This is a genomic window from Paenibacillus sp. FSL M7-1046, from assembly GCF_038007405.1.
Classification (GTDB): Bacteria; Bacillota; Bacilli; order Paenibacillales; family Paenibacillaceae; genus Paenibacillus_AQ.
The window spans coordinates 4,555,212-4,612,882 of record NZ_JBBOXB010000001.1; the positions used below are offsets into that span (position 1 = coordinate 4,555,212).

Annotated in this window: 54 protein-coding genes (2 of these 54 cut by a window edge); 39 read left to right on the forward strand and 15 right to left on the reverse strand. The window is 49.0% G+C overall.

From position 1 onward, the window contains the following. The 16 genes from NYE29_RS20015 to NYE29_RS20090 all read left to right on the forward strand — a co-directional run. Window positions 1-348 carry the final stretch of a phosphatase PAP2 family protein gene (locus NYE29_RS20015; RefSeq protein WP_340897185.1) on the forward strand. Its footprint begins 525 nt before the window's first position, so the window shows 348 of its 873 coding nt (coding positions 526-873); its start codon lies beyond the left edge, outside the window; the stop codon is at window positions 346-348. Then, the gene (pabB, locus tag NYE29_RS20020) at window positions 345-1,742 is read left to right on the forward strand and encodes an aminodeoxychorismate synthase component I (RefSeq protein ID WP_340897187.1); all 1,398 of its coding nucleotides are present in this window, start codon (window positions 345-347) and stop codon (window positions 1,740-1,742) included. Before NYE29_RS20015 ends, pabB begins: the two co-directional genes overlap by 4 nt. A gap of 6 nt (window positions 1,743-1,748) precedes the next feature. After that, complete coding sequence (locus tag NYE29_RS20025; RefSeq protein WP_340897189.1) at window positions 1,749-2,345, forward strand: anthranilate synthase component II; 597 nt, start codon at window positions 1,749-1,751, stop codon at window positions 2,343-2,345. Between the two features lie 13 nt (window positions 2,346-2,358). After that, on the forward strand, window positions 2,359-3,357 hold the full coding sequence (locus tag NYE29_RS20030) for an ABC transporter ATP-binding protein (RefSeq protein WP_076113379.1): 999 nt from the start codon (window positions 2,359-2,361) through the stop codon (window positions 3,355-3,357). Further along, the gene (locus NYE29_RS20035) at window positions 3,341-4,129 is read left to right on the forward strand and encodes an ABC transporter permease (protein ID WP_076113378.1); all 789 of its coding nucleotides are present in this window, start codon (window positions 3,341-3,343) and stop codon (window positions 4,127-4,129) included. The genes NYE29_RS20030 and NYE29_RS20035 overlap by 17 nt, the downstream gene beginning before the upstream one ends. Before the next feature lie 4 nt (window positions 4,130-4,133). Next, on the forward strand, window positions 4,134-4,976 hold the full coding sequence (locus tag NYE29_RS20040; RefSeq protein WP_340897191.1) for an ABC transporter permease: 843 nt from the start codon (window positions 4,134-4,136) through the stop codon (window positions 4,974-4,976). Between the two features lie 35 nt (window positions 4,977-5,011). Continuing rightward, window positions 5,012-6,583, forward strand: a complete 1,572-nt coding sequence (locus NYE29_RS20045) for a bifunctional metallophosphatase/5'-nucleotidase (protein WP_076113376.1) — start codon at window positions 5,012-5,014, stop codon at window positions 6,581-6,583. Window positions 6,584-6,615: 32 nt separating this feature from the next. Beyond that, complete coding sequence (locus NYE29_RS20050) at window positions 6,616-7,794, forward strand: nucleotidyltransferase domain-containing protein (RefSeq protein ID WP_076113375.1); 1,179 nt, start codon at window positions 6,616-6,618, stop codon at window positions 7,792-7,794. Window positions 7,795-7,821: 27 nt separating this feature from the next. Further along, a complete protein-coding gene (locus tag NYE29_RS20055) occupies window positions 7,822-8,457 on the forward strand; it encodes a dTMP kinase (protein WP_076113412.1) in 636 nt (211 codons plus the stop codon). A 437-nt stretch (window positions 8,458-8,894) separates the two neighbouring features. Beyond that, on the forward strand, window positions 8,895-11,108 hold the full coding sequence (locus NYE29_RS20060) for a hypothetical protein (RefSeq protein WP_144024447.1): 2,214 nt from the start codon (window positions 8,895-8,897) through the stop codon (window positions 11,106-11,108). Continuing rightward, window positions 11,093-11,359, forward strand: coding sequence for an acyl carrier protein (locus NYE29_RS20065; protein WP_076113373.1), 267 nt, complete (start codon window positions 11,093-11,095; stop codon window positions 11,357-11,359). The genes NYE29_RS20060 and NYE29_RS20065 overlap by 16 nt, the downstream gene beginning before the upstream one ends. Next, entirely contained in the window at window positions 11,359-13,110 is a 1,752-nt protein-coding gene (locus NYE29_RS20070; protein ID WP_340897194.1) for a carbamoyltransferase family protein, read from the forward strand. The genes NYE29_RS20065 and NYE29_RS20070 overlap by 1 nt, the downstream gene beginning before the upstream one ends. 17 nt (window positions 13,111-13,127) lie before the next feature. Next, window positions 13,128-15,092, forward strand: a complete 1,965-nt coding sequence (locus NYE29_RS20075; RefSeq protein ID WP_340897195.1) for a tetratricopeptide repeat protein — start codon at window positions 13,128-13,130, stop codon at window positions 15,090-15,092. A gap of 99 nt (window positions 15,093-15,191) precedes the next feature. Beyond that, window positions 15,192-16,208: a hypothetical protein gene (locus NYE29_RS20080; RefSeq protein WP_340897196.1), complete on the forward strand. Its 1,017-nt coding sequence runs from the start codon at window positions 15,192-15,194 to the stop codon at window positions 16,206-16,208. 103 nt (window positions 16,209-16,311) lie between these two features. After that, window positions 16,312-17,178, forward strand: a complete 867-nt coding sequence (locus NYE29_RS20085) for an alpha/beta hydrolase (RefSeq protein WP_340897197.1) — start codon at window positions 16,312-16,314, stop codon at window positions 17,176-17,178. Window positions 17,179-17,201: 23 nt separating this feature from the next. Then, on the forward strand, window positions 17,202-17,861 hold the full coding sequence (locus tag NYE29_RS20090; protein WP_340897198.1) for a carboxylesterase family protein: 660 nt from the start codon (window positions 17,202-17,204) through the stop codon (window positions 17,859-17,861). Here NYE29_RS20090 and NYE29_RS20095 read toward each other — a convergent pair. Next, complete coding sequence (locus NYE29_RS20095; RefSeq protein ID WP_340897200.1) at window positions 17,851-19,212, reverse strand: response regulator transcription factor; 1,362 nt, start codon at window positions 19,210-19,212, stop codon at window positions 17,851-17,853. The two genes, NYE29_RS20090 and NYE29_RS20095, sit on opposite strands and share 11 nt — an antisense overlap. Beyond that, window positions 19,190-20,920 (reverse strand): sensor histidine kinase, encoded by a 1,731-nt coding sequence (locus NYE29_RS20100; RefSeq protein ID WP_340897201.1) that lies wholly within the window; start codon window positions 20,918-20,920, stop codon window positions 19,190-19,192. Before NYE29_RS20100 ends, NYE29_RS20095 begins: the two co-directional genes overlap by 23 nt. 264 nt (window positions 20,921-21,184) lie before the next feature. Between NYE29_RS20100 and NYE29_RS20105 the strand changes: the two genes are divergently transcribed. From NYE29_RS20105 to NYE29_RS20125, 5 genes are all read left to right on the forward strand, one after another. Continuing rightward, window positions 21,185-22,129, forward strand: coding sequence for an ABC transporter permease (locus tag NYE29_RS20105; protein ID WP_340897202.1), 945 nt, complete (start codon window positions 21,185-21,187; stop codon window positions 22,127-22,129). Between the two features lie 15 nt (window positions 22,130-22,144). Beyond that, entirely contained in the window at window positions 22,145-23,014 is an 870-nt protein-coding gene (locus NYE29_RS20110) for a carbohydrate ABC transporter permease (RefSeq protein WP_038595090.1), read from the forward strand. 23 nt (window positions 23,015-23,037) lie between these two features. Next, a complete protein-coding gene (locus tag NYE29_RS20115; RefSeq protein WP_340897203.1) occupies window positions 23,038-24,714 on the forward strand; it encodes a hypothetical protein in 1,677 nt (558 codons plus the stop codon). Window positions 24,715-24,721: 7 nt separating this feature from the next. After that, window positions 24,722-26,152 carry a family 43 glycosylhydrolase gene (locus tag NYE29_RS20120; RefSeq protein ID WP_340897204.1) on the forward strand — a complete coding sequence of 477 codons (1,431 nt, stop codon included), beginning with the start codon at window positions 24,722-24,724 and terminating at the stop codon, window positions 26,150-26,152. A 61-nt stretch (window positions 26,153-26,213) separates the two neighbouring features. After that, the gene (locus NYE29_RS20125; protein WP_340897205.1) at window positions 26,214-28,208 is read left to right on the forward strand and encodes a beta-galactosidase; all 1,995 of its coding nucleotides are present in this window, start codon (window positions 26,214-26,216) and stop codon (window positions 28,206-28,208) included. A 203-nt stretch (window positions 28,209-28,411) separates the two neighbouring features. On the opposite strand, the gene NYE29_RS20130 is transcribed toward NYE29_RS20125, so the two are convergent. Both NYE29_RS20130 and NYE29_RS20135 read right to left on the reverse strand, forming a co-directional pair. Next, window positions 28,412-30,034, reverse strand: a complete 1,623-nt coding sequence (locus tag NYE29_RS20130) for an MDR family MFS transporter (protein ID WP_076113363.1) — start codon at window positions 30,032-30,034, stop codon at window positions 28,412-28,414. A gap of 22 nt (window positions 30,035-30,056) precedes the next feature. Next, window positions 30,057-30,485 (reverse strand): MarR family winged helix-turn-helix transcriptional regulator, encoded by a 429-nt coding sequence (locus NYE29_RS20135; RefSeq protein WP_038595081.1) that lies wholly within the window; start codon window positions 30,483-30,485, stop codon window positions 30,057-30,059. Window positions 30,486-31,034: 549 nt separating this feature from the next. On the opposite strand from NYE29_RS20135, the gene NYE29_RS20140 reads away from it, so the two are divergent. Further along, a complete protein-coding gene (locus NYE29_RS20140) occupies window positions 31,035-31,973 on the forward strand; it encodes a glycoside hydrolase family 43 protein (protein ID WP_340897206.1) in 939 nt (312 codons plus the stop codon). Window positions 31,974-32,034: 61 nt separating this feature from the next. On the opposite strand, the gene NYE29_RS20145 is transcribed toward NYE29_RS20140, so the two are convergent. The 7 genes from NYE29_RS20145 to NYE29_RS20175 form a co-directional block, all read right to left on the reverse strand. Continuing rightward, the gene (locus NYE29_RS20145) at window positions 32,035-33,972 is read right to left on the reverse strand and encodes an NAD(+) synthase (protein WP_340897207.1); all 1,938 of its coding nucleotides are present in this window, start codon (window positions 33,970-33,972) and stop codon (window positions 32,035-32,037) included. A gap of 311 nt (window positions 33,973-34,283) precedes the next feature. After that, complete coding sequence (locus NYE29_RS20150; protein WP_340897208.1) at window positions 34,284-35,126, reverse strand: sugar phosphate isomerase/epimerase family protein; 843 nt, start codon at window positions 35,124-35,126, stop codon at window positions 34,284-34,286. 22 nt (window positions 35,127-35,148) lie between these two features. Continuing rightward, entirely contained in the window at window positions 35,149-35,853 is a 705-nt protein-coding gene (locus NYE29_RS20155) for a rhamnogalacturonan acetylesterase (protein ID WP_340897209.1), read from the reverse strand. 71 nt (window positions 35,854-35,924) lie between these two features. After that, window positions 35,925-37,325, reverse strand: a complete 1,401-nt coding sequence (uxaC, locus tag NYE29_RS20160) for a glucuronate isomerase (protein WP_340897210.1) — start codon at window positions 37,323-37,325, stop codon at window positions 35,925-35,927. A 42-nt stretch (window positions 37,326-37,367) separates the two neighbouring features. Then, the gene (locus NYE29_RS20165) at window positions 37,368-38,855 is read right to left on the reverse strand and encodes a UxaA family hydrolase (RefSeq protein ID WP_340897211.1); all 1,488 of its coding nucleotides are present in this window, start codon (window positions 38,853-38,855) and stop codon (window positions 37,368-37,370) included. A 135-nt stretch (window positions 38,856-38,990) separates the two neighbouring features. Beyond that, entirely contained in the window at window positions 38,991-40,406 is a 1,416-nt protein-coding gene (locus NYE29_RS20170) for a tagaturonate reductase (RefSeq protein WP_340897212.1), read from the reverse strand. 159 nt (window positions 40,407-40,565) lie between these two features. Then, on the reverse strand, window positions 40,566-41,561 hold the full coding sequence (locus tag NYE29_RS20175) for a LacI family DNA-binding transcriptional regulator (protein WP_340897213.1): 996 nt from the start codon (window positions 41,559-41,561) through the stop codon (window positions 40,566-40,568). A gap of 162 nt (window positions 41,562-41,723) precedes the next feature. On the opposite strand from NYE29_RS20175, the gene NYE29_RS20180 reads away from it, so the two are divergent. Beyond that, window positions 41,724-42,689, forward strand: coding sequence for a pectinesterase family protein (locus NYE29_RS20180; RefSeq protein ID WP_340897214.1), 966 nt, complete (start codon window positions 41,724-41,726; stop codon window positions 42,687-42,689). Window positions 42,690-43,196: 507 nt separating this feature from the next. Here the strand turns inward: NYE29_RS20180 and NYE29_RS20185 are convergent. Next, window positions 43,197-43,415: a hypothetical protein gene (locus NYE29_RS20185; RefSeq protein ID WP_340897216.1), complete on the reverse strand. Its 219-nt coding sequence runs from the start codon at window positions 43,413-43,415 to the stop codon at window positions 43,197-43,199. 164 nt (window positions 43,416-43,579) lie between these two features. Here NYE29_RS20185 and NYE29_RS20190 point away from each other — a divergent pair, with 164 nt between their 5' ends. From NYE29_RS20190 to NYE29_RS20220, 7 genes are all read left to right on the forward strand, one after another. Further along, the gene (locus NYE29_RS20190; protein WP_340897218.1) at window positions 43,580-43,930 is read left to right on the forward strand and encodes a DUF3139 domain-containing protein; all 351 of its coding nucleotides are present in this window, start codon (window positions 43,580-43,582) and stop codon (window positions 43,928-43,930) included. Window positions 43,931-43,960: 30 nt separating this feature from the next. Beyond that, the gene (locus NYE29_RS20195; protein ID WP_340897220.1) at window positions 43,961-44,491 is read left to right on the forward strand and encodes a hypothetical protein; all 531 of its coding nucleotides are present in this window, start codon (window positions 43,961-43,963) and stop codon (window positions 44,489-44,491) included. 26 nt (window positions 44,492-44,517) lie between these two features. Further along, window positions 44,518-45,039: a GNAT family N-acetyltransferase gene (locus NYE29_RS20200; protein ID WP_340897222.1), complete on the forward strand. Its 522-nt coding sequence runs from the start codon at window positions 44,518-44,520 to the stop codon at window positions 45,037-45,039. Window positions 45,040-45,137: 98 nt separating this feature from the next. After that, entirely contained in the window at window positions 45,138-46,274 is a 1,137-nt protein-coding gene (locus NYE29_RS20205) for a hypothetical protein (RefSeq protein WP_340897224.1), read from the forward strand. After that, window positions 46,271-46,552: a Dabb family protein gene (locus NYE29_RS20210; protein ID WP_340897226.1), complete on the forward strand. Its 282-nt coding sequence runs from the start codon at window positions 46,271-46,273 to the stop codon at window positions 46,550-46,552. The genes NYE29_RS20205 and NYE29_RS20210 overlap by 4 nt, the downstream gene beginning before the upstream one ends. Continuing rightward, window positions 46,542-47,084, forward strand: coding sequence for a GNAT family N-acetyltransferase (locus NYE29_RS20215; protein WP_340897228.1), 543 nt, complete (start codon window positions 46,542-46,544; stop codon window positions 47,082-47,084). The genes NYE29_RS20210 and NYE29_RS20215 overlap by 11 nt, the downstream gene beginning before the upstream one ends. A gap of 158 nt (window positions 47,085-47,242) precedes the next feature. Beyond that, window positions 47,243-47,800: a hypothetical protein gene (locus NYE29_RS20220; protein ID WP_340897231.1), complete on the forward strand. Its 558-nt coding sequence runs from the start codon at window positions 47,243-47,245 to the stop codon at window positions 47,798-47,800. A 220-nt stretch (window positions 47,801-48,020) separates the two neighbouring features. On the opposite strand, the gene NYE29_RS20225 is transcribed toward NYE29_RS20220, so the two are convergent. Next, entirely contained in the window at window positions 48,021-48,575 is a 555-nt protein-coding gene (locus NYE29_RS20225) for a hypothetical protein (RefSeq protein WP_076108818.1), read from the reverse strand. A gap of 91 nt (window positions 48,576-48,666) precedes the next feature. On the opposite strand from NYE29_RS20225, the gene NYE29_RS20230 reads away from it, so the two are divergent. The 4 genes from NYE29_RS20230 to NYE29_RS20245 all read left to right on the forward strand — a co-directional run bounded on the left by NYE29_RS20230 (window position 48,667) and on the right by NYE29_RS20245 (window position 51,280). Beyond that, window positions 48,667-49,242 (forward strand): TetR/AcrR family transcriptional regulator, encoded by a 576-nt coding sequence (locus NYE29_RS20230; RefSeq protein WP_076108819.1) that lies wholly within the window; start codon window positions 48,667-48,669, stop codon window positions 49,240-49,242. Window positions 49,243-49,392: 150 nt separating this feature from the next. Next, entirely contained in the window at window positions 49,393-50,058 is a 666-nt protein-coding gene (gene rnhA, locus NYE29_RS20235) for a ribonuclease H (protein ID WP_076108820.1), read from the forward strand. Window positions 50,059-50,175: 117 nt separating this feature from the next. Further along, the gene (locus tag NYE29_RS20240) at window positions 50,176-50,844 is read left to right on the forward strand and encodes a uracil-DNA glycosylase (RefSeq protein WP_340897235.1); all 669 of its coding nucleotides are present in this window, start codon (window positions 50,176-50,178) and stop codon (window positions 50,842-50,844) included. Window positions 50,845-50,875: 31 nt separating this feature from the next. Then, window positions 50,876-51,280: a hypothetical protein gene (locus tag NYE29_RS20245; protein ID WP_038595039.1), complete on the forward strand. Its 405-nt coding sequence runs from the start codon at window positions 50,876-50,878 to the stop codon at window positions 51,278-51,280. A gap of 106 nt (window positions 51,281-51,386) precedes the next feature. On the opposite strand, the gene NYE29_RS20250 is transcribed toward NYE29_RS20245, so the two are convergent. Beyond that, window positions 51,387-52,487, reverse strand: coding sequence for an AI-2E family transporter (locus NYE29_RS20250; RefSeq protein WP_076108822.1), 1,101 nt, complete (start codon window positions 52,485-52,487; stop codon window positions 51,387-51,389). Window positions 52,488-52,720: 233 nt separating this feature from the next. Between NYE29_RS20250 and NYE29_RS20255 the strand changes: the two genes are divergently transcribed. Further along, window positions 52,721-53,194 (forward strand): hypothetical protein, encoded by a 474-nt coding sequence (locus tag NYE29_RS20255; protein WP_340897238.1) that lies wholly within the window; start codon window positions 52,721-52,723, stop codon window positions 53,192-53,194. A 31-nt stretch (window positions 53,195-53,225) separates the two neighbouring features. Here the strand turns inward: NYE29_RS20255 and NYE29_RS20260 are convergent, their stop codons facing one another. Then, a complete protein-coding gene (locus NYE29_RS20260; RefSeq protein ID WP_340897240.1) occupies window positions 53,226-53,516 on the reverse strand; it encodes a hypothetical protein in 291 nt (96 codons plus the stop codon). 307 nt (window positions 53,517-53,823) lie between these two features. Here NYE29_RS20260 and NYE29_RS20265 point away from each other — a divergent pair, with 307 nt between their 5' ends. From NYE29_RS20265 to NYE29_RS20280, 4 genes are all read left to right on the forward strand, one after another. Continuing rightward, window positions 53,824-54,588: a DeoR/GlpR family DNA-binding transcription regulator gene (locus NYE29_RS20265; RefSeq protein WP_038595031.1), complete on the forward strand. Its 765-nt coding sequence runs from the start codon at window positions 53,824-53,826 to the stop codon at window positions 54,586-54,588. 32 nt (window positions 54,589-54,620) lie between these two features. Next, window positions 54,621-55,532, forward strand: coding sequence for a 1-phosphofructokinase (gene pfkB, locus NYE29_RS20270; protein ID WP_340897243.1), 912 nt, complete (start codon window positions 54,621-54,623; stop codon window positions 55,530-55,532). Between the two features lie 36 nt (window positions 55,533-55,568). Then, a complete protein-coding gene (locus tag NYE29_RS20275; protein WP_076108826.1) occupies window positions 55,569-57,491 on the forward strand; it encodes a PTS fructose transporter subunit IIABC in 1,923 nt (640 codons plus the stop codon). A 141-nt stretch (window positions 57,492-57,632) separates the two neighbouring features. Continuing rightward, a protein-coding gene (locus tag NYE29_RS20280; RefSeq protein WP_038595026.1) for a Crp/Fnr family transcriptional regulator crosses the window boundary here: on the forward strand, window positions 57,633-57,671 show its beginning. It continues 462 nt past the right edge of the window; only the first 39 of its 501 coding nucleotides appear in the window; it begins with the start codon at window positions 57,633-57,635; its stop codon lies off the right edge, out of view.

The following is a 57,671-nucleotide window of genomic DNA, read 5'->3' on the forward strand; positions in this document are numbered from 1 at the left end:
GCTGCCGTTCTTTTTCTGGGAATGAGCATTGCAGCGGACTCTTGGTACTATTCGGGTGCCGGCTCTGTTATATGTATATTGGCATCCCATTATTTGGATCTAAAAGTGCTGCGGTTTGAGATTCCGAAAAGACTATGGGCAAAAGCGGGCTTGTTCATTGTCGGATACATATTGTTCATCCAGTTGGACCGGCTCGTGCAGCCCCTCTATTCATTGTCTCCGCTCGGGAATTTTATCAAAGGTTTTCTAACCGTATTTTGGATCACGATGTTCGTTCCGCTTTTGTATACAGGAGTTCAATGCATTCTGGTTAAATGGAGCGGAGAAAGGGGCAGGCAATTACAATGAGTTTATTGCATGTAGTGGAGGTTAAGACCTCCCTTTCCTCATTTGAGATTTACAAGCTTTTTTTTTCGGGGAAGTACAGTTTTTTTCTCGATAGCGGAAAAGATCCTGAGCGATTGGGAAGATATTCTTTTATCGGGGCCGATCCTTTCATCATATTGAAGTCCAAAGGCCGGCAGATTGAGATCACGGAACTCGGGGAGAAACGCGAAGTAGCGGGCAACCCGTTCGAGGTCTTGAAGGAACTCTTGGCGCGTTTCAAAATCCGGAATGATACGGAGCTTCCGTTTGTGGGGGGAGCCGTAGGCTACTTTGCCTATGATCTTGTTCATCATCTTGAGAAAATGGCGGTAACCGCCATTGATGACCTAAATCTTCCGGATATGATAGTTGGTTTGTATGATGGCATAGTCGTTATTGATCATCTGAAGAACCAGGTACATGCAGTGTCGGCAGGATTGGTCGGAAGCAGCCCTGATGCCGCGAAGCAAAAGGCCAACTTGCTCAAAGATACCATTGAGAAAGGCATGCTGCCGGACTATACGGTTCTAAACGAACCGTATCAGCAGAATCTGGTCGATTTAACTTCCAACTTCACCTTCGAGGGGTATTGTGAAGCGATTGAGAGGGCAAGGGAATATATTCGGATCGGCGACATTTATCAAATGAATATGACTCAGCGATTCAGTACCCTACTGGACCAGCATCCGCTCCACTTGTATGAGAAGCTGCGCAGCATGAACCCGGCACCGTTTGCATCTTATCTTGAATTTGAGGATGTCCAAGTGGTCAGCAGCTCTCCAGAGCGGTTTATTCAGCTGCGGAATGGCGAGATTGAAACGAGGCCGATTAAAGGAACTATACCTAGAGGGCAGACGCCAGAGGAAGATGAAGCGAACCGGAATGCACTTGCACAAAGCACCAAAGATCAAGCGGAGAATTTGATGATCGTAGATTTGATGCGGAATGATATCGGCCGTGTATGTAAGTTTGGAACCGTGGAAGTACCCGAATTATTCGTCGTGGAAGAATACGCAAGTGTATTTCACCTGGTTTCGACGGTTACTGGGGAACTTGAGGAAGGACTCGATGCGGTAGATTGTATAATGGCGACCTTTCCGGGCGGCTCCATAACGGGAGCACCCAAAATCCGGTCGATGGAAATCATTGACGAGCTGGAACCAACCTGCCGGCAGCTGTATACAGGTTCCATCGGATACCTCGGGTTTGATGGAGATATGGATATTAACATTGTGATTCGGACCATTCTTGTAAAGGGCCAACAGGCTTATTATCAAGTTGGCGGAGGAATTATATGGGATTCAGTTCCAGAGAATGAGTACCAAGAAACGCTTGATAAAGGTGCCGCATTAAAAAAAACTCTGCAATCGAGGTGAGTCAATTTGGTCTTGTTAATCGATAATTATGATTCATTCACGTATAACCTGTACCAATACATTGGTGAGCTGACCCGGGACATCCGTGTATTCCGAAATGATCAAATCACTTTGAATGATGTGTACCAAATGAAGCCGGACTGCATTATCATTTCTCCAGGGCCGGGCCGTCCGGAAGATTCCCGGATGAGTCTGGAGATCATTCAGCGGTTCAATGGAGTCATTCCTATATTTGGAATTTGTTTAGGCCACCAAGCCATTGGATACATGATGGGAGCTACTATAGACTTAGCTTCCCGTGTGGTACATGGAAAACGTTCCCTCATCACCAATGATAACCGGGGGATTTTTGCTTCCACACCGGAACAGTTTCTGGTAGTTCGCTACCACTCATTATGCATACGCGAGGATACTCTGCCGGAATGTTTGGAGGTTCAGGCTTATGCGGAGGATGGTACGATTATGGCAGTCCGCCATAAGGAGTTTTGTACCGTTGGCGTTCAGTTTCACCCGGAATCCATCCTTTCTGAGTACGGAAAGGTACTTATCCGGAATTTTCTTGCGTTAGCGAACGAATATGGGGCCCGGTCGACATTAATGTGAAGGTGGTTGGAAAATGCTTATTCAAGTCGATCAGCTTGTTAAGGATTACCAGACGAATAAGAATCAGAAAGGCTTTTTTCACGGAATAAAGGCCTTATTAATGCCGGAATATGAGACGAAGAGGGCTGTGAACGGCATTAGCTTCTCGATATCGGCCGGTGAAATGGTCGGATTTATCGGCCCCAATGGTGCCGGTAAATCCACAACCGTCAAGATGTTGTCCGGAATTCTTGTGCCAAGCTCCGGCAAAGTGACAGTTAAGGGCATGGACCCCTTCAAAGACAGAAAGAAATATGTATCGCAAATCGGGGTGGTTTTCGGGCAGAGAACTCAATTGTGGTGGGACTTGCCAGCGGTGGACACGTTCGACTTGTTGAAGGAAGTTTATAAAATTCCAGATAAAGTATACAAGGCTAACATGGAAGAGTTCCGTGAGCTTCTGGGCTTGGATGAATTTCTGCACCGCCCTGCTCGGCAGCTAAGCCTGGGCCAGCGGATGAGAGCCGATATTGCAGCGGCAATGCTCCATGAACCGGATATTTTATTTTTTGATGAACCTACTATCGGGCTGGATATTATCGCGAAGGAACGAATCAGAGAATTCATTAAGAGAATGAACAAGGAAAAAGGAATTACCATGCTGTTCACAACCCATGATATGCAGGACATTGAGAAAATTTGTGAGCGGATCATGGTCATTGATCATGGGAAGATCGTATGCGACAGCCAGGTGAGCGACGTACGGCAGCTATATGGAACGGAAAGAAAGCTTAGTGTTCAATTCAGCCAAAGCTACGATCAAATTGATATTCCCCGGGTTCAAACCGTCCATGAAGGCGGAAACCAAAAGAGCTTTATATTCAAGAACAATGAAATCAAGGTATCTGAATTAATAACCCAGCTAACGAATAATTATGACGTCCAAGATTTGACCGTTCAGGAACCGGAGATTGAAACGATCATTAAGAAAATTTACGAAGAAGGTGCTCATGATTATGAGAGCGTATCTTGAGATCACCAAAAAATCCTTCCTGAATAACCTGGTGTTTCGAGTGGAATATTTTGCCGGACTGGCGAATTCCATCGTAACCATATTTGTAAACATTGCTATATGGAGAGCAGTTTATGACGAGGAAGGGACCATGGATCAGCTACAATTCAGCATGATCGTTACTTATGTCATCCTGGCCATGGCGCTTTTCCACGTGTTTTCTATGGATGAATACATCATTGAGAAGAAGATCAAAACGGGGCTGATCGCTTCCGACTTGCTCCGGCCGCTAAGTTTTCGTTTACAGATCTTCTCGTATCATCTGGGGGCGCTAATATACAAACTTATTCTGCTTTTTGTCCCTACCCTGCTTTTCTACTCGGCCATTTACCACATACTGCCCCCATTTTCGACTGAAATGTTTTTTTGCTTTTTATTTAGCATCGTTTTAGGCTATCTCGTAATGTATCACCTGAATTTTCTGATATGGATCAGTGCTTTCTGGCTCTATAAAACTTTTAGTCTGGTAACGATAAAAGATACGATGGTCATGGTCTTGTCCGGTGCTGTCATTCCCTTGTGGTATATGCCCGCCTGGCTTGTGAGTTATATCAAATTAACACCGTTTGATACGATATTTTATGTCCCCATTTCCATTTATTTAGGACAACTTCCAGAACATGAGATCCTTACAAGCATATTGAGACAAGCAGGTTGGGTTTTGGCGTTGACTTTAGCTTGCCACTTGTTGTGGAAGCGGGCCTCCAAAAGAATAGTGGTTCAAGGAGGGTAGAACAATGGGTTCCCATAACGCTCGGCAGTCCGCGCTTCATTCATTCCGGTTGTTTATAAAGTATTTTCAATTAACGCTTAAGGTTACCCTTCAATACAAGTTTGACCGGACGATGATCGCAGCCGCAGTCCTGATCCGGGAGATGGCCGGCGTGATCATCCTGATTCTAATGCTAAACCGTTTTGTAACCATAAAGGGATGGGATATTAATCAAATTTTGTTTCTTTACAGCTTTTTATTTCTTTCCTACAGCCTGTTCGTCTTTTTCTTTACTGGAATCCGGGATTTCGAGGATTTGGTTTATACGGGAGAGTTTGACCGGATATTGGTACGGCCTGTTGGTATTCTGTTTCAAGTCGTGGCATCTAAGGTGGATTACACGGCGGCTCTCGGACATGGGGTTCTGGGTGTCTTTCTGTTGACGAAAACCGCTTCAGGGATCGGCTTGGAGTGGAGCATTCCGAATATCCTTTTCTATCTCCTCATGGTCATAGGGGGGGCCATTATCCAAGCCTCCATATTCATGTTGACGTCAAGTTTGTGTTTTTGGACGGTCAGGGTTACAAATTTGCGGAATATTCTTTTTTTCAATTCCCGTAAAATTGCGGCATATCCGCTCAGCTTCTATCCGGGGATCATACAAAAAATGTTAATATTTGTTATTCCGTTTGGATTTGTTAACTATTTCCCATCGCAGTTTTTTCTCCAGAAGCCCGAAATGGAGGAATATTGGCAGGGATTGCTGTACCTCAATCCACTGATTGCCGCAGCACTTTTCAGCTTGGTTTATTGGGTGTGGAGACGCGGGCTTAGACGGTATTCGAGTACAGGGAATGCTCTTAATTAGTAGTGTAATTGTGAATATGAAAGTGGGGATTTGAGTTGAAAAAATATATAAACCTACTAATTCTAGGCATACTGCTGATATCGTTCGGCTCGTACTATTTTCTAAGGAATGTGTCCTGGGACGATGTATTGCTGAAATTAGGGCAGTACGATCAAAAAATAACGATTATGAACACGGCTGATGTCCACGGCCATATTATGTTTGAGGATAATGCCTGGGGACAGTATACCTCGGAAAACATATATGGGGTCATGGGGCTCCCGTTGGTGAAATATCTTTTTGAATTGGAAAAGAAGGAGAATCCCAATACGATCCTGGTGGATACGGGGGATATGTTTCACGGTACGAATGAGGCGAATGTAGACAAAGGGGAAGGCATTCTCAAAATAGCCAATTTAATGGGTTACACCGCCATGATACCGGGAAGTAATGATTTCAATTTCGGCTACAAACGTTTTATGGAGCTCAGTTCCTCTCTTAATACATCTATGGTATCAGCTAACCTGTACCGGGACGGGGAAAGGCTGTTCGAGCCGTACAGGATCGTCGAAACGGGCGGGAAGAAAATCGCTCTTATGGGATTGTTAACTACAAATGCACTGCGGAGTATGTCTGCGGATGAAATAAAGGGAGTGACGGTCGAGGACCCGGTGCAGGAAGCAACCAAAGTGGTAGCAGAGCTGAAGGACAAAGCAGATGTGATCGTCTTATTGTCCCATTTGGGTGACGACACGGACGTAGAATTGGCTAAAAAAGTTGACGGCATTGATCTTATATTAAGCGGACGCAGGCATAATTTGTACACTGATGCAGTAAAGGTTGGAAATACATACATTGTAGAGGCGGGGGCTTGGACAACCCATGTTGGTTATGCCAATTTGTATTTCAAAGGGGGAAAGCTGAAGGATATTGACTGGAAAGTAAGATCGAGTAAAAACGAAAGTAAATCTGACGCCCAAATGACCCAAATTGCCGAACAATATCATGCAGTTGCCCTTGAGCAAACCAAGGAGGTCGTGGGGAAATCCGAGGTTGAACTAAATGGAATGCGGACAGAATTACGTACAAAAGAGACCAACTTCGCCAACTTGCTAACGGATGCCATGAAGGAAAAGGCAGGAGCGGATATCGCCTTGTTAAATGGAGGGGGGATTCGGGAAAGTATCAAACAAGGAGACATCAACTTGTATCAGTTGAATAAATCGCTTCCCTTTGCCAACTCAATGATGGTCGTCAACTTGAAGGGCGATAATATTTATCGGGCGATCGAACGAGGCTTGAGGGCATATCCGAACGGTACGAATGGAGCGTTCTTGCAGGTTTCCGGAATTGAATATACGTTTGACGCATCCAAATCGGCGGACAAAAGGCTGGTTCAGGTGCTGTATCAGGGGAAACCTCTCGACAAGAACCAGATATTCAAAGTTGCGATCAGTGATTATCTGTACAATGGCGGCGATAACTACGATGAATTCAAGGACGCTGAGGTCTTGCAAACCGATAGTCTGCTGATGACGGTTCTTGCCGATCACATAAAAAAACATAAAGTTGTAAGCCCTAAAGAAGACGGTCGAATTATGGTCACGAAAAAACGGTACAAATCTTAATATTTTGCATTCCGATCCGGGGAGGAATAAAGATGAAGGCAGCTTTTGATGTTTTGTCTAAAGAAAGACAATTAGTTATTTTGTGTTCGCGCGGGGTATGGAACGGGGAACATGAAGCGAAGGCTCGTGAATTGTTGAGTCACCATCTGGACTGGAAGGATATTTTGTACCAAGGGCTTACACATCGGGTGCTGAATCTGATGTTTTACCATCTGAAAAGGTTGGAACTCGTGCATGTCGTAGAAGAAGAAGTTGTCAAAGTAATGAAGAGCCAAAGTAAGGTATATGCCTTGCGAAATCAGTTCTACTTTGAGGAACTAGGCTCCATCTACCGGAAAATCAACGAAAAAGGTTTGCGTGCGGTCATATTAAAAGGAAACTACTTGGCCGCTCATGTGTATCCTTCCATAGAAACCCGTACGTTCAATGATTTAGACTTGCTGATCTCGTTAAGCGACGGGGAACAGTTCGTTCAAATTCTGGAGAGTCTTGGGTACATTCAAGGGGAATACAACCGTAGCACAGATGAAATCATCCCCGGGACCCGTAAGCAAAAAATCATGCACCAAATGGCCACCCACGAACTTCAGGAGTGCCTTAAGAAGACAGAACATCCTTTTGTTAGTCTGCTTCAGGTGGATCTAAACCACGATGTGTTATGGAAAGGAAACTGCCCGTATAAGATCTCTACTGAAGAGCTGCTATCGCGGGCTAGGGAAACCGAGGTCTTAGGTCATAAGTGTCATGTTCTGGACTATGAGGACTTCTTAATTCAATTAGCCTGCCACTTGTACAAGGAAGCGGTAATGTTGAACTGGATTGCGGATCTTAGAGATCTTAAGTTGTACAAGTATGCGGATATGTTAATGTACATTGAACATTACCAGGACAAGCTGGATTGGGACAAGTTAATCTCCTTCTGCCAGGAACACAGCTGTGAGAAGGTCGTGTATTATGCTTTCTTTTATGTAAATTACATTTACGGAGATGTAATCCCGGAACATGTAATGAAGGCTTTGGAACCGGAGGATAAAGCTTATTTAGACGAGTATGGAATAGAAAATACCGTAACGGCAAAGTGGGAAGTGGATTTTTTCACCCGCATATTCGATACGTCCCGAATTCTGCAGGTCAGTGAAGAGATGCTGACAGCCAAAAATCGGTTCTGGAGTACAAGAAACGAGCATGCCGGTGCACGAGGTGAGAAGTAATTGGGTTCCAGAAGGCGATTAATTGTGATGGAAGGGATCAGTGGGAGTGGGAAAAGTCATGCCATTCATCAGATAGTATCACACCTCCAAGCCCATAATTGCAGCATATATGTTTACGAATGGAATTCCAATCACACCCTGAGGGCGTTAGTCTGCTTTCTAGACAGTAAGAAATTTCTATCCGCCAATATGTACAGCGTCCTACAATGGGTAGGATTTTTGTACGACTATTTCTTTCGAATTATTCCCCGGCTGTTAAGAGGATCTATTGTGATATGTGATCGGTACATTTATACAGGGTTGGTTAGGGATTTGGCCAACCAGGCCAATCCCCGTTTGGGGAAAATAGTGTCCGCTTTGGTGAAAAAACCCGATGTGGTGTTTTTTTTCAATCTGAGTCCCGAAATTTGTCACAGCAGAATGAATGCCAGGGGCAAAAAACTCTTTCATACCAATAAATCTATTTTGAACAGCAATGGAATTAAAGATAAGGAACTGTTCTATTTAAGAAGATGCAGAAGAATTTATTACCGTATCTTACACCATTTGAGTGAACAGGGTATGCTCGATGTCCGGACGTTGAAAGAAGGCAATGAAGATATCTTGTTAGGTGTGGACGCTTATTTTGGACATCATCCAATCTTCAATCAAAAAGCGAGGTGAGAACGGTGCACAAACTTGCCGATCAACTGAAGCATTTGGTTTCCTTGTGCCATTACCCGCTGACCTTTTCCGGAGATTCGCCTAACTTCTTGACAAGGTGGCTGGTTCGAAGCAATGTGCTCTATCAGGCAGATTCCATGGAACTGTCCTCACGCATTATGTTGGAGCACGAATTATCCTTTGCTTCAGAAGAAGAAAAAGAAAACAGCTGGCGGTATTATGTTTCCGCAAATATGAGGGATATTCTGTTAGAGTCAATGTTTCAAACGGAAGAGGACAAGGCGATATATGGGCTATGTTCTGTTTACTGCACGTCCGACCAAGAAGTATTTCTATTTACCCGAGCCTCCCTGCCTTTAAAGGTTTGGGTAAATGGATGTTTGGTAAACGCAAGTACCTTTGAATATCATGTAAAACCATTTCAGGTGATATGCAACTTGAAGCAGGGTGTAAATACGATTTTGATTGAAAAAAGAATTAGTTCAAAGTTCCGCTCGTTACCAGAGGATGAGCGGGCCTTTACGATTTCCATCAAGCCTGTCCGGCAGTTGCTTGAGACGGACCGGGAACAGGTGGTCTTCACGGCTGCCAAAGTAGAGCAAATGAAGCAGCTATACTATGTATTGCCGGACAAGGCCTTCTGCGTGGAAAAACAGGTAACCTGTCTTGTACTTCCCTATTATTCGGGAGAGGGGGTGCCGGAACCCCTTCTACTTGAGGTGATTAACGGTAGCGGCTCTCTACTGCTTTCACGTGAAGTAAGTACTTACTGTCCGGCCGATCTTGATCTGCGGCATGTCAACAGCGGTGTTCTGGAACTTCGTGTCCGCCGCTCCAGCGAAGGATCTGCTTTATCTAACGCCTATATCTTCTGCGGAGATTATGAAGGAAAGAGGCAGAGGCTTCTGCAGGAGCTTCAGGAAAGAGGGATGGATTCGGATTTCTTGGAGCTGCAACAGTATCTTACGGAATTGGCGCTTGGGGATAAGGGTGTCAATCATGGGAAAGTTGAACTGCACTATGACCGGATCTATTATCACTTGCTCCGGGAATTTAACTATTTAAGCATACAGCTGGAGCAGCCGGAGCGCCGTGTCAGCGAAGAAGGTGAAAGAAAGATACATACCCGCCTTCGCAAAAGCCCGATTGATGGGGCTAAATTGGCTTACACCGTTTTTCTGCCCCGTGATTATACAGCAGGTGATGATTCTTACCCATTAATATTTTGCATGCCTTTTGGCACTATGGTTAATACGATTCCAGAAGGCACAGATCTAATGTACCGAAACCAGTTTGACGATGTCATCATCGCTTGTATGTACGCACGGGGAGGCTATAACAAGGATTATATCAATGAAATGGACATTATAGGATTTATTGATGAGATCATCAGGGATTGGCGGGTGGATCGGGACCGGGTGTATTTAATGGGGGTCTGCTCTGGCGCTTTGCGGATATTTGGACTTGCCACCAGATTTCCCGGAACTTTTGCGGCAATGGCCAATATAGCGGGAACGTTTCGTGCAGATATTAACCAGCCGGATTATTCTATGCTGCAAAATTTAGGAGTAATGCCGGTATATCAACTGCTTAATATCGAAGATGACGTCCTGAATACGACAAGAGTTCTGGATTCTGCCAACCATATGCCCAATGTGACGAATTGGTGTTTTCCCTTCTATTCACACAAAGAATCCGTTGAGTTATTCCAGTCGCCTGAACTTTTTAAGCGGTTATTGCAGCATAAAAGGGACAAAAATCCCCGTGAAATCCTGTTTCATATGAAGGAACCAATTTATAATTCTTCATCATGGCTTACGGTAGAGCAGGTACAGGATCTTTGCCGGCAGACGTTTGTACATGTCTGTGTATCAGACAGCAGCGAGATACGCATACATACGGATCAAGGGAAAACGTTAAGCTTGCTTTTGGATCGGCATGGGCTTGATCTGAAGGAGCGGATTCTACTTACTGTTAATTCCTGCAGTGAACAAATTTCCATTCCCCCATATTCACAGGTGCGAATAAGACTGGAACCGTTACAGATGGTTGTTTCAGTCCTGGAGGTAAGTAAGAATACGTATGAGTCTTACAGGAACCGGCTATCCCCCGCTGTCGAAGCTATGGGAATCAAAGCACTGTACAGAGACTCCTGCCTTATAATCTCCCCGTCTGCGTATCCTCCGGAGAAAAGACGGTATTACCGTACGCTGACCCAGACGCTTCAACAGCCGCTTAGGGAACGGGCGAGGAATTACAAATATCAGTCGGTTTTGTCTTCGGAAGCGGATCAGGAACAGCTGGCCGCCTCGAACTTTGTTTATCTGCATCCCGTTTCAGAGGAGGAACCCGTCCCCCCCCGAATGTTATTGGAAGCTTTGGGAATTAGCCTGGGGAAAGACGTATTAGTGTACGCAGGAGATACATTCCAAGGCGAATATTTTGCGGTAGTCAAATCACAGAACCCGTTCAATGAGCATAAATTTATGCTTCTGATCCTTGTTAACGGCACAACAGCGGAAAAGAAGCTTCTCGAATGCTGGAACGAATTTGACTCAAGCGGCCTGTTTTACAGCGAGGCAATCATATGGGGGAACGACCGGTATTTCTATTATACAAGAGAGGGTGTTTTAGAATGTCCATTGCAATGACTATGGAGGAGATCCAAAAAGGGGTTGTCGAGATTGTCAGCCGGAATTCTCTGCATAATCCGGAGAAGGTGAATCTACACTCCAATATCAAAAATGATCACGGGATTGATTCTCTGAAAATCGTTAATTTATTGTTTGACCTGGAAGATGAATTCGGAATAATCGTCGATCAAAATTCTATGGTGTTCGATAATTTTGCAACCGCAGAAAAAATTTCATCTTACGTTTATCAGAAACTTGGGAACCCCTAATGAGTCTGACAGTTATTGGAATATCGATACATTCCCATGAATCAGCCTGTTGTCTCCTGCATGACGGGGTTCTGCTATCCGCTGCCCAAGAGGAACGGTTTACGCGGAAAAAGAGTGGAGGGGGTATTCCAGGACATGCATTCAAGTGGTGTCTGCAACATGCGGGCCTATCCATCTGCGATATCGACGTTCTTGCGTATTACGAAGATCCAGCTATGAAACGGGGGCAGCAACAATATTCTGCTTCCGGCGGGAACAGCAAGGGGGCTCCGGATGGCCAAACAAACCGGCTAGAAGGAGAGATCAGAAAGCTTCTGGGTTACACCGGTCCGATTGAAGTCTACGGATATCCTCTGTCGCAAGCGGCCAGCGCGTTTTATTATTCCGGTTTTGATGAGGCGGCAATTATGACCCATGAGGGAGTGGGGGAGTGGGGTACCGCCACCTATTCCTATGGAAGAAATTTGGGAATACAAGTAAAGGAAAAGATTCGTTTCCCCCACTCAATAGGGTTAATGTACAGTACGGTTGCAGCTTATTTGGGGTATCAGGCCATTGGGCAGGAGAATCTTCTCATGGATGTTGCTCCTTATGGTAAACCTAAGTATGTCGAGGAACTTAGAAGATTAGTGAAAAGAACCGGCGGGGACCGATACGAAGCTGAACAGAAATATTTCTATTTCACACAGGGGCAAACGATGTTCTCAGAAGAACTCATTCAATTGTTCGGACGAAAGGAAGGCGGACATCCCGCAACGGAGGTAACCCCGTTCCATCTAGATATGGCAAACAGTCTACAAGTAGTGCTGGAGGAAATGTTGCTTGAGAATGTCTCATACCTGCACAACATTGCACCAAGCCGGAATCTTTGTTTGGCCGGCAGTCTTGCATTAAATGCTGCTGCCAACCGGAGGCTGATTCAAGACGGGCCGTTTGAATGTGTATTCATTCCCCCTTCAACTGATAATTCCGGCGCAGCTCTTGGTGCGGCAGCCTTGGCGTATGTACGACGGGCAGGGACAGCCATTGCTCCCTTGGAGAATGCAAGCCTGGGACCAGAATATCCCGATATGGAGATCTGCCGAATGCTGGAGGCCGCCTCATTGGTATACGAAGACTTCAGGAACAACCGTGAGCAATTGCTGCATACAACAGCCAGACTGCTCGAATCGGACAAGATCGTGGGCTGGTTCCAAGGCCGGATGGAATTCGGTTCCATGGCATTAGGTAATCGGTCGATCCTGGCTGATCCAAGAAAGCCGCATGTCAGGGAAAGAATAATCAGGGATGTGAAGAAAAGTGAATTCCCTTTTCCGTCCACAATCTCCATTCTGGAGGACAAAACCGGGGGCTACGTGGATTCGGCACGCCCTTCCCCGTTCATGCTGTTGACGGCAAATGTGACATCCGACATGATATTGCCGGGTGTCTCTCATTTGGACCGTTCGGCGCGCGTACAGACGGTCTGTGAGGCTGCGAATCCTCTTTTCGCCGGGTTGATCAGAGAATTTGAACGGAGGACTAGTTGTCCGCTGCTTCTGAACACCTCATTTAACCGGGAGGGTGAACCGTTCGTGGAGAGTCCTGTAGATGCTTTGTGTTGTTTCATTTCCACGGATATGGATGCACTGGTAATCGGCAGTTTTATCGTTCATCGGGAAAAGAATCAGCTTGATTTCATGAGAAATGTATTGCTGGACCTGGAAGTACCGGCGAAAAGATTCCCAGCCAATAGGTACCCGATTGTTTGACAAGGGAGAGTCGATTTATGCAAGGATCTGTTGATAGGCTTATCAGTGAATCAGCCGTTTCTGAAAAAGTGGCTATCTGGAAAGCACAGTTGGAAGAGGGCGGGAAGGCGTTCTACCGGGATGATCAAAACCGAAATGAATTCTGTCATTGGGCCAACGTGGACCGGATTCCCCCTAAAGGAAGCAGAAAACGTATTGTATATACCGGAGAATCGGGTGCAAGAGGATTTTTGCTAGATCCGTTTTACCGGCCAGCAACCTGTCTTGAGGATATATTGAACAGCTCGTTGGACCCGGAGGGGGTTGAGATTATTGATCTGGCAAGGGTTAGTATCCGGATTAATGAGCTGCTTGATGTATGTCTTTCCAGCAAGCTTTTAGAACCGGATGCGGTAGTTGTTTATGCCGGAGATAATTGGAGAAAAGCATTATGGGCTTTTCAAGAGGATGAGGTTGAAGAGATTATAAGTGTAATGGATGGCCCGGAACGGTTCGGGTCAATCCGAAAGGTCTTTGAACGGAAGAGCGGAATGATGGTCCGGTCCTTTATGAAAAGCCTGTACGAAACCTTTGCAACTAACGGTATACCTGTGATTTTCGTCATCCCGGAGTTTAATTTAAGGGGGTGGCAAAGTAACGAATCCGATAAAATATTGTCTTGGCCTATGGGGGAGACCGAAGAATGGAAACAGATCAGACTGCAATCCGAACAGCTTCTTTCTTCCGGCCGCTTAGAGGATTTACTGCCTGTTGCAAGCCAATTAATCGGGTTAAACGAATCTAACCCGTTAGGATATGAGATGCTGGCTGCCGCTTATGACCGCCTGGGGAAACATGAGGAAGCACGGGCCTATTATGAGGCTGGAAGGGACACAAATATTTTCCGATTGGGTCCACCGCCCGCATGCACTTCCTTTATCCGGCGGCAAATCCTTGCTTGCAGCAGTGAATTTCACATCCAAACGGCAGATTTGCCAAGTCTATTCAAGGATGATCTGAAGGGAGGGATTCCGGGATTTGATTTATTCCTGGATTATTGTCACCTTAATCCCAAAGGAATACAAATCGCCATGCGGCATATCGCCCGGATATTGTTGCCTATGCTTCAGGATCGCCCGACCCCTGTAGTGAATCCAACCTTTGAAGCTCCCTCAGCGGAAGTAATGGCAAAGTCGCATTTCTATTCAGCCATGCACAGTGCTCACATTGGTGACCAGCCTTTTAAGGTGTTGTACCAACATTGTAAAACAGCGATTCAGCTTTGGCCGGGGATCGAGGAAATGTTCCGAGCTTTTGTTGACTTGACCTCAAGAAAAACCCCATGGGTTATTAATAGGAAGTATGAGTCCGTTTCCACGAAGCAATATGTTATTTTTCGTAAATTCCGCGATTGCCAGATAATGGACATTGAATTAACGAATGCCATCGTCCGGTGTTTGAAGGAAGAGGGCATTGATATCGAAGATGAAGTACGGGCGGTTCGGATATCAGAGCATCAGCCAGCCCCAGGCAGAGCCGTGAATTTATTGGAAAGCTATTACCGTGAAAATAACTATTTCAATGTTTTTGCAGGCTCAAAATCTGTTGACTATAACGATAGAAATCAGGTGTTCTACAGTGCCCGGGACGGTCAATCCAGCTTTTATATGATCGCAGACGGCAAAAGAACGCTTAAGGCCAAGTTAACGCTTCGCAGACCGGTTTTATTCCCCGGCCAAGATATGATGTCTATAGCTGTTAACAATAAACTGCTGCGTTACGTTAAGCTGCAAGAAGACTGGCAGGATATCTTCTTTGATATTTCTCCGGAGTATTTATCGGAGGACGGTGTGAATATGATTCAAATAAGCTGGCCGGGTATCGATGCTATTATGGATCGAATCCGTGCTGAATACTCCGAAGAATACTCCGGTTTTGAACGGATTATTAAACGTGCCAGACCCGTGTATGGAGAGATATTCCGCTTTGACATTGAGATTTGACAAATTTGGAACAATCCGGAGTAAATTCATTCACTGATGAATTATTATGGTATATTATTACTGGTAAAATTGGAAAAAAATTGAGAAAGAGGTGCGCTGATGACCATTACGAAATTACATTACGCCCTATGGGATAACTTGGATTCCTTTGATCTGGGCGATTCCGGGGCAATGCCCGGGGAGTGGAATGGAAGTAAAGCTTTGTATTTAAGCAAAGTAAATGCTCCAATACACTTGCGGGAAGCCATTCCTTTTGAAGCCTTCCGGATTCAGGCTCAGGTAGCCATTCCTGGGGAGGTCGGATTTATTGGATTCATTTTTGGAGCCAAGGACCAAGGGAATTATGAGCTGGTCTATCTTGCGCCGGTTGAAATTCAATATGATCCGATTATGAACGGCTCCATGACTTGGCAAATCTATAACGGCCCCATGTATCAGAAACCATTGCCAAACACAACCGGTCAATGGCAGAAGTTTACGCTGGAAGTTCAGGCTAACGGTGTCTCCGTATTTCTTGGGGATGACCCTAAACCGCAATTGGTGATACCCAATCTGCAGCATGGCGATGAAAACCGGGGGAATATCGGAATCTGGAATTTCCTGCCGACTTACATACGGGATTTAACCATTGAAGAGATCCAACCGGCTCCCATTGCCAAGAGAACGATGGATATGAAACAGTTGCAGTCGGATTCCTTTGTTACCGAGTGGCTCGTCTCTTCCCCGTATACCGCTCCTTCTTCGCCGGATGGGGCATGGACCAAAGCGGTTGTGGAAGAAAATGGTGTGCTAAATATTAACCGGATTCATAAAGCTGAGCCGGGAATCTCCGTAGAAGCCAAATGCGAGATTATCGTTCCCGAGGAGAAGGAGAGCCTCTTGTCTTTCGGCTTTAGCGACCGCATCCGTTTATGGGTGAATGATCAAGAAGTTTACCAAGGAAATTGGAATTGGAATCCCCCTGCCAGCGATGGCCGTATTCAAGGTGATTTTGCAGGTATTCCAGTCAAATGGCGGGCAGGATTAAATACGGTTCGTGCCGAAGTCACGCAAAATGAATCCTTTGGATGGGGATTAGCCATGAGAACAGGGTTGTCAGCAATACCAAACCATTAAGAAATAAATAAATTCTAGTAAATAAGGTGGAGCGACTGTTGAGAAGTTGCTCCATTTTTCTGTAAGCAATATCCCTGTTCATTCTGCGTTTGGAGGTGTTACTATGGTGAAAAAAACGGTAGTTTTTAAGAAAACAGCATCCTGTGAGCTGAAAGCTGATGTTTATGATAAGGGAAATAATAGCCCGGTTTTAATTTATCTTCATGGTGGAGGGTTTATTTTTGGATCAAGAAGCTGGTTGCCGCCTAGCCAGATCGAATTTTTTAGTGAACATGGGTTTTCTTTGGTGAGTGTCGATTACCGGCTGTCGCCTGAAACTAAGCTTCCGGATATCGTTCAAGATTTGAAGGATGCATTTGACTGGCTCGTTCATCATTCCGGTCATATGTTTGGATTTAATCCCTTGAATTTTGCTGTAATTGGAAGCTCTGCAGGTGGGTACGCTGCTTTATTGATGGGAGCAATGGAATTGAGGCCCAAAGCGATAGTCTCTTTATATGGCTATGGGGATCTGCTGGGTGATTGGATAACAAAGCCCAGTGGTCATTACAACTTGCTCCCTGCTGTGAAAGAACACGGAGTCAAGAATACAGTTAACGGTAAAGAAACGGCAGAAGGGGGATGGGGCCGATATGACTATTACTTGTATTGCCGTCAAAAAGGGATTTGGGTTCAGGAGGTAACAGGTTATGAACCCGCAAAGGATCGGGATACTCTATTGGAATTTTGCCCTATCCATAGAATTACAAACAATTACCCTCCGGCTCTTCTGTTACATGGAGAAGAGGATACCGATGTTCCTATTGAACAATCGAAAATCATGAACGAAAAATTGGCAGGCGCAGGAATCCATAGTGAGCTCATTACGATTACGGGTGGCGGGCATGTATTTGACCAAAATTTCTCACATCCCGATGTGCAAGCTGCATTTCAGAAAGTGAAGGATTTCTTATGGACCCATTTACATTAGAGGTTAGGAGGAGATGATCGTTTATGTCGCTTCAATGCTTTAGACAGGATGACCGCTCAAACCTTAGCTTTTTTCTATGGATACCCGAAGGATATTCTGAAGAGGAAGTAAAGGAATGGCCACTGCTGCTTTTCTTGCACGGATCGAACAAACGAGGAAATGACCCGGAAGTTTTATCTAATTACGGACTTCATAAAGCTGCGAATGATCAATTGGATTTTCCGTTTTTTGTTATTTCTCCCCATTGTCCCGATCACACAGACTGGGTAGCGGAACGGGGTCAGGTATTGAAATTGATTCATGAAACTGCAGACAGCTACCAGATTGATCGGACCAGGATTTACGGAACTGGTTTCAGTATGGGAGGAGAAGGGATATGGGACTTATCTGTCCAACATCCGGATTTGTTCGCTGCGGTGGCTCCAATTGCCGGGTGGTATGATAAGACCCAAGTAAGGATACTTAAAAATTTGCCTATTTGGAATTTCCACGGAGAGGAGGATTTAATAATTCCGATAGAAAGATCCGAAGAACTTGTACAAGCCCTGGAACAAATAGGAGGAAATATCATCTTTACTAAGTATCCTGGGGAAGGCCATAACATTATAGATTTGACGTATAGCAATAGGGATTTGTTCAAATGGTTGTTATCTCATAGGGTTGCGGCCAAGCCTAAGTTGTGAAGTTTTGTCTGCGGTATTGATAAGGTGTGATTCCATACTGATCCTTGAACAGCTTGATGAAATACTGCGGCTTCTTGTAACCGACCATATGAGAAATATCGATCACATGCAAATTGGACTCTATCAATAGCTGGGAGGCTTTTTCCAATCGTTTGGCTGCAATGAAGTTCGATAGATTCTCACCGGTTTCCTGCTTATACACTTTGGACAGATAGACAGGATGAAGATGAACAATTTTACCCAGATCGTCCAGGCTCAAACCATCGCCGATATGACCGGCAATATGAGATTGTATGGTTTGGACAATATGATTGTTAGACAATTTTGCGCTTCGCTCGAATTGGGTGATGCAGAGCAGAATGGACTCAAGCGCAGCATCCGGCTCTGCCAGTTGACTGAAGGTCCAACCTGCGACCTCAACCTGCTGCAGCCGGCTGGCAGTGAAATACACCCTCTGAATAAAGTCGAGCAGAAAGAGGATTTTCTGTTTTCTGGACGCAAGCTGGGCGAAGGTCTTGAGAATGTTCTTTCTGGTCAGCTCCCATTCTCCCGGCTCCCACTTAGGATGAGCAGTAAAGTCCTGCAGCAGGGTACAGTCACCCGCGTGAACTTCCTCCTGGTAATAAAACTGGCAGAAGATATGCCGGACGGCATTCTTCCGGGTAAATTCAAATTTCTCCGAAAAGGAAATATTGCTGATGCTGTGCGCGAGCTTCTGAGCGTCGGATTCCAGAATTAATCCTGCCAGCCCCGAGCCTGTTGTCCAAATCAATTGATCCAGCTCCCGGCTGTTGTCTCTTAAGGTGATTTCATCTGCCCCCTCTGCATCTGGAACCTGAAAGAAGCAAAAGGTCTCCTTCAGCAGTACGGTATCATAAGCACTGAAATCAGTGCCTGCGGGGGAGGGTCCGCCAATAACGGACAGCAGATAACCCAGTCCGTCAAATTTCTCCCACATAATCTGGGGCTTCAGCTGCTGCTCATCAATGCTTTTGCGCACTTGCTTCATCGCTTTCTCCATATCCTCTTTATCCACGGGCTTCAGCAAATAATCCAGAGCACCCAGCCGGATCGCTTTCTGCGCATAATCAAATTGGGAATAGCCTGATAGAAAAACGACCTTGGTTTTCAGCATGTTCTCATTAATATGCTCCAGCAAATCAATGCCTGACACCTCGGGCATGCGGATATCCGTAATCAGAATATCAATCTGATTCTGATTCAATAATTGCTTGGCTTCAACCGAATTAGTTGAGGTCACAATCTGGTGTATGCCGAATTTATTCCAATCCAGCAGATGTTTTAAGTATTCAACAATGTAATGCCCGTCATCCACAATCAGTAATCGCATGTTCTCCTCCTTCATCCAGCGAGAAATCAATGTAAGCCATCACGGACAAGCCGCCCCAGTCATTGGTGAAGAAACGCAGGCCGCTTAATTCGCCGTAAGCATTTTTAAGACGCTGATGTATATTCCACAGACCGATTCCTCTGGAGCCTGGCGGAGGGGATTCGCTTTCGACCCTGGCTGCCAGGAGAATCATTTGCTCCGGCGTAAGCCCCTTGCCGTCATCCGCAATTATGATCAGTGCACCGTCATCAAGAGCTTTTATCTCTATGGATACCCGATGGGCGCCTTGCCGTTCCTCAATGCCATGCTGGATGGCGTTCTCTACGATCGGCTGGATAATGAGCGGCATAATTCGATGTTCTCCCAGCTCCGGGGGCAGGTTGATTTCATAATGAATCTCTTTGCACAGGGACATGATGGATAAAAAATGATCCGCAAGCTGCAGCTCAGAGGCCAGAGTGGCGTCATGACGATCCAGCTTCGTCAGATAGCGGTAATATTCAGCCAGATGTTTGCTCATCTGCATGACAGCCTCCGGAGACGTCTTCGCCATCGACATAATAAAGAACAGGCTGTTATACAGAAAATGCGGATTGATCTGCGCCTGCAGCTGCTTCACCTCGGCATCTCTCCGCAGCTCTGTTTCAATCTTCAGGGACGCAAACAGATTCTGGGTTTTGAGCACCATATGGTTAAAGCTTTTGAACAGATTAAAAAATTCATTAACGGGATTCTCGCTGATCCGTGTGCTGTAATTTCCTTGCTCCACCTGATAAAATTTCTTGCCCAGCAAATGAACATTCCGGTAGAAATTCCGGTAGAACATCAGAATGACGATCAGCCCAATAATCAGAATGACCAGGATACTGCCTACGAATACCTGCTGATTCCGGTCCAGCGGATTCAAAAAATCACTCATCCGTGTATATGTCACAAGATATGTGTCAATAGGCTCGATATATTTAGACAATACATAATAGTCGTCCTCGCCGGTATGATAGTCAAATTTCAGGATTCTCTGCGTATCCGGCGTAATCGTCTCCTTGGCTTTTTGCTCGATACGGCTGTCTACAGGTTTGCCGCTGATTACCAGATTGTCGTTCACAAGGAAAAAAGCATTGGAGCTGTCGCCGTTAACCGCTTTGCCCAGCAGGCTGACCAGATATTCCTTCTTGAGCTTCACCCCCACGATGTATTGAATATTTGCCGGGTTTTTGGGCTGATGGATGTAGGGGTAGACTGAAAAATAATACAGGCTGTTATTATAGGTCTGCCAGCCGCGCTCAGTGACCTGTTCGAAGGGAAGCTTAGCCAGAGAATCATGGCCGGTCTGAATAAAGGTGCTATCCGGCTTCCAGTAAATCCCGATTGATTCTACCGCCAGACTCGAAAAGAGCTGATCCGATAACCGGTCCGAGATTTCATTCTTGTTCATCTGTGCATCATAATTGCTTAATTCCTGTTTCCGGCTCTGATAGAACCGCACATCATTGTCGGCGGTATACTGGATGCCGTACATGCTTGCCTCGGAGATGACGCCATCCATAATGCTCTCCGCATATGCCAGCTGATTTTTGGAGGAGTTGATCAGACTTTCCTGAATCGTTCTTGAGCCCAACGTATTCATGATAAAAAACAGTCCCAGCGTAAGCAGCAGAAAAAAGACGAAAAAGTAGATGAACCGTTTCATATTCACTTTTTTAATCATATTCACTTCCTCGTTCCCCAAAACTGGCGGTTGCCGGATTCGTATCATTCCGTATAAATCTATCATAATTCATTAAATTCAAAAGAAAAAGATAATCCAGCCACAAAATGAAAGCGCTTATCAAACATGTTTAGGGATTGGTTATGATCTTTAGATTAAGACATTTTAGAATGAAAGCGCTTTTGCTAACATTAAACCTGAAAGAAAAACTTCTTGGCATGATAAAAGGGGGTAACACAAATAGCTCAGGTTATAAATACCCAAGTGGGGACGTTAAAGACAGATGACAGGAAAAAAAGCAGCAAAAATCCCTGGAACAAGGAGATCAGGAAAAACTGGCCGCTGTATGTGCTCTGTATCCCGGCACTCGTATTCGTTCTTATCTTTGCGTACGGACCGATGGTCGGCCTGGTGATGGCTTTTCAGGATTACAAGCCCTGGCTGGGACTTACCGGCTCAACATGGATCGGCTGGGACAACTTCGCGAGAATCTTCCAGTATAAAGAAGCGACACAGGCCATTACCAACACGCTCATCATTGCTGTAATCAAAATTATTGTCGGCATTATCGTTCCAATCTTCATGGCAATCCTCTTAAGTGAAATCAGAAATGTGGGAGTCAAGAAAAGTATCCAGACCTTGGTGTATTTGCCCCATTTCTTATCATGGGTAACCGTTGCCGGAATTATGATTGATATTCTGGGACTGGACGGCGGCATCAACCACTTTTTATCCAATCTGTTTGGATCGAAACCGATCTTCTTCCTGGGTGATCCGGTCCTGTTCAGGCCGACGGTTATTATCAGTGACCTGTGGAAAAATTTCGGCTTCGGCATGATTGTCTACCTGGCGGTCATCACCGGGATAGACCCTTCCTATTATGAGGCTGCAGAGATCGACGGCGCTTCACGCTGGCAGCAAATCAGGCATGTTACTTTGCCGAGCATGATGCCGATGATCATCGTCATTGCTACGCTGAGCCTGGGGAATATCCTCGATGCGGGCTTTGACCAAATCTTCAACCTGTACAATCCGCTTGTCTATAGCACAGGAGATATTATCGATACGTACGTGTACCGGTCTTCCTTATTGAATGGACAATACGGGTTCGGTACTGCCGTCGGGTTGTTCAAATCTGGCATCAGTTTTATATTGATCGTCGTTTCATACCGGATTGCCTATAAGGTTGCCAACTACAAGATATTCTAGAAAGGAGCATGGAGAGTGTATCATAAGTCCAAGGGATATAAGATCTTTTCGTTCTTCAATTATATATTTCTGATTCTGATTGCATTATCATGCTTCTTGCCTATGCTCCATCTGCTCGCGCAATCTCTTAGCAGCAAAGCAGCGATAAATGGCAATCTGGTCTCTTTTTGGCCGGTGGATTTCAATGCGGACGCTTATGTCAAAACCTTTAAAAACTCCAACTTCACCGGTTCCATGCAGGTATCCGTGTTCAGAACCGTACTGGGAACCTTAATCAGCATGTTTATTATTACTACTGCGGGTTATGCCTTATCCAAGGATTTCCGCGGACGCAATGCCTTGATGTGGGTCTTCATCTTCACCATGCTGTTCTCCGGGGGATTAATTCCGTCCTATATCCTGGTCACGAAGCTTGGATTAAAAGATACGATCTGGTCCTTGGTGCTTCCGGGTGCCTTTGGCGCGTACAATTTGATTCTGATCATGAATTTCTTCAAGACCATTCCGAAGGCGCTGGAAGAAGCAGCGTTTATCGACGGAGCTTCGTTCTTCGTGATTTTCCGCAAAATCTACCTGCCGCTGTCGCTTCCCGGTTTGGCCACTGTGGGATTGTTCATCATGGTCGGGCACTGGAACGCCTGGTTTGACGGCATCCTGTATATGTCGAATACTGAGAACTACCCGCTGGCTTCGTTCCTGCAGACGGTCGTCGTCCAAGGCTCTGCCCAGAGTATGGCGCTCAGCCAATCGGAAGCGGCAGCGATGTCGGAGCAGAGCATCAAGGCGGCCCAGATTTTTATCAGCACCTTGCCGATCATTCTGGTCTATCCCTTCCTGCAAAAGTATTTTGTGAAAGGCATCGTGTTAGGTGCAGTCAAAGAATAACCCACTATAAAGGAGCCTACTCAATGAAAAAAACAGGTGTTTTACTCTCCGCTGCTTTACTGATGACTGGATTGCTCGCCGGCTGCGGCTCAGATAACAAGGGATCAAGCTCCGCTGCGGAAGCAACGCTGAAGGACGGGAAATATGATCCTCCGATTACGATCAGCATTGCGAAGCAGCAGGATGAAAATGCCGGGAAATACATTAACGGCGAAAGCCTGAATGACAATGTCCTGACCCGCTGGGGTAAAGAGCATCTCGGCATCCAGATCGAGACGACGCTGCTGGGCGGCGATGCGACCCAGTATAACACCAAGCTGCGGCTCGCGCTCACCGGCTCCGAGAAACTCCCGGATGTTCTGCCTGTCTACGATACCTCGCTTGAGAATGACCTGATTCAATCCGGGCTGGTCAAAGATATTACAGAGGACATCAGCAAATATATGCCTGATCGGCTGAAAGAGATTTATAAGGAATACCCGACGGCCTTCAATCCGGTCATACAGGACGGCAAGGTGTACGGCATGCCGATTGCCCCTAATTTGACGGAAGGCCAAGTGATGCTCATCCGTCAGGACTGGCTGGATAAGCTGAACCTAAAGGCACCGACAACCCTCGATGAGTTTGAAAAAGTGATTGCGGCCTTTACGAATGATGATCCCGATGGCAATGGCAAACAGGATACCTATGGATTTGATTTCTCCGGTAAGGATTCCTACAACACAGGCTGGGTCAGTGACTCCGTGATGATCTTCAGTGCCTATACCGGCAAGCATCTTCCTGGCCAATGGTATAGCGAGGACGGTAAGCTCACTTACGGGTCGGTTTCTGAAGGAACCAAGGATGCGCTTGCCAAACTCCGCGACTGGTATTCGAAAGGGTATCTGAACAAGGAATTGGCTACACAGGGCGCATGGGATGCACTGGCTGACTTTACCGAAGGTAAAGCAGGCATTATCATTGGCCGGCCTTGGCTGTACGGCAGTGTAAAGGATGTTGAAACCAACGTTCAAGGTGCCAAAATTAGTGCTTACCCCACTATCAGCGGTGTCAGCGGAGATAAGACCTACCAATCCGGTCAACAGAATGACGGAGTGTTCATGTTCAATAAGGATTTTAACAATATGGAAGCTTTCTTCTTGTACTACGACAAGTTGTACGATGCGGCATTCGGCACGGGTGACTTCAAGTACGGATATGCCGAGGGGTACGATTATGATACCGTAAACGGCGAAGTAGTTTTTGATTCCAAGAAATTCAACACGCCCATGGATGCTGCACAAGGCGTAGGCAAGATGTCCTTTACCAAAAATACGCCAAGCGTTGACGGCCCGGGCAAATCGTTCTATGATCTTGCGCAAGGTGCGAAGCCGGATAATGGGGTTCTGATGAGATCCGCAGCCAATGATCCTACCGCCAAAGACGGATATGTTATTTCTTATGAGAACAGAGATGTGCTGCTTCCTAACGCCTTCAACGGACCGCCGACCAAAACGATGCAAACTTCGTGGGAACAGTTGAACACCATGGAGAAGGAAACCTTCACAAAGATCATTTACAGCAAAGAACCGCTTGAAGCTTACGACACCTTTGTTAAGCAATGGCATGACAAAGGCGGCACGCAAATTACAGAAGAAGTGAACGAATGGTACACCAATGCCAGCAAAGTCGATGTAATGTCCAATATGGGCCTGAAATAAGCCAATGATGGAAAATAACTTAAACACGGCAGTCATCCAAAACGGTGTTCCGCTGATGGACACAAACGGAAATCCCGTACATGCACATGGCGGACATATACTCTTCGAGGACGGATTCTATTACTGGTTCGGAGAAAACCGCACAGGACGATGTAAAGTGAGCTGCTACCGCTCCGCGAACCTGGCGGACTGGGAATGGCGGAAGGATGTACTGACGCTGGATTCTCCGGTACGGCCGATTTATCACCGTACTTCCCTGGAGCTGGAACCCGGGGAAGCACAGAACGGCGGGTACGGAAAGGGGGCTGTCATCGAGCGGCCGAAGGTGCTTTACAATGCGCTTACCGGCAGATACGTCATGTGGATGCATTGGGAGAACGGGCGTGACTATTCCGACGCGCGGTGTGCGATTGCCGATTGCGGGACAATCGACGGAGACTATGTCTTTCGCGGCAGCTTTAATCCGGTAGGCAATATGTCCCGGGACTGCACCCTGTTTCAGGATGACGACGGTACGGCCTATTTCCTGGCCGCGGCCAGGGAGAATGCAGACCTTATCATGTACCGGCTGTCACCGGATTATCTCAGTATAGAGGAGCAAGTGAAGACATTGTGGCCGGGGCAGGCGCGCGAAGCTCCTGCGTTGATGAAGCGTGGAGGTATCTACTTTCTGATCTCGTCAGCTTGTACCGGCTGGCTGCCTAACCAGGGTGCGTATGCCTGGGCCGGGCAGCTGACCGGCCGCTGGTCGCCCCTGATGCCGCTTGGCGACATTACGACCTACAACACTCAGCCTGCATTTATCGTTCCTGTAACGGATGCCGCACAGAGGCAGACCTCTTATTTATATGTGGGCGATCGCTGGGACCCTGCGGATTACTGCGCCTCGTCCTATGTGTTCCTACCGCTTGAGTTTCCGTCAGAAAGAGAGATGCGGCTTACGTGGGGAGAACGGCTGACTATAGATTTTGGTTCTGGAAAAATGAAGGCGGAATGCAGCTCCGGCAGCGGGCTGTTCCGGCTGAAGAGTGTAGGCACGGAACTTTATCTTGCCGCAGCAGGAGAGCTTGGAGAACAAGGCCAAACTCTGAGTGTGGAAGTCCGCAAGCTTGCTTATAGCGATAAGCAACAGCAATGGGCCGTGGAGTACAACGATGACGGGACTGTGAAGCTCATGAACGGGGAGTTCACATTATACTCCGGTACTGCCGGTGCCTTGACACTGGAGCCTGCACCGGACGACCTTGATAAATCACACTGGCTGCTTACAGAGACGGAAGAAGAGGCGCTGATTATCAGCTCCAGGGACAGCAAAGTGCTTAAGGCAGTGAGAGATTCAAGGGAAGGACCGGGCCGGGTGTTCCTTGAACCGGAATCTGCTCATGATCCACGCCTTGGCCCGGATAGGCAGTTGTTTCAGCTGATACCGGTAAGATAACGGGCTTACGGCCGGTCTTATAATTATGAAATCATTTATTTCTGAGAAAAGAGGGTTACTTATGAACCTTACGATCCCATTCTCCAATGAATGGTTTCAAGCTGCTCATAATTCACAAGTATCCGCGGCTCCGTCCGGCGGCTTCCGGTTGAACACAACGCCCGAGGGCGGGGGAATGGAGCTTCTGCAGGGCAGTCTGGACAGTTCTGTATGGCAGGAATACGAGTTTATGAATGCAGAGGTGTATCACGATTCACATGATGTACTGGTGCTGCTATTCAGTTTCCGTGATCAGGACAGCCGGATGATCACCTATCATACTGGCATTTTGCCGGGCGTCAGAACGGTGATCTGTTTGCCGCTGAAGCACTTGAACGGGGAGAAGCTGTTCCTTGACCGTTATCCGGGTGTGATGCAGACCGTGCTCCGCGGAGATGCAAAGGTCGACCGGAAGCGGATTGCCGGGTTCTCCATTGCGACCATTCCTTCAACGACAAGCCGGAGTGTGGAGATTAGCGGATTGTCTCTAAGCGGAGCCGAGCCGGATTTCACCTACGAATACCACCCTTTTATTGATGGGCTGGGCCAGCTGAAAGGCAGGGATTGGCAGGGGAAGACGGCCAATCAGGCGGAGTTGAGCGAAAGGCTGCATTTAGAAAGGCAGCTTGCAGCTACGGCTGATTTCAGCGGGAATGGTCTCGGCCGGTACGGAGGCTGGAAGGGACTCGCATTTCAGGCGACCGGCTATTTCCGGACAGAATTTGACGGCAGCAACTGGTGGTTTGCTGATCCGGACGGCTATGCCCTGTTCAGTACGGGAATGGACTGTGCCGGTCCGGCTTCTCCCATGCGCGTAACCGGCATGGAGCATTTGATCCCGCAGCTGCCGGAGCGGGAAGGGAGCTATCATGAGGCCTGGTCACAGGCAGGGCAGGAATTCAGCTTCGGGATCGCCAATCTGATCACAACCTTTGGGTCACAATGGCGCTCCGCCTGGACGGAGCTGACCGAATACCGGCTGAGACAGTGGGGATTCAATACGATCGGCAATTGGTCCGATGACGGATTTATCAAGGGTTCGGTGCTTCCCTATGTGTATCCGCTGTCTGATTTTCCGGCGACGGAGCAGAGAATCTTCCGCGATTTCCCCGACGTGTTCAGCCGGGAGTATGAGCAGAATGCAGAGGAATTCGCGAAGCAGCTGGTTCCGCTGCGCGAAGACCGGCGGATGATCGGCTATTTCATGCGCAATGAGCCGCATTGGGCATTCGTGGACAGTTTGAATTTGACGCAGCTAATGCTGAAATCACCGGTCCGTTATGCCAGCAAGGAGCGGTTCGTCCAGTGGCTGGGCGAAAAGTACGGGACTGTGGAGCAGCTGAATGAGGCGTGGGCCAGCAGCTACGCCAGCTTTGAACAGCTGTACACACCGCATGGTACGGCAGCTTCGGATCATCCCGTAAGGGAAGCAGATTACGCACAGTTCAACCGGATGATGATCCGGCGGTATGTCGAAATTCCGGCACGTCTATGCAAGCAGGCGGACCCGAATCATCTCAATCTGGGCATGCGTTATGCCTGGGTGGGCAGTGACGATGTGCTGGAGGGCTGCGAGTGGTTTGATGTCTTCTCGCTGAACTGCTATCAGTTCGCTCCTGACCGGGAACAGATCATGCATATCAGCGAGCGGCTGGGCAAGCCGGTCATGATCGGAGAATATCATTTCGGCGCAGCGGACGGCGGCATGCTGGCTTACGGCATACGCGCGGTGGCAACCCGGGAGGAGCGCGGCGCTGCCTACCGCTACTATGTCGAGCAGGCTGCAGCCATTCCGCAGCTGATCGGGGTGCATTATTTTCAGTGGAATGATCAGCCGGTGCTGGGGCGTTTTGACGGGGAGAATTACGGGATCGGCGTTGTGGATGTCTGCAACCGGCCGTATGAACATTTTGTAAAAGCAGCGAAGCAGGCCCATGAGCAGATGTATCAGGTGCGGACCGGCCTTGTTGAACCCTATAATGTACTTCCTGCAGAGATACCCAAAACAGGATTCTGACGGCACAATCCTTACTGTCTACACTAAAAGGGCAATCCCGGGTCATAGTGACCATGGATTGCCCTTTATTTAAAGATAAGAATTTATATGTTTCACGCTATAAATTATCCTTCTATTTCTCGCTGAAACGGATACCGTCCTTTTGAGGACGGCAAAGCCGTTTCCACTTGAGAATATTAGAAATATGATTTAATCCATTATACTTAAGCTTTTTCTACCGTAAGCTTGGAAGGATTCAAGCCTTCTGCTTCTCCTTCGGCAGGAGCCTTGTTCGAGGTGCGGAGCGGCAGCTCCTTCAGGAAGAAGACCAGAAAAAAGGCCACAACCAGTACGATGGTCCCTGTCAGGAACACGGTGGACAATGTCTGGCCCAGAGCGTCACGGATGCTGTCAATCATCTGAACGAAGATCGGCTGGGCATCGGCAGGCAGGCTGGCTTGTGTCTGCTCAAGCAGCGGCTTGTTCATCAGCGCCTGCGGATTGGCAAAGGCTGTCATTTGCTGGGTCACTGCCGGATCCAGCTGAGAGAAGTCTGCTGCCGAGGAAGACTGCAGGGCTTCCTTGAGATGTTTTGTAAGATTGTTCGACATAACAGTCCCCATCACGGCGATACCGATGGTACCGCCGAGGTTACGGAACAGCTGAGACGAAGCGGTAACTGCACCAAGCTCCGTATGGGAAACTGCATTTTGCGTAGCCAGCGAGAATACAGGCATACCCAGACCAAGGCCGAGGCCGAATACGATCATACTCAGAACTGCCATTGGCACATTGTTCATGAATACCATAATCGCCATGCCGGCAATCATAACCGGTACGCCAATCAAGGCATAACGTTTGTATTTTCCTTTTTTGGCGATCATCTGACCGGTAAAGGTACTGGCAACCACCATAACGATCGACATCGGCATTGTGACATAACCGGCGTAAGTAGCGGAGATACCGAGCACACCCTGCACGAAGAACGAGAGATAAATCATCGCACCCATCATGCTGAAGTTCATAATGAACCCGATCAGGTTGGAAATCGTAACTACACTGTTTTTAAATAGATGAAGCGGCAGAATCGGATTCTTCGCTCTGGTTTCGGTGAAAATAAAGACAAGCAGCGAAATAACAGATCCGGCTAACAGGCCGAGAATTTGGGATGAACCCCAGTTATATTCTGTACCTGCCCAAGAGAAGGCCAGCAGCAGCGGAACAATGGTCGTCGTCAGGAACAGTGAGCCGAGATAGTCGATGCTTGTAGACTCTCCGCGTTTGGCTTTCGGGAACAGGGCCAGGATCAGCGCAAAAGCAACAAAGCCGAGCGGCAGGAAGATCCAGAAGAGCCAGTGCCAATCCATATGGTCAACAAGATAACCGCCGAGTGTCGGTCCGAGTACACTGGAGAAGCCGAAGACAGCTGTCATTAGGCCCATCCATTTGCCGCGTTCACGCGGAGGGAACAGGTCGCCTACAGCTGTGAATGCGGTGGACTGGATAATACCGGCGCCCACGCCTTGAATCCCGCGGTAAATGATGAATTGATACACATCATCCGAAGTACCGGTCAGAAAAGCTCCGACCATAAATATCAGAATCCCTGCCAGCAGAAAAGGCTTGCGGCCGAACATGTCGGACAGCTTGCCGACAAGCACCGTGGCGATTGTTGAAGTCAGCATGTAAATATTGATCGTCCAGGTATAGTAATCCATACCGTCCAGTATCGCGATAATGCGCGGCATAGCCGTGCTGGTAATCGTCTGATTGATCGCCGCAAACAGCATAGCTGCCATAATGGCGATCATAATGGTAAGCTTGCGCTTATCAGATAAATGTTCCATTGATTTTTTCCCCACCGTTTATTTATTTTTTGTCTAATTCCGAAATTAATACTCCAAAAATTCTTCTTAAATGTGCGATATCCTCATCAGGCAAGATGCTGAAGTAGGAGCCCATGATCTCCTTTTGTTTATTATGCGCCTCCTCGATTGCAGCTTTTCCTTCCTTCGTCAGTGTAATATTAACCACTCGTCGATCGTCAGCCGCCCGTTCCTTCTCGACGTAACCTTCAGCAAGCAGCGAGTCTGTAACACCTGTGATTGCCGCGGGGGTCATGTTAAGCGCAGCGGCCAGCTGGGATACCATCATCGGGCCTTCCTTGGACAGAAAATGCAAAGCCTTGAATTGGGTCAGGCTAAGGGCAAAGCCTTGTTTATTCCAGCCCTGAGCCATTCCTTTCAGGAACGTTTTGAACATGGTAGAGATTTCAAAAAAATCATTGTGATCGGACAAAACTTCACCTCCGAAAGCTGTATGGAAAACGCGGACAAGTTAATTTAGCGTTTAATGATTAAGTGATAAATAGTTAAATACTAAATTATTAAGCTGTGAATCAATATATCACCAATTTTTTATCCCGTCAAGACAACAAGCTATATAGATTGAACTTTCGGATTTCTACCGCTAAATAGCGGTTTAAATCAAGAAATTTGAAGACAACAGCGGCCGGAAGTCCAAATATTCACCGTAGTTGCGACTGATCCAGTACTCTAAAACCACAAGTTCAATTTATATAGGGAATTTTCTTTGATTCTAATCGTTAAGAAGTAAATGGTTAAATACTAAAATAATAAACCGTGAATCAATATATCATCAAACTTTTATCCAGTCAAGAATGATATAAGTGGAATTTCATCGGATTTCTTGCCGTGAAAAGTGCAGGATAGTTCAGTTATGTCCCATAATAGATCATTTATGTTTATTTCCCGCCAGGGTACTATTAATGCTGGAGAAGTTCGGCACCAAAGAGATTATGAACTTTGATTAGGAGGAACCTATTTTATGGAAGCCTATTTGTTTGTACATTTTAAGGAGAAAAAGACTCCCGACGGAGAACAGGTCTACTTCGCACTCAGCACCGATGGATTCAATTGGGAAGCGGTTAACGGGGAACAGCCTGTTTTATGGAGCAATTTGGGTGAGAAAGGCGTCAGAGATCATACCATCATCAGAACACATAACGGCAAATTTTATATTCTTGCGACTGACCTGAGTCTGGCCAATTGTTTCCACACCAAATACAAAGGAGATTGGTCCAACATTGGCAGGGATGCGAGCAAATGCCTCTCCTTGTGGGAATCGGATGATCTTGTGAACTGGTCCGATCAGAGAATGATTGAACTCGGCGATACGGATTTCGGCTGCCTGTGGGCTCCGGATGTGATTTATGATTACCAGAATGAAGACTATGTCATTCACTGGTCTTCTTCGCATGCCTCCAATAATTATGGGGATAAGGCCATCTATTATACGCGTACTAAGGATTTTGACAGCTTTAGCGAACCACGGATGCTGTGCCGGAAGGATGGCAGCGGAATTATCGATTCGGCAATTTATGAAGAGAACGGCATGTATTACCGCTTCTTAAAGAGCGAGGCCAACCCGGCGGGGATTATTCTGCAGAAGGGCAGCACTCTTACCGGAGAGTACACCCGAATTGAAGCCTTTGATGAAGAAATGGCCAAGCTGGGACACAGTGCTTATGAAGCACCTACAGCGTTTAAGCTGAGCAACGGCAAATGGTGCCTGATGCTGGACTTTTTCGGTGTGGAAGGGGAGGGTCAGGGCTACGTTCCTTTTATAGCGGATGAAATCGACAGTGGACGGTTTATCCGCTCAGACGAGAGCTTCAGCTTCCCGTACGGTTTCAAGCACGGCACAGTGTTGGCTATCACAATGGAAGAATACAACCGGATCAAGGAAGCATTCGCCGGACAATAGAACAAAAGGAGCATCCGCCAGCGCAGCGGATGCTCCTTTTGTTGTTCATAAGCCTGTATCTCTACAATTCCTCGACTTCCCGCAGCCAGAGCGCGGCGGAAGCGTCGCTTGGCATCCGCCAGTCGCCGCGCGGTGAAAGACTGACGGTCCCGACCTTCGGGCCGTCCGGCAGGCAGGAGCGTTTGAACTGTTGGGTGAAGAAACGGGTGATGAATACTTTCAGCCACCCGACCAGCTGTTCCCGGGTATATCCATCGCCAAAGGCATGTTGGGCGAGGTACAGGATTTTGCCGGGGGAAGCGCCGGTGCGGAGCATATAATAGAGGAAGAAATCATGCACAACATAAGGACCGAGTATATTTTCGGTCAATTGGACAATTTCCCCTGTCTTCGAAGGCGGCAGCAGCTCTGGGCTGATCCCCGTTTCAATAACGCTGTAGAGCAGTTTGTTCACCGTCTCGTCCGCTTCGTGATCCGCATACCAGGCGACGACGTACTGGATCAGTGTCTTCGGAATGCCTGAATTGACACTGTACATGGACATATGGTCCCCGTTATAGGTACACCATCCAAGCGCCAGCTCGGACAAGTCGCCGGTGCCGATGACAATGCCGCCATTTTTGTTGGCCAAATCCATCAGGATTTGTGTCCGTTCTCTGGCTTGTACATTTTCGTAGGTCAAGTCATGAACATCCTTGTCATGGCCGATGTCCTCGAAGTGCTGCAGACAGGCAGCCTTGATATCGACAACCTTAAGTGAAGCTCCCAGCGCTTTGATCAGGCCGACGGCATTGTCGTAGGTCCGGTTCGTTGTGCCGAAGCCCGGCATCGTAACGGCGAGCACGTCGCTTGCCGGGCGGCCGAGCAGCTCCATGGCCCGTACGGCCACCAGCAGCGCAAGCGTGCTGTCCAGGCCGCCGGAAATGCCGATAACGGCCTGCTTGGTGCCGATATGGCGGATTCTTTTCATCAGGCCGGAAGTCTGGATGGAGAGGATCTCACGGCAGCGTTCGTCGCGCTGAAGCGGATTGCCGGGAACAAAAGGATTAACGCCGACGGTACGAACGAGTTTCCGTTCACTGTTAAGGAGGGCAGGCTCCGCATACAGCACCTCACGATAATTGCGGCCGCCCTTTCCGGCGCGGAAGGTACCCATGACCGCGCGGGAATACTGGATTTTCGGGATGTCGATATCGGCGATGATGATCCGGCTCTCATGGGTAAAACGCTCCGATTCCGCAAGTGTCAGCCCGTTCTCGGCGATCAGGGAATGGCCGCCGAATACGACATCGGTTGTGGATTCGCCGGCATTGCAGCCGGCGTAGACATAACCTGCCACGCAGGAGGCGGACTGGCTGGAGACAAGCTGACGGCGGTAGTCTGCTTTGCCTACCAGCTCGTTGCTGGCTGAAGGGTTAAACAGCAGCACAGCGCCGGCTTGGGCTAACAGACTACTCGGTGGAACGGGAACCCACAAGTCCTCACAGATTTCAACGCCAAAGGATAAATTGCTGTTCGCTTCACATGCGAAGATAAGATCATTGCCGATGGGAACGGTGATTTCCCCGAGACGCAGCTCTGTGATTTCAAGCTCTTCGGCACCTGCAAACCAGCGCGGTTCATAGAACTCACTGTAGCCGGGAATACAGGTTTTGGGCACAATGCCCAAAATGTTTCCCTGCTGGATGACGGCGGCACAGTTGAACAGCCGTCCCTTAATGGCAATGGGCAGTCCGGCAATGACTACCATGTGAAGTCCGGCACTTGCGGCGGCAATGCTATGTAGGCTCTTCAGAGCCGCATCCAGCAGTGCGGGCTGCAGGAATAAATCTGCACAGGTATAACCGGTGATGCAAAGCTCGGGCAGCACCAGATACTCTACCTGTTCCTCGTCCGCCTGCTTGATAACCTCAATAATTTGTGCTGCATTAAACTCGCAGTCAGCCACCCGCAATTCCGGGGAAGCGGCAGCCACCCGCGCGAATCCATAATTATGCATTGGTTTCACCTATCCTTTTTATAATAACGCGTTTCTAATAATTGTACCCATGATTCCCCATCAGTAACAAGCGGCAGTTTCATGAGTTATAGATTACGCGCAGCGGGGCGGGGAAGGGGAGTCACAGCAGCATTGGTTAAAATCGAACCGTACGTCGCTACATAAAAATGCCCGGAACTCCAGAGAGCCCGGGCATTCAACAGCAGCTCTGGATGATTTCAGAGTGCATGTTCTGGAATCATCCGCCATATTAGACACGGTAAAGCGGTCCTGAAATGTGTTTGTATCATCCAAAGAAATGCAGCGTTTCGCTAGACTTCGCTGTATAACCGCTGCAGGAAATCTACACTTTCCCGCAGATACGGTTCGGTAGTGCTCTCCAGGAGGCCCTGAATGTGCGGGCGTGTATATTTCATGTACCGGAGGACAGGAGCAAAACTAAGCTGTCCCTGACCGACAGGAACAATGACGATTTGGCCGTCCTGGACCGTGAAATCCTTCAGATGGATCACTGCGATTCTGTCCCCAAGCAGCTCAAGTGCTTCGGTAATGACCGCTTCCTGCTGCTGGTAATTATCGGGCGACATCAGGTTCGCGCAGTCCAGAATGATCTGCAGATTATTGGAGGGAATCAGATCCAGCAGCCGCCTCGTCAGCTTCGCAGAGTGCAGGGGATGATTCTGGCCTGCCTCAATGCCTACCGTTACGCCGAAACGTTCCGCTTCCGCCACCATGGCCTTGACCGAAACGACTACCTCCTGGAAGGCTTCCTCCGTAAAGTTATCCGTTGTATAGCCCTTGCCTACGCTTCCTGTTTCCGTACCTACCAGGCTGGCTCCGAAATCACGTGCCAGGCGAAGATGGGTGCTGAAATCATTTAACGCCTGCGCTCTTTTGCCGGGATCGGGATCAATGATATTTACATAGCAGCCGAGAACGGCGATCCGGACCCCGGCTTGCCGGAACGCTTCGCCAAAGTAGGCCGCTGTTCCCGGGCTTAATGCCGCCAGAGAGGGGACGCTTTCGGGAAAAGATTTGCGTACCGCAAACTGAATATGCTTAAAGCGGTATTGATCCAGCTTGGCGATCAGCTCCGGCAAAGGAAGCCGGGCAAAATCATGGGCGCGGATGCCAAGATGAAGCGGTGCGGACATAGGGTACCTCCCCTTTTCTTAGTTAAATCCTGTTCTGTTGCAATGGATGCATGTGTTGAATAAGAGTAGACAAGTCTGCAGAATGGCGGATTGCTTCTGCTACCAGCTCTGCCACTTGTTTGGCCCCTTCATTAGAGAAATGGGTATCATCCGTAATCCCTTCCGGATAATTGGGATGCCCGTTCTTGGGCAGATGCATAAATAAATGCCTGGACCCCTCGATACCGAGCTTCCGGTAGAGCTGCTGGGAAGAAGCGAAGATATCAAGCAGCGGTGTGCCGGTAAGCTCCGCCACTTCACGCATCGCCTGCGGGTAAGCTCCCACCGCCAGCGGATCGGGATCGCCCTGCGGAGTGAAGCGGCGGCGGCTGACAGAGGTCAGCAGGACAGGGAAACCGCCGCGGCTGCGGGCCGAATCAATAAACGTGATCAGATTGAGGCGGTAGTCCTTGCCGGGATCGGTATAGCGGGCCGGATCCTCCTGCTTCTCGTCATTGTGGCCAAACTGGATCAGCAGATAATCACCGGGCTGGAAATCCTGTTCAATATCCGCGAGCCGTCCTTGCTCGAGATATGATTTGGTGCTCCGTCCGTTAATTGCGCGGTTGTCCACGGTGATTTCCGGGCCGAAATAGCCCTGAAGATATTCTCCCCAGCCGGTCATCGGCTTCTGGTCCGCACCTTTCTGCGCTGCGGTGGAGTCACCGGCGATATATAGTGTCGGCATGAAGTATTCTCCTTCATTACATATTAATGTTTTTGCGCCAGCTCTTGCAGAGCTGATCGCTCCTGCTTTCTTTATTCTCCGGCTGGAAAACCGAAGAATCCGGCGGCGTTGTTATACGCGATATTCTCCACCAGTTGACCCAGCAGCACTTCGTCATCCGGCGCTTCACCGCGCTCGGCCAGTTCACCGATCAGCCCGCACAGCACACGGCGGAAATATTCGTGGCGGGTGTAGGAGAGGAAGCTGCGGGAATCTGTCAGCATGCCGACAAAATTGCCCAGCAGGCTGTTGTCCGCAAGCAGTGTCAGCTGCTCGCGCATTCCGCTGCGGGTGTCGTTGTACCACCAGCCGGAGCCAAGCTGGAGTTTGCCCGGTGTGTCCTTTTGATAGCAGCCCATCAAGGCCAGCAGGGCGGGATAATCGCCCGGATTCAGCGAATAAAGAATCGTCTTCGGCAGGCCGGTCCCGCATTCTGCGCGGTCGAGCAGCTTAGACAACGCTTCGGTCAGCGGCAGGTCATTCAGGCCGTCATAACCGGTATCCGGTCCCAGCTTCCGGAACATTGGTGTATTGTTGTTGCGGAAGGCGTGCAGATGCAGCTGCATCGTCCAGCCTTTATCGTGATAGAACCCGATTAGAGCCGACAGCAGCTCCGTGCGGTAGAGTGTGATTTCCTCCGGTGAGAGGATTCCGCCCTCCAGCCGTTTGGCGAAGATGGCTTCGGCATCAGCAGGTTCACCTGCACGGTAGCGCAGCACATCCAGCGCATGGTCGGACAGGCGGCAGCCGTTCTCATGGAAGAATTCCACGCGGTTTCTCAGTGCGTCCAGCAGCGAAGCATACGACACCACGTTTAAGCCGGATGCTTCTTCCAGCCGCTTGATCCAGGCCGGGAATCCTTCGGCGTCAATGTTCAGCGCCTTGTCGGGACGGAAGGTAGGGAATACCTTGAAGGCCGTCTCCGATTCTTTTAACAGCCGGTGGTACTCCAGCGTATCAGCCGGATCATCTGTAGTGCAGATGGTCTTGACTCTGGAGCTGCGGATCAGTCCGCGGCGCGAGAAGGCCGGTTCCGCCAGCTTGCGGTTGACTTCTTCCCAGATGGCCGGAGCAGACGTTTCGTTGAGCAGCTCATGGATACCGAAAAAACGGCGCAGCTCCAGGTGAGTCCAGCTGTACAGCGGGTTGCCTACGGCTTGCGGTACGGTCCGGGCCCAGGCCAGAAACTTGTCATAATCCGAGGCATCTCCGGTAATATGCGATTCCGGAACCCCGTTGGCACGCATCAGCCGCCATTTGTAATGATCTCCGTAGAGCCAGGCCTCGGTCAGGTTGCTGAATGCACGGTCTTCATAAATTTCTTTTGGATCGAGATGGCAGTGGTAATCAATAATGGGCATAGCTTTGGCATGTTGATGGAACAGAAGCCGTGCGGTATCGGTTGTTAATAGAAAATCATCGTTTAAAAACATAATGACGCTCCCTTTGCATGGATTTGGAATGGAAATAGGGTATTATAGCGTGACTCCAGTTTTGAAAATAGCCAGCTCGCGCACTTCGTTTTGCTCATTCCGTGTTTTTTGACCGCTGGCAACATCGATAATATAGGCGATAAACTCCTCAAGCACATCGGCCATCGGAACCTCCAGCAGCGGACCGGCGTTGAAATCCATCCAATGGCCTTTTTTGGCAAAAAGCTCATTGTTGGTTGCCACCTTAACCGTAGGCACAAAGCTTCCGAACGGGGTTCCTCTGCCTGTTGTGAACAATACCAGCTGGCAGTCTGATGCGGCTAGCGCAGATGCGGCCACCAGGTCGTTGCCCGGCGCCTGCAGGAGGCTGAGCCCTTTTTTGCGCAGCTTTACACCGTATTGCAGCACATCCACCACAGGGGAGGTTCCTGCCTTCTGGGTACAGCCCAGCGATTTGTCTTCCAACGTGCTGATGCCTCCGGCTTTGTTGCCGGGAGAAGGGTTCTCATAGACCGGTTCCCCGTAAGAGAGGAAATATTGCTTGAAGTTATTGATCAGGGATACGATATCTTCATAGACCGCACGGCTTTCCGCACGGGCCATCAGCATTTTCTCAGCTCCGAACATTTCAGGCACTTCGGTCAGTACCGAGGTGCCGCCCTGGGAGATAATGAAATCGGAAAAAGCGCCCAGCAGCGGGTTGGCGGTAATACCTGAGAATCCGTCGGAGCCGCCGCATTTCAGCCCGATGTTCAGCTCGCTGAGCGGAACCGTCTCACGGGCATCCTCCTTAGCTGCTTCATACAGCTCCTCCAGCAGCGTGAGACCTGCTTCCACTTCATTACCCACCTCCTGGGCGACGAGGAACTTGACCCGCTTCTCGTCATAATCACCCAGCATACTGCGGAACTCGGAGACGATGTTGTTCTCGCAGCCAAGACCGAAGACGAGCACCCCCCCGGCATTGGGATGATTCACGGCATCCAGCAGAATGCTGCGGGTCATCCGGTGGTCATCGCCAAGCTGGGAGCAGCCGTAAGGATGCTTAAGCACGGTAAAGTTGTCGAAGGTCCCCATATCCGGATGTTCAGCCTTGAATTCCTGCAGCATTTGCTCGGCGATACCGTTCACACAGCCTACTGTGGGAATAATAAACAGATCATTGCGGATGCCGACCTTGCCGTTTGCCCGGCGGTAGCCCTGAAAGGTCAAGTCACGGGAAGGGTAAGTGACCGGATGAAGATCGGGCACATATTCATATTCCTCTTCACCCGCCAGATTCGTCTTGATGTTATGCGTGTGAATCCATTCGCCTGCTTGAATCGGAGCAACCGCGTGGCCGATAGGATAACCATATTTCGTAATAACGTCATCCGCCGCAAAGCTGGTCAACGCCATTTTATGACCCTGCGGGATGTCCTGGATTGCCTTAAGAGTCATTCCTTCAAAAACAAGCTCTTCTCCTGCGGAAATGGGGCGCAGCGCCACAGCTACCGTATCCCGGGGATTCATTTTCATTAGACGCTTCATGCTGTCCCTCCTAAAAGTGTGGTGATTTCATTAACTTCCTTGATCACCTTCTTCTAAAGCTTGCTTTGGAACCTTTAGAAGAAGCTGTGCTTGTTAGTCCGCCTATCGTTTATTTACCTGCCAACTGTGGAAGTCTCAGCTTACAAACTGCTCCAGTGCAGCCCGGCTGTCCGAGCTTTCCAGCTTCTGCAGATGGGACGCAAGCACCTCTGCCAGGCCCGGCACCAGCGATAAATCTTCGCCCCACAGGCTCTCGTCCTTCAATATCGCCTGTACGAAGTTGGCAGGATTGCTCCACGCTTCATCAAAAATGGCCAGCATTTCCGGACTATCCTGACGCGCCACAAGGTCTCCACGGTAGCTGAGCAGCAGGCCGGCAAAGGAGAGGGTAATCAGCTCCGGCAGCTTGCCGCGCTCCTGCTGGAACTTTAGCAGCACAGGGAGCAGCCGGGTTTTGAATTTGGAGATGCTGTTCAGGGAAATGGATGTAAGCTCATGACGGATATAAGGGTTTTTGAACCGCTCCTGCACAGCGTCAGCATAAGGCAGAAGCTCCTCTTTCGGCAGATCCAGCATCGGGATCAGTTCTTCCGCTATTAATTCCTGAACAAACCGGGAGAACGTTTCGTCATTCATCACATCCTCAACCGTCTCAAGGCCGGCCATCATGCCCAGTGGCACCATCGCCGTATGAGGGCCATTCAGCAGATGAACCTTCCGCTCACGGTAAGGTGTCATATCATCTGTCACCACGACATTCAGTCCGGCTTCCGCCAGCGGCAGCTTCTCTGCAAGCCATGCCGGGCCTTCAATGACCCAGAATAGAAACGGTTCAGCGGTCACCATCAGGTTGTCGAGATAACCAAGTTCAGCCTCCAGCTCCGCGGCTTTATCGCGGGGATACCCTGGTACAATCCGGTCTACCAGACTGCAGCAGAACGTATTCTCCTGTTCCAGCCATTGCAGGAAGGCTTCACCCAGGTTCCATTCCGCAGCGTACTGCTGCACAATTTGCCGCAATTTCTCGCCGTTGCGGTCGATCAGCTCACAAGGGATGATGACGAAGCCTTTTTTGCCCAGTTGAAAACGCCGGTGCAGAAGCGCTGTCAGCTTGGCCGGGAAACTCTTCGGCGGTGTACCGTCCGCGAGGTCGCCCGGATGATAGGCAATCCCGGCTTCAGTGGTGTTGGAAGTGATGAATTCCAGCCCATCGTCCTCAGCCAGAGCGAGATAAGCTTCATAATCGGTATAGGGATTAATCACCCGGCTGACGCTGGAGATGATCTCGCGTGAATTCACAGGCTGCTGCTGCATGATTCCGTTTAGCAGTACAGTGTACAGGTTATCCTGGGCGGCCATCAGCCCGCCAAGACCCTGCTCAATCGGCTGAACCAGCACTGCACTTCCGTTAAACAGTCCTTGATTGTTCATTTGCTGCAGCTGCCAGTCTACGAAGGCGCGCATAAAGTTGCCTTCACCGAACTGAATCATCCGTTCGGGATGCAGGGGCAGATGGGGATGAGTGCTTCGGGATAAACGGTTTGTCGACATTGGTTTGATCTCCTTTGAGTTCAAATAGTTATATGCACACGTTAACATTTTATTTTAAAAAAGAGAGGCTCTTTTTTAAACAATACCAGGGACCCGGTAATTGCTCTGCCGGAGCGCATTGGACCGGCAGGGCAGGGGCGGGCAGATCCTTCCACATCCCTAAATTTCTGCGACCGTGTCCCGTACGACCAGCGAAGTCTTGACGAACAACTGCTGGGGTTTGGTCTCCGGCTGCTGCAGGAGCTGAATCAGCATCTTGGTGCCGAGCTCACTGATATCGGCAATAGGCTTGCGGACCGTAGTCAATGCCGGATTCGTGTAGCGGGCGAACATAATATCGTCGAAGCCGATGAGTGAAATCTGTTGCGGAATGCTGATCTTTCGGGCATAGCAGGCATTCATGGCGCCGATAGCCATATCGTCATTGGAGCAAAAGACGGCCGTAGGCGGATCAGGCAACTCAAGCAGCGTTGTCATTGCGGCATATCCGCTTTCAATGCTGTAATCACCGGCTGCAAAATAACTTGAATTCAGCTGAAGCTGGTGGGCGATCAGGCTATCTATGAAGCCCTGTTTACGCTCGGTTGAGGACTTGAAGCCGGGTTTGCCTTCAATAATTGCAAAACGCTGATGCCCTTGTGTTACGGCATAATCGATCGCTTCCTTCACACCTTCGCGGTCATTGGCTACAACGTTCATAATGCCGGGATCCTCCAATTGGCGGTTCAGCACCACAAGCGGGATGCCCATTGTTTTGACATGGTAGATAAAAGCGTTATCCTCGTCGCTCTGGCTCATGACCAGAATACCGTCAAAGCGTTGCGGCTGAATGTTGGCGTAATTGTGAACGCCGTCAATTCCGTTTACAGTCAGGTTAAAGTTCTCATCCAGCACATGGCTGATCCCTTTAATGACGTCGACCAGAAAGCTGGACGATGTTCCCTGATCAATACTGGAGAAGAACAGCCCGATGGTAAAGGACCGTTTGGTGACCAGGCTTTTGGCGCTGTAGTTCGGCACATAATTCATTTCCGCGGCGATTTTCTCGATCTTGTCCCGGGTTACTTTCTTGATTAGCGGGCTGCCGTTTAGTGCTCTGGAAACGGTGGTATGGGAAACGCCGGCAACACGTGCAATATCTTTGATAGTAATCATAATATCTCTCCGGGAAATAGAATTGTTAACGATTCCAGTGTAGTTCCTGAACGGGATCAAGTCAAGCGATTTATGAAATGCACACGTTAAAATTTATACTGGCAGAACACGCTTCCGGGAGCTATAATTTATTTGCATGGGACGGAAGAGGAGGAAAATGAAATGCTGGTGGGCAAAGAGGGCTTTTGCGATTTTCATTCGATCCAGGAGGCGGTTGATGCGCTTGAACGGCTGCCTTCAGGTAAAGCGGAGACGTTGTATATTCTGGCTGGTATTTATGAGGAGGCTGTGCGGATCTATCGTTCGGACCTGACGATCAGGGGCATCGGACAAGTTGAGATTACCAACAACCGTTACGCAAGGCAGAAAGATGAGACTGGAGAGGAACAGGGCACCTTTGCCACTCCGACCTTGTTTCTGGGTGGGAGCAGGCTGGTGCTGGAAAACCTGACCCTATCCAACACGGCCGGGCAAGGCACTAAAATCGGGCAAGCGCTTGCAGTATATGCACATTGCGACGAAACGGTCTTCCGCAACTGTATCTTAAAGGGGCACCAGGATACCCTGTTTACTGGCCCGCTGCCTCCGGCGAACAAACAGGGGGGAGCTTTCGGAGGAATCCCCCTCAAAGAGCGGCATAACCATTACCGCCAGCTGTACACCCATTGTTACATAGAAGGTACGGTAGATTTTATTTTTGGCGGTGCGACGGCTTATTTCGAGCATTGCGAAATCCGCAGCCTGCGGCACTACAATGATGGTCCTGGCTACATCACGGCAGGCTCCACACCGCCGGGCCAGCCATACGGTTACCTGTTCAAGGATTGTTACCTGACAGCTGCCCCGAATGTGGATGAAGTGTATTTGGGCCGTCCCTGGCGCGGCTATGCCAAGACGGAGATGGTGAATTGCCTCATGGGCGGGCATATTCATCCGTGCGGTTGGGATAACTGGGAGGAACCGGCCAATGAAGAGACCGTCCGGTACCGCGAATACGGTTTGGCGAAGAATGACCCTTTGAGAAAACAGCGTGTAGGCTGGGCTATTTTGCCGGACATGGGGGAAGAGGCGCCGGGCAAAGAGCAGGTTTTTGCCGGTACGGATTTTTGGAAAGTGTGGAAGGAGTGAGCGGAAACAGACAGGACCGGTAATTCCCTGCCCATTTTGAACAATTGTTTATGTGATGAGCCGCCGGGGAGCCTACTATGAGCTGGAACAAATGCAGGGATAAGTTAGCCCGCTGCAAGGGCATAAAAAAGTGGACACCGGGTCAATTTAAGTGTCCGCTTTTTTTGTTTTACTAGGGCTTGTCTTCAAACTGCTGGCTCTGAGCACGAACGGACCGAGATGCACCTATTTGGGGCTTTTAGCCTGTTACAGTAGGACAACGGACTCCAGCGCAGTTATTTCTCCCTGGTAGCCATTTTTAGATAGAATGCAGCGCAGATAAGTGCATCTGAGTCCGCAAAAGAGAATAAACAGGGGTTTTACTCTCCTTAGCGTCTCCTGAGTCCGTTTACGGGTAAACGTACCTGCTGCGAACTTTTAGGGACCCTGCTTTCAATACTAAATCTAGAAAAAGCAGGGGAATTGCCCTGAAAAGGGGAAATTAAAATAAAGCTTATGTGCGGTGCGTTAGGCCTTGTTATGCTGAAACTTCGTAATATCCCTGTCATAGTGCGAGATGGAGCCGTCGAATCTTTTTAAGCGTACATACTCTTCGGAGAATTTCTCAACAATCCCGAAGCCTACCTGGGAGTACATTCCATCGGGGTCAAGCTGCAGCGCGGACACAAAGGTCTGCGACAAGGCAGCAACAAAAAAATCGGCATTTTTAATAAGTGTTTGCGGCATAGTCCCGTCCCTCCGTTTATCGGCTCGAATTTTAATCGTTCCATAAAGTCATTTCAATCATTTTACGACAGGCTGTGACTTTTGAAAATAGGATTTAATTTGTAATATTTGCGAAAATAAAACTGTGGTTATGCAGGGAGGCAGGTGGCTTTCTAGTGAGGCCTATGAGGAAATTCGCTTACAGAGCGCTTGTTGTGCTGATTCTGCTAATTATTTTGACTGCTGTAATATACGTGCAAGTCAACAAATTCATCTTTTCTCATAGGGTAAAGGCCTATCTGATCGAAGAGAAGGGTTACAGCGATGAAACGATATCTTCGGTAAAAGGGGTTTGGGGAATCAAAGCACCGCCTTTTTTTGCCGTAGTGAGTTTTAGCGATGAGCCTGAGGTGGAGTATACTTATTTTGCCCATAATGAAGTAATGCAGTTCAGCCATGAGATCAGTCTTAAAGGCCGGAAGTCGGGAATCCGTGAGTCCAGTCTTAAGCATATTGAGCCTTATAATCCTTATTAAATACAATCTACAGAACAAGGTGGAACCCTCATGAATGACCTGACACAGCAAGCAAAAGAATGTTTTGCCCGGTATTTGGGCAGCTTTGTGCAGATGCACCGTGAAGGTGTACTGGAGCAGTACAAGAAATATGAAATCCCAAGGGAAATGGAGCTGCAATGGTTTCAGGAGATGGTAACCGGTTATTTGCAGCAATTGTCGATCCGTGATTGGGAGGCGGTGTCCGCACTGGATGCACTTTCCAGACAGTTCCAGGCTCCTGTTATCGTAGAAAATACAGCTTCCTTCGCTGCCCGCAACCTGCTCAGCGCCGACAGCATCGTCCGGCTGATGTATGCCGAAAGTCTGGTGGGAATCATCCGCTCGAACAAAGGGGGCATTCCCCGCGATCTTTTGTTCAGCGCTTGCCGCACAGCGGTTCAATTGCTTGAGTCTGTGATTGCAGAGCCGCTGGTCATAGATCCCGGACATGAACTGCAGTCGCTTGGACTTAAGGATAAGCGTGGGCTGAACAGCAGAGCGAAAAAAAGCATAGAAGAGATAGAAGTGCTGATCAATTAAAGCAAGCAAAGCAATATCGAAAGGGGATGGAAGATTTGCACTTAAGAACAGAAACAGCGGATGATTACCAAGAAGTATTTGATCTAAATTACCGGGCTTTTGGAAACCGTGAGGATGAATCGAGGCTGATTGAAAGAATAAGAGAGTCCGAAGACTTCATTCCTGAGCTTTCCATTGTGGCTGAGGAGGATGAGACGGTCATCGGCCATATTTTGTTAAGCGGAGCCAAGGTTACCGATGGTACTGCAGCCCATAACGTTATTGCTCTTGCCCCTATAGCTGTACATCCCGATTATCAGGGAAAAGGCGTGGGAAGACAGCTCATCGAGGAGGGGCTCAGCCGCTGCAAGGCGCTGGGGTATGGGCTTGTGCTGCTGATCGGCCATCCCTCCTATTATCCCAAATTCGGCTTTACACCAGCACGTGCATTTGGGCTGGAGCTGAAGCAATTTGAGGTGCCGGACGAGGTATTCCAGGTGTATGAGTTACAGGAAGGCCAGCTGGGGGACATTAAAGGTGAGCTGAGGTATCCAGAGGCGTTCTTTTGACACTTAAATGAAATGAATATGACATAAGGCTGTCTGGTTCGTTATGCTACGCTTTCCTGACAGAAAGTCTGAATGAAACAGCAGGAGGAGACTAACGTATGGCTGAACCATTAAAAGCAATGTACAACGAGGACTTTCTGCGTGGCCTCGGCGGAAAGATTAAAGCCGTATACGGGCTGTTCGATCTGGAAGGCTTCGTCCAGTCGGCGATGAAGGCGCCTTGGGAGGAACTGGAGCTTAAGGGACGGATGCGGCGGATTACAGAGACGCTTGGGTCTTTTTTGCCCCCGGGGTATGAGGACGCCTTGGATATTCTGTATGCGATAGATGAGCAATGTGTAGGTTTTCCGTACCTGATCTTCCCCGACTTTGTCGAGGTGTACGGGCAGGCGGAGGAACACTGGGAACGGTCGATGGCGGCACTGGAGCGGTTCACAAGAGGATCGTCGGCGGAATTTGCCGTTCGTCCCTTCCTGCTGCGCGAGCCGCAGCGGATGATGGCGCAGATGCTGCGCTGGTCCGGCCATTCCAGCGAGCATGTGCGGCGGCTGGCCAGTGAGGGTAGCCGGCCACGTCTGCCGTGGGGACAGGCGCTGCCGATGTTCAAGCGTGATCCGGCTCCGGTGCTGCCGGTGCTGGAACGGCTGAAGGCTGACCCGTCACTGTATGTGCGCAAGAGTGTGGCCAACAATTTGAACGATATCGCGAAGGATCATCCTGATGTTGTCATCGGGATTGCTCAGCGCTGGAAAGGTGAGAATGAGTACACGGACTGGATTGTGCGGCATGCCTGCCGTTCGCTGATCCGCAAGGCGGTCCCGGAAATTATGGAACTGTTTGGATATGCGGCTGAAGCGGAGGACACACCGCTTGTTGCCGATGCCTCGCTTTCCGTCGATCCGGCTATCGTGCAGATTGGGGGAAGCTGCGAACTGCGATACAGCCTTGATATTGCTCAAGGCGGCCCTGTGCGGATCCGGATTGAATATGGCATTGATTTTGTGAAAGCCGGAGGAAAGACATCACGCAAATTATTTCTCCTGTCTGATAAAACAGTGCCCGGCGGCAGTACTTTAAAGGCCACACGGACACACCGCTGGGGTGATTTGACGACCCGCCGCCATTATCCGGGAGAACACCGGATAACGCTGCTGGTGAACGGACGCGAAGCTGCTACGGCCATGCTGCAGCTGGAGAAGCAGGAGAAGCAGGAGAAGGGGGATATCGGGCTGTGATTATCAACAATTTATTAATCAAGCTGAAGGACAGCAGTCCGGGCAGCATAGCCAAGACAAGAGAGGTATTGCTTGGCATGCGCGAGAGAATAGAGTATATCCGCGATCTGAAAGTGGAGGTTGATGTCCGAAGCGGCACGTATGATCTTATGCTAATCGTTCAGTATGCATCAATGGCGGACATGGAGGCTTATCTGGTGCATCCTTATCATCTTGAGGTGTCCGGTTACATTGCAGGCGTGCTGGAATCGTCAGCTTCCCTCTGCTATGAATCGTGAGTATTTTGAATTTCCTGTATTGGAGACGGACAGGCTTAGATTAAGAGAAATTACAGCAGAGGATGCCGAGGGGATCTTCGCCTGCTTTTCCAGCAGCGAGGTCATGCGCTACTATGGGCAGGAGCCGCTTACGACACTTGCACAGGCGGGGGAATATGTTGATTTCTTCGCAGACAGCTTCCGGGTTAAGCGAGGTATCCGGTGGGGCATTGAGCTTAAGGGCAGCAAAGGGCTTATCGGGACAATCGGGTTTAACGCCTGGTCACCAAAGCACCAACGGGCCGAAATTGGCTATGAGCTCAATCCGGATTTTTGGCGCAAAGGTTATGCCGCGGAAGCGGTGTCCAGGGTTCTAGCTTATGGCTTCGAAAGAATGGAGCTGACCCGGATCGGCGCTGTAGTATTCACTGGAAATGAAACCTCTAAAGCGCTGCTGGTTAAACAGGGGTTTCAGCAAGAGGGGCTATTAAGAAACTATATGGTCCAGGACGGCAAGACGCATGACACAAATGTATATTCCATCGTAAAATGAGCAAGAGTTCTCTGAGTACAGCAATTTCAAAGATACGATCCCACGAGGATGGTATCTTTTTCTAGTTTTCGGCAGCCTATCTGCAACATATTGGAGTGTTATCATCGTTTAGAAAGAAATGGAGCAAGCGCGCGAAACCGCCAAAGGAGGAAATGAAGATGTTTAAGCTGCTGGCCTGTCTGCCGCTGCTGCTGGTTCTGCTGCTTGCAGGGTGTGAAAGCACGGATGGAGGAAACGGAAGTACTACACAGTCTGCAGCTCTACTGCAGAGGCCTGGCCACCTTATGCCTGAAGTGATGCCGGAGGATTTTGCCTTCTCCGTCCGTTTTGGAATTACCGGGAAGAATGAAATTAATACCTTTGAAGGCACCGTAACCAAGGATTTGGTGACCCAAGGTGAGGCAACTGCGGATCTGACGTTTACCGGGAGCGAAATGGCGGACATCTATACCCGCCTGCGGGATATTGATGTAATGGGTGAGCTGAAGCTGGAACCGGAACCGGCGAGGCAAAACTGCAATCAGACACCCTATGATGAAGAGCATTGGCAGATAAGGCTGAATGGAGAAGAGCAAACACTGGAATGGTCCGAGGAAAAATGCGAGGTCACCGAAGATGCCAAAAAGCTAAAGGAAATAAGAAGCTATATCTTTGAACTCGTCAAGACAAAAGCGGAATATCTGGAGCTGCCTGAAGCGGTGGGCGGATATGACTGAGTGAGAGAAGGAACGTCCACCCAAGTGCTCACGTTAATCCTGCTCAAAAAACGAGGGGTGTCCCAAGCAGCCATTTCACGGCTTTTGGGACACCCCTTGCGATCGGACGGAAATTAGTCCGTTTTGCGGCCATTCCCATGACATAACTCCACAGTCCGCCGGAGAGAGCATTCAGCAAGGCTGCGGATATCGTGATTGCCGGGAATAGGGCTCCCTCGGTTTATTTCTTCACTTCTGTGACGCCGGATACAATGCCCTGATCTGATGAGTCGAAGGTGGATTGATATTGATCATTCGCGAAATAGACGTTGCCCTTGATGGTGGCATTCACAACGCTGAAGCCGTCCGCCTCCACATAAACATCCCCGACAAAAGTGCCACCTTGAATCCGGGCATTTTCACTCTTAATGGTGATTTTGGGAGCAGTCAGTATGAACGAGTTAGTGATGTTGTGCTCCGCATCCTGGGTATAAAGGGCAATTTTGCGCGCAGGTTCTTCCTTGTTGATGAACTGGCCGTCCACAACGAGATCTTCGGTGAACGTAAGGTCATTCAAGGTTGCGGCAATCCAGGTGCCGTCTTTGCTGATCGCTTTTTTGAAATCCTCTCCATTGTTAACTACGGATGCTGAGGTAACAGCGTCAGTGGTTTCCGTAACATTGGTATTGCCGTTTGCGGACGCATCTGGATTTGCCGCATTATTGTTGTTCGAGTTACCGCATCCTACGAGTAGGGTCAAAGCGAATACTGCGGCCAGGCCTGCGATCTTTCTCATCTAAAGAACCTCCTTATGGTGTGTGAGACTATGTGTTATATTTACCGATCGTTCTATAAATGGTAAAATCGACCCAGAGAGGAGCATGATGATGGCAAGAAGCAAAGAGTTCGATGTCGACATTGTACTCGGCAAAGCAATGAATGTTTTCTGGCAGCAGGGCTATGAGAAAACCTCCATGCAGGATCTGGTGACCGGAATGGGAATTCATAAACGCAGCATGTATGATACTTTTGGCGACAAGCATACTTTATATATGAAAGCTATAGACCGGTATGTGCAGAATACCTCAGCCAATATGGAAGAACAGGTGAAGGAAGCGGCCTCAGCAAAAGGGGCAATTCGTCAACTGTTTGAACTGATTCTTCAGATGGCAGAAATGGACCCGAAGGGCTGCCTGCTTGTGAACACTGCGGTTGAGCTGTCCTATCATGATCCCGAGGCAGCAGCCAGAGTGAACGAAGCGTTCCTGGATACAGAGCAGCTTATTGAGAGATTGCTGCTGGATGGCCAGGCAAGCGGTGAAATCTCCAGACGCCGTCCGGCGGCGGATCTGGCGGCATATCTGCACAACGCGCTGGTAGGACTGAGGGTAATGGTCAAAACAACCAGGGATGTGAACAAACTACAAGGGATTATAGATACTACGCTTGAAGTGCTCGATTAAATTTCTCGTATAGTATGAGCTTGTGTCTGTCCAAATATCCGCAGATTTTTGAGCGGCAACAGGCTCTGATTATAATTTGACTTCAATATGGCCGCAGTTTGGATTACAATATTCTTCTGATGAATTTTTACGCGAAGGAAGGTCTGTTCCATGGCTAAGCAGAAATTTTATGTAGTATGGGAAGGCAAACAGCCGGGAGTGTACGGTACTTGGGCAGAATGCCAAGCCCAGACGGATCATTACACCGGAGCGAAATACAAGTCCTATGAATCCAGAGCTGCCGCAGACGCAGCGTACAAGGCTGGCTGGAAGGGGAATTGGGGAACGGGGGCATCATCCGCTTCCGGTAGCTCAAAGGGGAAACCGGCTGCCTCACGGGGACGGAGCGCCAGTGTAGAAACCTCGGCAGAGATAGATTATGACAGTATATCCGTTGATGTCGGCACACGGGGCAATCCGGGACCGGTAGAATACAAGGGTGTGGACACTCAGACCGGCGACATTATATTCAGCTGCGGACCCATTAAGAAGGGTACGAATAATCTGGGTGAATTTCTGGCAATTGTTCATGCGCTGGCCTTGCTGAAGAAAGAGGGCAGCAGCAGGACGGTTTACAGTGATTCTGTGAACGCGATGAAATGGGTCAAGCAGAAAAAGGTGGCCACGACTCTGCCTAGAGATGCCTCTACAGAGGAGATTTGGATACTCATTGACCGCGCCGAGCGGTGGCTGCAGAGCAACACTTATGACAACAAGCTGCTGAAATGGCAGACCAAAGTGTGGGGCGAGATCAAAGCGGATTACGGGCGGAAATAGCCCTGGCAACCCAGCTTTAGATCTGCCGTGCCACTGGAGTGCGTAAGCCAGCCTTATATTATGGGTAATAACAGGTAATGAATAATGATTACGTGAAAGATCGGAAGGAGAACGGGGATGTTCGGCAACGATTGGGATGAGGTATTGCAGGAGGAAACAACAAAGTCCTATTTTCAGGAACTGCGCTACACGCTTGCGGGTGAATATAAACAACATACAGTTTATCCGCCTAAAGAGCTGTTGTTCTCGGCGCTCAAGCTGACACCTTACAGCAAGACCCGGGTGGTCATTCTGGGACAGGACCCTTATCATGGTGCGGGACAAGCACACGGGTTAAGCTTCTCAGTGAAGCCCGGGGTGCGTATTCCGCCTTCGCTGCGCAATATTTATGCGGAGCTTCATACGGATACCGGGCTGCCGGTTCCGAACCACGGATCACTGCTGCACTGGGCCGAAGAGGGTGTCCTCATGCTGAACGCAGTGCTGACTGTGCGCGAAGGCCAGCCCAATTCACATAAGGGACTAGGCTGGGAGACTTTCACTGATGCCATCATGGAGAAGCTGAATGAACGGACAGAGCCGATGGTATTTATCCTATGGGGAAGCCACGCTCAGCAAAAAGGGGCTTATATCGACCGGGACCGGCATATGGTGATTCAGTCACCGCATCCGAGTCCGTTCTCGGCACATCGCGGCTTTCTGGGCAGCCGTCCCTTCTCCAGAGCCAATCAGTATCTGGAGTCACATGGTCTTAAAGGAATAGATTGGTCCATACCGAATGTATAGGTAGCACGGACACAGCGAAGGGGGTGGAGCAATGAAGCATTGGGTTGGCAGACCGGTCATTATGTATTGCGGGGAAGAGCCTTACACCATTATGAAGGGCGTTCTGCGCAAATGGGATCCAGCCGCTTCGGTGGCCGTGATCGGCCATCAGGAAATTGCTGTACCTTTTCGTGACATTGTGTTCATTAAGGCTCTGGCTCCCAAAGAGAGAGCCTTGCCCCCGGTTCTTCATTCCGTTGGATATGTCATGAGAGAGCGCCAGCAGTTCGATAACGCAGTTTATTTCAAATCAGCAGTAACCGTGTGGAAAGGTGATCAGCTGATTGCTTTTAATACAACCATAGCATCGCATACCAAAGGTTCGGTAACCCTGGTGGACGGGCAGAATCTGATGAAAGGCACACACATCTTTGTCGTCCGCTCCCTTCGGGGCTGAGGAAGACAATAAAGAAACGGCTGCACCCTCCCGATTAAGGGTGGCGCAGCCGTTTTTTGGTTTTGTTTCAGGGGCCTCTACGAGAAGTTAGCCTCACTAGCAGCTGTTATAGCTGTTCTTCCTTGATGACCTCAACTTCTTCAACACGTTCCGCGACGATAATCTCATAGATTCGCAGAAATATGATTTTGATAATCATATATACGGGAAGAGCAATCAGCACACCGATGATGCCGAAGAAATCTCCGCCGATCAGCACAAGGAGTACCGTCGTGAGCGGGTGAACATCCAGCGACTTGCCGTAAATAATCGGAGAAAGCACATTATCTTGAATTTGCTGGGCAACTACAATAATGACCAAAGACCAAATCGCCATGGATGGCGAATCAATGAATCCCACAATGACTACAGGGATTGCTGCCAGCAGAGAGCCGACATAAGGAATGAAATTAAGCGGTATGGAAATTACGGCGAGCAGGAGCGAATAGGGCAATCCAATAATCAGAAAGCCGATATAGAGCATAATTCCCAGCACAACATTGAGCAGAACCCGGGTCACGATAAAACCGCTGAGTGCGCTGTCGATATCCTTCAGCATTTCCTGGCCTTCCTTGCGGTACTTTCTCGGAATCAGGCTCTGCAGAATAGGGGACAGCTTGTGTCCGTCCTTCAGCATGTAATAAAGAATAATCGGCAAAGTGGCAATTACGACCACAATGCTTGAAATGACACCGATAAGATTGGTCATCGAGTTGGTGACCCAGGTAATCCCATCGTTCAAATATTCCGAGAGCCGGGCGGCCAAGTCGGTATCCCCTTTGAAGAATCTTGACAATGAAGGATCATTCTGCAGCTTGTTGAACTGATCCTGCATTCCCTGAACCAGGTAAGGGGTATTGTCAATAAAGTTCTGAATCTGTTCACGAAGTGTCGGCCAGACCAGCACCCAGAACAGGATGAATAGTCCCACAGCGACAAGATAAATCAGCAGGATGGATAATCCGCGTCCCAGTTTATGGCGCTCCAGGAATGAGACCAGCGGCCGCAGCAGGTAATACATGAATCCGGACAGCATCATCGGCACAAGCAGCAGATTCAGGATCGCCACCACAGGAGTGAACAGAAAAATAACTTTGGAGCCCAGATACAGAATCGTCAGAAAGGCGATAATGGCTAGGCATGTTCGAAAATACTTGCTTTGTAGCATAGCAGCCTCCCCTTCATTCTAAATAATGCCTGTATGTATCAGCATCAGGATCATTGGTAGATCTACCAATATACTAATAGTACATTAAAATCGCGGTAAATCTAAACCCGATTCTATCTTTATAACCGATATACGAGAGTTTGATTCAAGTTTATCCGGAACCAGGACAACCGGCCGGCCGGTTCAAGCCGCAAAGGTGGCGGTTAATATCGCTTAAACAGGAGGGATGTCATATGACTATGCTGGTTGTAGGAATATTCGGGCACCGGAGCGATGCAATACTGGCGATAGAGGCGGTGCAGGAGCTCGGAGTCAAAGCGAAGCAGATCTCGGTTGTGACGAAGGAGAAAAATACGCTGGCGGTCATCAGCCACGATACAGGGATTGGCAAGCCCGAAGCCGGGGAAGGCAATGCAGGCTTGTTCGGAACAGCGAGAGGCCTGGGGGTAGGGCTGGATATGTTGTCCGACACAGCGGTGGCAGCGGGGCCTGCAGCGAAGAAGCTGGCTGGGGCTGATCTGGATATCGACGGTCTTACCGTCAGCCTGATTAGCATCGGAATTCCCAAGGAGGATGCGGAGGCCTATGCCAAACATGCTCACCTCGAGCATATTATTGTGATTGTCACATTTAAGGATGAAGAACATCGCAGGAAGATAAACGCCATATTTGAAAAACATCAGGCCATACCTCTTGCGTCTGCCTAATGCGAAAGAACTTTTTGCCATAGATTAAGCTTTAACGCGGTGGACGGGATTTCCGTCGGGCCGCTTTTTTTTTTCTGGATTGTATGAATAAAAGCGGGTCGATATTTACCTGGCCTCCGGTTTCCTTGGTCACTTGCTTCGCTTTGACGAGGGCCAAAAATGCGAATACTTCTCCCAACGCGGCTAGACCGGCAGCGATAATTTCATAATCTTCAGCGCTTAGCTCCGCGGATTCTACCGGATTGCTGGCACCGGAATTATTATTCAGATTGCTGGCACCCATGCGGTTGCGATATCCAAAGTTGTTTTTGTTATTGGCCATTTCCTGTTCACCCGCTTTTCCCCATATGTATTATAAATATGTAACACCCCGGGCAGATGAAATAGGCGTTCGGGAGGATATTTCAGACAGCCGGCTTTGAGCAGATATGATCAAGAAAAAGGAGCTTTACAGATGATGAAAACGCTGTTATTATCATAAATAAGCAAAAGTAATCACAAACAGTCAATTTCAATCAAAATCGAGCAGTGGAATCTATTCGATCAAAATATGGAGTATAAGGATTATTGTTAATTCAGATCCTAAAGAAGCCGGAAGGTAACGCTGTTCCGTTAAGGAGTGAACCGTCATGCTGTTTGAAGAGGAAAGAAAACGTAGCATCGTGCAGTTTGTTGAGAAGCACACGAGGGGCTCGGTGCAGGAGCTTAGCCAGCAGCTTGGCGTATCCGAATCGACGGTCCGCCGTGATCTTAAAGAGCTGGAGGAAGCACGGCTGCTGAAACGGACGCATGGCGGGGCGGTCTCCCTGCAGAGCGTCAACTTTGAAGCGGTATTTCAGGACAAGGAAGACCGGTTCCTCGAGGAGAAGCTGCGGATCGCCCGCAAAGCGGTGGAGATGATCCAGGACGGCGATGCAATCCTGCTTGACGGAGGAACAACAACCCTGCAGATTGCCAGGGAGCTGAAATCCTTCTCTAATCTTAAGGTCATTACTAACTCTATCATGGCGCTAAACGAGCTGAAGGAGTGCCGTAATATCGAAGTATCCATCACGGGCGGTATGCTTCGTCCGGATACACTTGCTTTTGTGGGACCGATGACGGAGCGGTCACTGGAGATGGTGCGGGTGGATAAGGCGTTTCTCGGTACGAACGGGCTGGATGTGCATGAAGGCATTACCACACCGAATATGCTGGAAGCCGCCACCAAACGCAAAATGATCTCGGTTGCCAAGCAGGTCATTCTGCTGGCTGATCATAGCAAGGTCGGGCAGGTATCCTTTTGTAAGGTGGCGGATCTGCAGGAAATTGATCATTGCATTCTGGATTCGGAAACGCCGGAGAGCTTTATCCGTGAGCTTGAAATGATGGATATGGACTATACATTAGTTTGAAAACTAGAAAACCACAATAATGAGGGATAATCATGATATATACAGTGACACTTAACCCTTCCATTGACTATATCGTGGAAGTTGACCAGGTAAAGCTTGGCAGCCTGAACCGGATGAAACGTGATTTGAAGCTGCCGGGCGGTAAAGGGATCAACGTCTCGCGTGTTCTGAACCAGTTGAACGTCCAGAATAAGGCAATTGGCTTTCTTGGGGGCTTTACCGGCCGTTATATTGAAGATTGGCTGCATGAAGAAGGCATTGCGAGTGATTTCGTATCCGTTTCGGATGATACCCGGATTAACATCAAGCTCAAAGCCGGAGAGGAGACGGAGATTAACGGAATGGGTCCGGTGATCAGGGATAACGAAGCTGAGGCACTGCTTCAGAAGCTTGCTAATCTGCAGGCGGGCGACATCGTTATAATGTCCGGAAGCATTCCTCCTTCGCTCGGTGAGGATTTCTATAACAGGCTGATAGGCGTATGCAAGCATCACGGGGCCGAATTTGTTATTGATACGACCGGACAAGCATTGCAACAGGCATTGCCTCTGGGACCGCTGCTTGTTAAGCCGAATCATCATGAGCTGGCAGAGTTGTTCGGGGTTCAAATCAGCAGCAAGGAAGATCTTATCACCTACGGGCGTAAGCTGCTGGAGCTCGGGGCGAAGCATGTGCTGGTCTCCATGGCGGGAGAGGGGGCTCTGTTCATTTCAGAGAATAGCCTGTTCCGCGCCAACGCGCCGGCAGGCAAGGTGAAGAATTCGGTAGGTGCGGGGGACTCTATGATTGCTGGTTTTGTTGGCACATTGTCCTTGACAGGAGATGTACTGCAGGCATTCCGTGCAGGAGTAGCTTCCGGCAGCGCAACCGCATTCTCCGATGATCTGGCGGACAGAGAACTTATTGAGCAGCTCAAGCCCTTGATCGAAATTTCACAGTTGTAAACGGGCAGTTCAAGAAAAGAAGGGGAGTTGAAATAAATGAAAATTACAGACTTGATGATAAAAGAAACGATGATTATGGACCTCAAGGCCACGACCAAGGAAGCGGCGATCGACGAACTGATCGCCAGTCTAGCAGGCAGCGGGCGCATTAATGATCCTGTGCAGTTCAAGGAAATGATCCTGCTTCGGGAAGCCCAGTCCAGCACCGGCATTGGCGGAGGCATTGCAATGCCTCACGCCAAAACCCGGGCTGTCAACGAGGCAACGGTTGTGTTTGCTAAAAGTGCAGCGGGCGTTGATTTTGCCTCACTCGATGAGGAGCCGGCACAGTTGTTCTTTATGATTGCCGCGCCGGAGGGTGCTGGAAATATGCACCTGCGTACACTGGCTTCATTGTCCAGGTTGCTCATTGAAAGCGAATTCATCGAGGCGTTGATGAAAGCTTCCACCCCGGATGAAGTATCCGCTTTGTTCGATGCCAAACAGGCAGAGCAGGAGGCCAAGGAAAAGGAAAATGAATCCGGAAGCAGTACAAAGCAGGCTCCTGAACGCGTAATTACAGGCAACCCGGCTTCTTCAAACTTCGTCGTTGCGGTCACGGCGTGCCCTACAGGAATCGCCCATACCTTTATGGCTGAGGATGCATTAAAGAAAAAGGCCCTGGAAATGGGCGTCAACATCCGTGTGGAGACAAACGGTTCTGAAGGAGCACAGAATGTGCTGACCGAGGACGAAATCCGCCGGGCCAGCGGTGTCATCATCGCCGCCGACAAAAATGTGGAGATGGCCCGTTTCGCCGGCAAGCCGGTGCTGCAAAGACCGGTAAGCGACGGCATCCGCAAATCTGAAGAGCTGATCACCAAAGCAATGAACGGAGACGCGCCGATATACCGCAGTGAAGGCCGCAGCAGCGGGGATGCCCCAGCAGGGAACTCCTCCAGCATCGGTGGCAAGATCTACAAGGACCTGATGAACGGTATTTCACATATGCTGCCATTCGTAGTCGGCGGGGGGATTCTGCTGGCGATCTCCTTCCTGTTCGAACAGGTGGCAGGTGTAGATAATCCGCTTGTGAAGCTGCTGCAGACGATCGGCGGGGGAGATGGCGCCTTCCATTTCCTGATTCCGATTCTCGCCGGATTTATCGCTCTCAGCATCGGCGACCGTCCGGCGCTCATGCCCGGGATGGTCGGCGGTTATATGGCCTTGAACTCCAATGCCGGATTCCTTGGCGGACTTGCTGCAGGTTTCCTTGCGGGGTATGTGGTCATCCTGCTGCGTAAGGTTTTCGCCGGTCTGCCCAAAACCCTGGACGGCTTAAAGCCGATTCTGCTCTATCCGGTATTCAGTCTGCTCATTACCGGCGGCGTTATGTTCTACCTGTTTGATCCGGTCTTCAGCTGGCTGAATGAAGGACTTATCGATATTCTGAACGATCTGGGTACAGGCAATATGGTCATTCTGGGAATTATCCTCGGCGGAATGATGGCGATTGATATGGGCGGTCCGTTCAACAAAGCAGCATATACCTTTGCCATCGGTGTATTTACATCCAGCGGCAATACCAACGGATTGATGATGGCGGCTGTCATGGCGGGAGGGATGGTTCCTCCGCTGGCCATTGCGCTGGCAACCACATTCTTTAAGAACAAATTCACAGAAACAGAACGCAAGTCAGGTGTAACGAATTATGTGCTCGGCTTGTCATTCATTACTGAAGGAGCTATTCCCTTTGCAGCAGCCGATCCGCTGCGTGTCCTGACCAGCTGTATTATTGGTTCAGCTGTAGCTGGCGGACTTACACAGCTGTGGAACATCAACGTCCCGGCTCCGCACGGCGGAATTTTTGTAGCCGCTCTGTCCAGCAACGCTCTGCTGTTCATTCTGGCGGTTCTTATCGGAGCTGTTATTTCCGGCCTGACGCTGGGACTTTGGAAGAGGCCGCTTAAGGCTAATTAAGACAGTAAAACATCCGTACTGCGGGATTCAGATTTCAACTCTGAGTCCCGCAGTTTTTTTTGCCTGAACGAACTGCATTTTGCAGGCGTATTTCTGTATAATTACAAATATACTTAACGAGAAGATAAAGGAGCGAGCGAGATGATTCTGCACAAAGGGGAGGCTTTGTTCCGCCAGGGA

Bases quoted from the DNA above. Each gene is read 5' to 3' on its own strand.
- NYE29_RS20140 (WP_340897206.1), top strand. From the start codon at position 31,035: ATGGAAGCCTATTTGTTTGTACATTTTAAGGAGAAAAAGACTCCCGAC.
- NYE29_RS20240 (WP_340897235.1), top strand. From the start codon at position 50,176: ATGTTCGGCAACGATTGGGATGAGGTATTGCAGGAGGAAACAACAAAG.
- NYE29_RS20215 (WP_340897228.1), top strand. From the start codon at position 46,542: ATGAATCGTGAGTATTTTGAATTTCCTGTATTGGAGACGGACAGGCTT.
- NYE29_RS20230 (WP_076108819.1), top strand. From the start codon at position 48,667: ATGGCAAGAAGCAAAGAGTTCGATGTCGACATTGTACTCGGCAAAGCA.
- NYE29_RS20195 (WP_340897220.1), top strand. From the start codon at position 43,961: ATGAATGACCTGACACAGCAAGCAAAAGAATGTTTTGCCCGGTATTTG.
- pabB (WP_340897187.1), top strand. From the start codon at position 345: ATGAGTTTATTGCATGTAGTGGAGGTTAAGACCTCCCTTTCCTCATTT.
- NYE29_RS20030 (WP_076113379.1), top strand. From the start codon at position 2,359: ATGCTTATTCAAGTCGATCAGCTTGTTAAGGATTACCAGACGAATAAG.
- NYE29_RS20185 (WP_340897216.1), bottom strand. From the start codon at position 43,415: ATGCCGCAAACACTTATTAAAAATGCCGATTTTTTTGTTGCTGCCTTG.
- NYE29_RS20120 (WP_340897204.1), top strand. From the start codon at position 24,722: ATGGAAAATAACTTAAACACGGCAGTCATCCAAAACGGTGTTCCGCTG.
- uxaC (WP_340897210.1), bottom strand. From the start codon at position 37,325: ATGTTTTTAAACGATGATTTTCTATTAACAACCGATACCGCACGGCTT.
- pfkB (WP_340897243.1), top strand. From the start codon at position 54,621: ATGATATATACAGTGACACTTAACCCTTCCATTGACTATATCGTGGAA.
- NYE29_RS20145 (WP_340897207.1), bottom strand. From the start codon at position 33,972: ATGCATAATTATGGATTCGCGCGGGTGGCTGCCGCTTCCCCGGAATTG.
- NYE29_RS20225 (WP_076108818.1), bottom strand. From the start codon at position 48,575: ATGAGAAAGATCGCAGGCCTGGCCGCAGTATTCGCTTTGACCCTACTC.
- NYE29_RS20080 (WP_340897196.1), top strand. From the start codon at position 15,192: ATGACCATTACGAAATTACATTACGCCCTATGGGATAACTTGGATTCC.
- NYE29_RS20125 (WP_340897205.1), top strand. From the start codon at position 26,214: ATGAACCTTACGATCCCATTCTCCAATGAATGGTTTCAAGCTGCTCAT.
- NYE29_RS20085 (WP_340897197.1), top strand. From the start codon at position 16,312: ATGGTGAAAAAAACGGTAGTTTTTAAGAAAACAGCATCCTGTGAGCTG.
- NYE29_RS20255 (WP_340897238.1), top strand. From the start codon at position 52,721: ATGACTATGCTGGTTGTAGGAATATTCGGGCACCGGAGCGATGCAATA.
- NYE29_RS20130 (WP_076113363.1), bottom strand. From the start codon at position 30,034: ATGGAACATTTATCTGATAAGCGCAAGCTTACCATTATGATCGCCATT.
- NYE29_RS20075 (WP_340897195.1), top strand. From the start codon at position 13,128: ATGCAAGGATCTGTTGATAGGCTTATCAGTGAATCAGCCGTTTCTGAA.
- NYE29_RS20170 (WP_340897212.1), bottom strand. From the start codon at position 40,406: ATGTCGACAAACCGTTTATCCCGAAGCACTCATCCCCATCTGCCCCTG.
- NYE29_RS20055 (WP_076113412.1), top strand. From the start codon at position 7,822: ATGGAAGGGATCAGTGGGAGTGGGAAAAGTCATGCCATTCATCAGATA.
- NYE29_RS20265 (WP_038595031.1), top strand. From the start codon at position 53,824: ATGCTGTTTGAAGAGGAAAGAAAACGTAGCATCGTGCAGTTTGTTGAG.
- NYE29_RS20180 (WP_340897214.1), top strand. From the start codon at position 41,724: ATGCTGGTGGGCAAAGAGGGCTTTTGCGATTTTCATTCGATCCAGGAG.
- NYE29_RS20070 (WP_340897194.1), top strand. From the start codon at position 11,359: ATGAGTCTGACAGTTATTGGAATATCGATACATTCCCATGAATCAGCC.
- NYE29_RS20165 (WP_340897211.1), bottom strand. From the start codon at position 38,855: ATGAAGCGTCTAATGAAAATGAATCCCCGGGATACGGTAGCTGTGGCG.
- NYE29_RS20250 (WP_076108822.1), bottom strand. From the start codon at position 52,487: ATGCTACAAAGCAAGTATTTTCGAACATGCCTAGCCATTATCGCCTTT.
- NYE29_RS20090 (WP_340897198.1), top strand. From the start codon at position 17,202: ATGTCGCTTCAATGCTTTAGACAGGATGACCGCTCAAACCTTAGCTTT.
- NYE29_RS20260 (WP_340897240.1), bottom strand. From the start codon at position 53,516: ATGGCCAATAACAAAAACAACTTTGGATATCGCAACCGCATGGGTGCC.
- NYE29_RS20245 (WP_038595039.1), top strand. From the start codon at position 50,876: ATGAAGCATTGGGTTGGCAGACCGGTCATTATGTATTGCGGGGAAGAG.
- NYE29_RS20050 (WP_076113375.1), top strand. From the start codon at position 6,616: ATGAAGGCAGCTTTTGATGTTTTGTCTAAAGAAAGACAATTAGTTATT.
- NYE29_RS20040 (WP_340897191.1), top strand. From the start codon at position 4,134: ATGGGTTCCCATAACGCTCGGCAGTCCGCGCTTCATTCATTCCGGTTG.
- NYE29_RS20205 (WP_340897224.1), top strand. From the start codon at position 45,138: ATGGCTGAACCATTAAAAGCAATGTACAACGAGGACTTTCTGCGTGGC.
- rnhA (WP_076108820.1), top strand. From the start codon at position 49,393: ATGGCTAAGCAGAAATTTTATGTAGTATGGGAAGGCAAACAGCCGGGA.
- NYE29_RS20200 (WP_340897222.1), top strand. From the start codon at position 44,518: ATGGAAGATTTGCACTTAAGAACAGAAACAGCGGATGATTACCAAGAA.
- NYE29_RS20115 (WP_340897203.1), top strand. From the start codon at position 23,038: ATGAAAAAAACAGGTGTTTTACTCTCCGCTGCTTTACTGATGACTGGA.
- NYE29_RS20175 (WP_340897213.1), bottom strand. From the start codon at position 41,561: ATGATTACTATCAAAGATATTGCACGTGTTGCCGGCGTTTCCCATACC.
- NYE29_RS20035 (WP_076113378.1), top strand. From the start codon at position 3,341: ATGAGAGCGTATCTTGAGATCACCAAAAAATCCTTCCTGAATAACCTG.
- NYE29_RS20065 (WP_076113373.1), top strand. From the start codon at position 11,093: ATGTCCATTGCAATGACTATGGAGGAGATCCAAAAAGGGGTTGTCGAG.
- NYE29_RS20155 (WP_340897209.1), bottom strand. From the start codon at position 35,853: ATGCCGACACTATATATCGCCGGTGACTCCACCGCAGCGCAGAAAGGT.
- NYE29_RS20190 (WP_340897218.1), top strand. From the start codon at position 43,580: ATGAGGAAATTCGCTTACAGAGCGCTTGTTGTGCTGATTCTGCTAATT.
- NYE29_RS20275 (WP_076108826.1), top strand. From the start codon at position 55,569: ATGAAAATTACAGACTTGATGATAAAAGAAACGATGATTATGGACCTC.
- NYE29_RS20095 (WP_340897200.1), bottom strand. From the start codon at position 19,212: ATGCGATTACTGATTGTGGATGACGGGCATTACATTGTTGAATACTTA.
- NYE29_RS20100 (WP_340897201.1), bottom strand. From the start codon at position 20,920: ATGATTAAAAAAGTGAATATGAAACGGTTCATCTACTTTTTCGTCTTT.
- NYE29_RS20150 (WP_340897208.1), bottom strand. From the start codon at position 35,126: ATGTCCGCACCGCTTCATCTTGGCATCCGCGCCCATGATTTTGCCCGG.
- NYE29_RS20220 (WP_340897231.1), top strand. From the start codon at position 47,243: ATGTTTAAGCTGCTGGCCTGTCTGCCGCTGCTGCTGGTTCTGCTGCTT.